General features: G+C 73.9%; 50 protein-coding genes and 1 pseudogene (1 of these 51 only partly in view). 22 read left to right on the plus strand and 29 right to left on the minus strand.

Features of this window, described 5'->3' with window-relative positions:
- Nucleotides 1–43, minus strand: the 5' end (the start) of a protein-coding gene (locus ABZ117_RS25530; RefSeq protein ID WP_356824110.1) for a nuclear transport factor 2 family protein. Its footprint begins 434 nt before the window's first position; the window shows 43 of its 477 coding nt (coding positions 1–43); it begins with the start codon at nucleotides 41–43; its stop codon lies off the left edge, out of view.
- A 92-nt stretch (nucleotides 44–135) separates the two neighbouring features.
- Between ABZ117_RS25530 and ABZ117_RS25535 the strand changes: the two genes are divergently transcribed.
- Nucleotides 136–747 carry a DUF4291 domain-containing protein gene (locus ABZ117_RS25535; RefSeq protein ID WP_356824111.1) on the plus strand — a complete coding sequence of 204 codons (612 nt, stop codon included), beginning with the start codon at nucleotides 136–138 and terminating at the stop codon, nucleotides 745–747.
- A gap of 8 nt (nucleotides 748–755) precedes the next feature.
- On the opposite strand, the gene ABZ117_RS25540 is transcribed toward ABZ117_RS25535, so the two are convergent.
- The 3 genes from ABZ117_RS25540 to ABZ117_RS25550 form a co-directional block, all read right to left on the minus strand.
- Nucleotides 756–935, minus strand: a complete 180-nt coding sequence (locus tag ABZ117_RS25540) for a hypothetical protein (protein WP_356824112.1) — start codon at nucleotides 933–935, stop codon at nucleotides 756–758.
- Between the two features lie 281 nt (nucleotides 936–1,216).
- The gene (locus tag ABZ117_RS25545; protein WP_356824113.1) at nucleotides 1,217–2,092 is read right to left on the minus strand and encodes an undecaprenyl-diphosphate phosphatase; all 876 of its coding nucleotides are present in this window, start codon (nucleotides 2,090–2,092) and stop codon (nucleotides 1,217–1,219) included.
- A gap of 101 nt (nucleotides 2,093–2,193) precedes the next feature.
- Nucleotides 2,194–2,664, minus strand: a complete 471-nt coding sequence (locus ABZ117_RS25550; protein WP_356824114.1) for a helix-turn-helix domain-containing protein — start codon at nucleotides 2,662–2,664, stop codon at nucleotides 2,194–2,196.
- 106 nt (nucleotides 2,665–2,770) lie between these two features.
- On the opposite strand from ABZ117_RS25550, the gene ABZ117_RS25555 reads away from it, so the two are divergent.
- The gene (locus ABZ117_RS25555; RefSeq protein ID WP_356824115.1) at nucleotides 2,771–3,940 is read left to right on the plus strand and encodes a thiolase family protein; all 1,170 of its coding nucleotides are present in this window, start codon (nucleotides 2,771–2,773) and stop codon (nucleotides 3,938–3,940) included.
- Between the two features lie 69 nt (nucleotides 3,941–4,009).
- Here ABZ117_RS25555 and ABZ117_RS25560 read toward each other — a convergent pair whose 3' ends face one another.
- Nucleotides 4,010–4,168: a hypothetical protein gene (locus ABZ117_RS25560; RefSeq protein ID WP_356824116.1), complete on the minus strand. Its 159-nt coding sequence runs from the start codon at nucleotides 4,166–4,168 to the stop codon at nucleotides 4,010–4,012.
- Nucleotides 4,169–4,525: 357 nt separating this feature from the next.
- The gene (locus ABZ117_RS25565) at nucleotides 4,526–5,347 is read right to left on the minus strand and encodes a TVP38/TMEM64 family protein (protein ID WP_356824117.1); all 822 of its coding nucleotides are present in this window, start codon (nucleotides 5,345–5,347) and stop codon (nucleotides 4,526–4,528) included.
- Nucleotides 5,348–5,654: 307 nt separating this feature from the next.
- Here ABZ117_RS25565 and tuf point away from each other — a divergent pair, with 307 nt between their 5' ends.
- Nucleotides 5,655–6,824 carry an elongation factor Tu gene (tuf, locus tag ABZ117_RS25570; RefSeq protein ID WP_356824118.1) on the plus strand — a complete coding sequence of 390 codons (1,170 nt, stop codon included), beginning with the start codon at nucleotides 5,655–5,657 and terminating at the stop codon, nucleotides 6,822–6,824.
- 82 nt (nucleotides 6,825–6,906) lie between these two features.
- Entirely contained in the window at nucleotides 6,907–7,752 is an 846-nt protein-coding gene (locus ABZ117_RS25575; protein ID WP_356824119.1) for a fused MFS/spermidine synthase, read from the plus strand.
- Nucleotides 7,753–7,787: 35 nt separating this feature from the next.
- Here the strand turns inward: ABZ117_RS25575 and ABZ117_RS25580 are convergent, their stop codons facing one another.
- Nucleotides 7,788–8,792: a hypothetical protein gene (locus tag ABZ117_RS25580; protein WP_356824120.1), complete on the minus strand. Its 1,005-nt coding sequence runs from the start codon at nucleotides 8,790–8,792 to the stop codon at nucleotides 7,788–7,790.
- Between the two features lie 128 nt (nucleotides 8,793–8,920).
- Between ABZ117_RS25580 and ABZ117_RS25585 the strand changes: the two genes are divergently transcribed.
- From ABZ117_RS25585 to ABZ117_RS25595, 3 genes are all read left to right on the plus strand, one after another.
- The gene (locus tag ABZ117_RS25585; protein ID WP_356824121.1) at nucleotides 8,921–9,373 is read left to right on the plus strand and encodes a DUF4442 domain-containing protein; all 453 of its coding nucleotides are present in this window, start codon (nucleotides 8,921–8,923) and stop codon (nucleotides 9,371–9,373) included.
- Between the two features lie 422 nt (nucleotides 9,374–9,795).
- Entirely contained in the window at nucleotides 9,796–11,796 is a 2,001-nt protein-coding gene (locus ABZ117_RS25590; RefSeq protein WP_356824122.1) for an RICIN domain-containing protein, read from the plus strand.
- 429 nt (nucleotides 11,797–12,225) lie between these two features.
- Complete coding sequence (locus ABZ117_RS25595) at nucleotides 12,226–12,873, plus strand: DedA family protein (RefSeq protein ID WP_356824123.1); 648 nt, start codon at nucleotides 12,226–12,228, stop codon at nucleotides 12,871–12,873.
- Between the two features lie 57 nt (nucleotides 12,874–12,930).
- Here ABZ117_RS25595 and ABZ117_RS25600 read toward each other — a convergent pair whose 3' ends face one another.
- Nucleotides 12,931–13,458 (minus strand): gamma carbonic anhydrase family protein, encoded by a 528-nt coding sequence (locus tag ABZ117_RS25600; protein ID WP_356824124.1) that lies wholly within the window; start codon nucleotides 13,456–13,458, stop codon nucleotides 12,931–12,933.
- Nucleotides 13,459–13,566: 108 nt separating this feature from the next.
- Here ABZ117_RS25600 and ABZ117_RS25605 point away from each other — a divergent pair, with 108 nt between their 5' ends.
- The 3 genes from ABZ117_RS25605 (at nucleotide 13,567) to ABZ117_RS25615 (ending at nucleotide 15,637) form a co-directional block, all read left to right on the plus strand.
- Entirely contained in the window at nucleotides 13,567–14,331 is a 765-nt protein-coding gene (locus tag ABZ117_RS25605; RefSeq protein ID WP_356824125.1) for an acyltransferase, read from the plus strand.
- Nucleotides 14,332–14,463: 132 nt separating this feature from the next.
- Entirely contained in the window at nucleotides 14,464–15,036 is a 573-nt protein-coding gene (locus tag ABZ117_RS25610) for an XRE family transcriptional regulator (protein WP_356824193.1), read from the plus strand.
- Between the two features lie 43 nt (nucleotides 15,037–15,079).
- A complete protein-coding gene (locus tag ABZ117_RS25615; protein ID WP_356824126.1) occupies nucleotides 15,080–15,637 on the plus strand; it encodes a YbaK/EbsC family protein in 558 nt (185 codons plus the stop codon).
- Nucleotides 15,638–15,663: 26 nt separating this feature from the next.
- On the opposite strand, the gene ABZ117_RS25620 is transcribed toward ABZ117_RS25615, so the two are convergent.
- From ABZ117_RS25620 to ABZ117_RS25630, 3 genes are all read right to left on the minus strand, one after another.
- Nucleotides 15,664–16,884: a 4-hydroxybenzoate 3-monooxygenase gene (locus ABZ117_RS25620; RefSeq protein ID WP_356824127.1), complete on the minus strand. Its 1,221-nt coding sequence runs from the start codon at nucleotides 16,882–16,884 to the stop codon at nucleotides 15,664–15,666.
- 67 nt (nucleotides 16,885–16,951) lie between these two features.
- The gene (locus tag ABZ117_RS25625) at nucleotides 16,952–18,589 is read right to left on the minus strand and encodes an APC family permease (protein WP_356824128.1); all 1,638 of its coding nucleotides are present in this window, start codon (nucleotides 18,587–18,589) and stop codon (nucleotides 16,952–16,954) included.
- Between the two features lie 214 nt (nucleotides 18,590–18,803).
- A complete protein-coding gene (locus ABZ117_RS25630) occupies nucleotides 18,804–19,211 on the minus strand; it encodes a CoA-binding protein (protein WP_356824129.1) in 408 nt (135 codons plus the stop codon).
- A gap of 141 nt (nucleotides 19,212–19,352) precedes the next feature.
- Here ABZ117_RS25630 and ABZ117_RS25635 point away from each other — a divergent pair, with 141 nt between their 5' ends.
- The 5 genes from ABZ117_RS25635 (at nucleotide 19,353) to ABZ117_RS25655 (ending at nucleotide 25,574) form a co-directional block, all read left to right on the plus strand.
- Nucleotides 19,353–20,093 carry a hypothetical protein gene (locus tag ABZ117_RS25635; RefSeq protein WP_356824130.1) on the plus strand — a complete coding sequence of 247 codons (741 nt, stop codon included), beginning with the start codon at nucleotides 19,353–19,355 and terminating at the stop codon, nucleotides 20,091–20,093.
- Nucleotides 20,090–20,644 (plus strand): histidine phosphatase family protein, encoded by a 555-nt coding sequence (locus tag ABZ117_RS25640; RefSeq protein ID WP_356824131.1) that lies wholly within the window; start codon nucleotides 20,090–20,092, stop codon nucleotides 20,642–20,644. Before ABZ117_RS25635 ends, ABZ117_RS25640 begins: the two co-directional genes overlap by 4 nt.
- Before the next feature lie 42 nt (nucleotides 20,645–20,686).
- Nucleotides 20,687–21,313, plus strand: coding sequence for a YigZ family protein (locus ABZ117_RS25645; protein WP_356824132.1), 627 nt, complete (start codon nucleotides 20,687–20,689; stop codon nucleotides 21,311–21,313).
- Nucleotides 21,314–21,420: 107 nt separating this feature from the next.
- Nucleotides 21,421–22,584 (plus strand): exonuclease SbcCD subunit D, encoded by a 1,164-nt coding sequence (locus tag ABZ117_RS25650; protein ID WP_356824133.1) that lies wholly within the window; start codon nucleotides 21,421–21,423, stop codon nucleotides 22,582–22,584.
- Nucleotides 22,581–25,574, plus strand: a complete 2,994-nt coding sequence (locus ABZ117_RS25655; RefSeq protein WP_356824134.1) for an SMC family ATPase — start codon at nucleotides 22,581–22,583, stop codon at nucleotides 25,572–25,574. Before ABZ117_RS25650 ends, ABZ117_RS25655 begins: the two co-directional genes overlap by 4 nt.
- Here the strand turns inward: ABZ117_RS25655 and ABZ117_RS25660 are convergent.
- On the minus strand, nucleotides 25,571–26,017 hold the full coding sequence (locus ABZ117_RS25660) for an Lrp/AsnC family transcriptional regulator (RefSeq protein ID WP_356824135.1): 447 nt from the start codon (nucleotides 26,015–26,017) through the stop codon (nucleotides 25,571–25,573). The two genes, ABZ117_RS25655 and ABZ117_RS25660, sit on opposite strands and share 4 nt — an antisense overlap.
- 94 nt (nucleotides 26,018–26,111) lie before the next feature.
- Here ABZ117_RS25660 and ABZ117_RS25665 point away from each other — a divergent pair, with 94 nt between their 5' ends.
- Nucleotides 26,112–26,588, plus strand: coding sequence for a rhodanese-like domain-containing protein (locus ABZ117_RS25665; protein ID WP_356824136.1), 477 nt, complete (start codon nucleotides 26,112–26,114; stop codon nucleotides 26,586–26,588).
- A 16-nt stretch (nucleotides 26,589–26,604) separates the two neighbouring features.
- Here ABZ117_RS25665 and ABZ117_RS25670 read toward each other — a convergent pair whose 3' ends face one another.
- The 6 genes from ABZ117_RS25670 to ABZ117_RS25695 form a co-directional block, all read right to left on the minus strand.
- Complete coding sequence (locus ABZ117_RS25670) at nucleotides 26,605–27,840, minus strand: cytochrome P450 (RefSeq protein ID WP_356824137.1); 1,236 nt, start codon at nucleotides 27,838–27,840, stop codon at nucleotides 26,605–26,607.
- A 33-nt stretch (nucleotides 27,841–27,873) separates the two neighbouring features.
- A complete protein-coding gene (locus ABZ117_RS25675) occupies nucleotides 27,874–29,265 on the minus strand; it encodes an FAD/NAD(P)-binding oxidoreductase (protein ID WP_356824138.1) in 1,392 nt (463 codons plus the stop codon).
- Nucleotides 29,255–29,503 (minus strand): ferredoxin, encoded by a 249-nt coding sequence (locus tag ABZ117_RS25680; protein WP_356824139.1) that lies wholly within the window; start codon nucleotides 29,501–29,503, stop codon nucleotides 29,255–29,257. The genes ABZ117_RS25675 and ABZ117_RS25680 overlap by 11 nt, the downstream gene beginning before the upstream one ends.
- 157 nt (nucleotides 29,504–29,660) lie before the next feature.
- Nucleotides 29,661–30,338, minus strand: a complete 678-nt coding sequence (locus ABZ117_RS25685; protein ID WP_356824140.1) for a hypothetical protein — start codon at nucleotides 30,336–30,338, stop codon at nucleotides 29,661–29,663.
- A 169-nt stretch (nucleotides 30,339–30,507) separates the two neighbouring features.
- Complete coding sequence (locus ABZ117_RS25690; RefSeq protein WP_356824141.1) at nucleotides 30,508–32,199, minus strand: DUF885 domain-containing protein; 1,692 nt, start codon at nucleotides 32,197–32,199, stop codon at nucleotides 30,508–30,510.
- A gap of 51 nt (nucleotides 32,200–32,250) precedes the next feature.
- On the minus strand, nucleotides 32,251–32,736 hold the full coding sequence (locus ABZ117_RS25695; RefSeq protein ID WP_356824142.1) for an Lrp/AsnC family transcriptional regulator: 486 nt from the start codon (nucleotides 32,734–32,736) through the stop codon (nucleotides 32,251–32,253).
- A gap of 60 nt (nucleotides 32,737–32,796) precedes the next feature.
- On the opposite strand from ABZ117_RS25695, the gene ABZ117_RS25700 reads away from it, so the two are divergent.
- Nucleotides 32,797–34,032 carry a PLP-dependent transferase gene (locus tag ABZ117_RS25700; RefSeq protein ID WP_356824143.1) on the plus strand — a complete coding sequence of 412 codons (1,236 nt, stop codon included), beginning with the start codon at nucleotides 32,797–32,799 and terminating at the stop codon, nucleotides 34,030–34,032.
- Nucleotides 34,033–34,125: 93 nt separating this feature from the next.
- On the opposite strand, the gene ABZ117_RS25705 is transcribed toward ABZ117_RS25700, so the two are convergent.
- The 3 genes from ABZ117_RS25705 to ABZ117_RS25715 all read right to left on the minus strand — a co-directional run bounded on the left by ABZ117_RS25705 (nucleotide 34,126) and on the right by ABZ117_RS25715 (nucleotide 38,244).
- Nucleotides 34,126–35,538, minus strand: a complete 1,413-nt coding sequence (locus tag ABZ117_RS25705; RefSeq protein ID WP_356824144.1) for a GNAT family N-acetyltransferase — start codon at nucleotides 35,536–35,538, stop codon at nucleotides 34,126–34,128.
- Between the two features lie 159 nt (nucleotides 35,539–35,697).
- The gene (locus ABZ117_RS25710) at nucleotides 35,698–37,284 is read right to left on the minus strand and encodes an alkaline phosphatase D family protein (RefSeq protein WP_356824145.1); all 1,587 of its coding nucleotides are present in this window, start codon (nucleotides 37,282–37,284) and stop codon (nucleotides 35,698–35,700) included.
- 129 nt (nucleotides 37,285–37,413) lie between these two features.
- A complete protein-coding gene (locus ABZ117_RS25715) occupies nucleotides 37,414–38,244 on the minus strand; it encodes an alpha/beta fold hydrolase (protein ID WP_356824146.1) in 831 nt (276 codons plus the stop codon).
- Between the two features lie 180 nt (nucleotides 38,245–38,424).
- Here ABZ117_RS25715 and ABZ117_RS25720 point away from each other — a divergent pair, with 180 nt between their 5' ends.
- Together ABZ117_RS25720 and ABZ117_RS25725 are read left to right on the plus strand one after the other, a co-directional pair.
- A complete protein-coding gene (locus ABZ117_RS25720; RefSeq protein WP_356824147.1) occupies nucleotides 38,425–39,309 on the plus strand; it encodes an RNA polymerase sigma-70 factor in 885 nt (294 codons plus the stop codon).
- A gap of 274 nt (nucleotides 39,310–39,583) precedes the next feature.
- Nucleotides 39,584–40,345, plus strand: a complete 762-nt coding sequence (locus ABZ117_RS25725; protein WP_356824148.1) for a GntR family transcriptional regulator — start codon at nucleotides 39,584–39,586, stop codon at nucleotides 40,343–40,345.
- A gap of 1,103 nt (nucleotides 40,346–41,448) precedes the next feature.
- Here ABZ117_RS25725 and ABZ117_RS25730 read toward each other — a convergent pair.
- The 3 genes from ABZ117_RS25730 to ABZ117_RS25740 form a co-directional block, all read right to left on the minus strand.
- Entirely contained in the window at nucleotides 41,449–42,606 is a 1,158-nt protein-coding gene (locus ABZ117_RS25730) for an ROK family transcriptional regulator (RefSeq protein ID WP_356824149.1), read from the minus strand.
- A 98-nt stretch (nucleotides 42,607–42,704) separates the two neighbouring features.
- A complete protein-coding gene (locus ABZ117_RS25735) occupies nucleotides 42,705–43,361 on the minus strand; it encodes a response regulator transcription factor (protein ID WP_356824150.1) in 657 nt (218 codons plus the stop codon).
- 14 nt (nucleotides 43,362–43,375) lie between these two features.
- Nucleotides 43,376–44,530 carry a histidine kinase gene (locus ABZ117_RS25740; RefSeq protein WP_356824151.1) on the minus strand — a complete coding sequence of 385 codons (1,155 nt, stop codon included), beginning with the start codon at nucleotides 44,528–44,530 and terminating at the stop codon, nucleotides 43,376–43,378.
- A gap of 107 nt (nucleotides 44,531–44,637) precedes the next feature.
- Here ABZ117_RS25740 and ABZ117_RS25745 point away from each other — a divergent pair, with 107 nt between their 5' ends.
- The 3 genes from ABZ117_RS25745 (at nucleotide 44,638) to ABZ117_RS25755 (ending at nucleotide 46,785) form a co-directional block, all read left to right on the plus strand.
- A complete protein-coding gene (locus ABZ117_RS25745) occupies nucleotides 44,638–45,558 on the plus strand; it encodes an ATP-binding cassette domain-containing protein (protein WP_356824152.1) in 921 nt (306 codons plus the stop codon).
- Nucleotides 45,559–45,560: 2 nt separating this feature from the next.
- Nucleotides 45,561–46,271 carry an ABC transporter permease gene (locus ABZ117_RS25750; protein WP_356824153.1) on the plus strand — a complete coding sequence of 237 codons (711 nt, stop codon included), beginning with the start codon at nucleotides 45,561–45,563 and terminating at the stop codon, nucleotides 46,269–46,271.
- Between the two features lie 61 nt (nucleotides 46,272–46,332).
- Nucleotides 46,333–46,785 carry a hypothetical protein gene (locus tag ABZ117_RS25755; protein WP_356824154.1) on the plus strand — a complete coding sequence of 151 codons (453 nt, stop codon included), beginning with the start codon at nucleotides 46,333–46,335 and terminating at the stop codon, nucleotides 46,783–46,785.
- On the opposite strand, the gene mug is transcribed toward ABZ117_RS25755, so the two are convergent.
- The 5 genes and pseudogenes from mug to ABZ117_RS25780 form a co-directional block, all read right to left on the minus strand.
- On the minus strand, nucleotides 46,746–47,309 hold the full coding sequence (gene mug, locus ABZ117_RS25760) for a G/U mismatch-specific DNA glycosylase (RefSeq protein WP_356824194.1): 564 nt from the start codon (nucleotides 47,307–47,309) through the stop codon (nucleotides 46,746–46,748). The two genes, ABZ117_RS25755 and mug, sit on opposite strands and share 40 nt — an antisense overlap.
- Nucleotides 47,310–47,356: 47 nt before the next feature.
- On the minus strand, nucleotides 47,357–48,799 hold the full coding sequence (gene purB, locus ABZ117_RS25765; RefSeq protein ID WP_356824155.1) for an adenylosuccinate lyase: 1,443 nt from the start codon (nucleotides 48,797–48,799) through the stop codon (nucleotides 47,357–47,359).
- 102 nt (nucleotides 48,800–48,901) lie between these two features.
- Nucleotides 48,902–49,690 carry an SGNH/GDSL hydrolase family protein gene (locus tag ABZ117_RS25770; protein ID WP_356824156.1) on the minus strand — a complete coding sequence of 263 codons (789 nt, stop codon included), beginning with the start codon at nucleotides 49,688–49,690 and terminating at the stop codon, nucleotides 48,902–48,904.
- A gap of 59 nt (nucleotides 49,691–49,749) precedes the next feature.
- Nucleotides 49,750–50,784: a hemolysin family protein gene (locus ABZ117_RS25775; protein WP_356824157.1), complete on the minus strand. Its 1,035-nt coding sequence runs from the start codon at nucleotides 50,782–50,784 to the stop codon at nucleotides 49,750–49,752.
- Nucleotides 50,781–50,990: pseudogene (locus ABZ117_RS25780) on the minus strand (hypothetical protein); the annotation flags it as partial. The gene ABZ117_RS25775 and the pseudogene ABZ117_RS25780, both read right to left, overlap by 4 nt.

The following is a 50,990-nucleotide window of genomic DNA, read 5'->3' on the forward strand; positions in this document are numbered from 1 at the left end:
CCAGCCGGTCCATCACGATCGCGAGTTCCGCACGCTGCGTCATCGGCACAGTGTTGGGCACGGGGGACGCGGCGCCAAGAGGGACGCCCGATATTCGGTGGTGCGCGGTGCGGCCGGCACCCGAACCTTGTCCCCGTGAACGAACAACTCGTCGAAACCGAGCCGAGGTTCCGTGTCCGGGCCCGGCACACCGAGTCCACGGTCGTCGTCTACCAGGCCTACCGCCCCGAGATCGGCCGACCGGCCGCCCGCACCGGACGCTTCCCGGCCACCTGGAAGCGGGACCGGATGACCTGGATCAAGCCGTCCTTCCTGTGGATGATGTACCGCTGCGGCTGGGGCACCAAGGAGGGTCAGGAGACGGTCCTCGCCGTCGAGGTGCGGCGGGAGGGGTTCGAGTGGGCCCTGCGGCACGCCTGCCTGTCCCACTACGCTCCCGCCCTGCACCCGGACCGGGCGGCCTGGAAGCGGGAACTGGCCCGCAGCCCCGCCCGCGTCCAGTGGGACCCGGAGCGCGATCTGCACCACAACCCACTGCCGTACCGGTCGTTGCAGCTCGGGCTGGGCGGGGAGGCGGCCGTCCGGTACGCCGACGAGTGGATCGTCGGCATCGAGGACGTGACCCCGCTGGCCGTGGAGATCCGTGGCCTGGTGCGGGCGGGCGAGAAGGAGCGGGCGAGCCGGCTGCTGCCCGGGGAGCGGCCGTTCCCGGTGGCGGACGAGGTGCTGGCGCGGCTGCGGGCGTAGGCGGCGGATCAGGCCGCCTCGACGACCCGCCCGCGGACCGCGGCCGCCCATTCGACCACCAACAGCTCGTACTTCGCGCGCTCCTCGGCCGACAGGGTGCCGCCCGCGCGCAGCCACAGCGCCCGGATCTGGTCGTTGACCTCGGCGGCGGACCGCACGGAACCAGGGGGCAGGGAATCGGGGGACATGCGGGCCAGCCTAGGGGCAGAAGCTGACCCTGCGCCACCGAATGGCTACCCAGCAGGTATGGGCTCGGTCACCGCCGGGGCCCGCGCCGCACACCAGTTCCCGTCCGTCCACCCAGCCCAGGAGGCATATGCCGCTCCGGGCCGCCGGGCGGAAGGGCGCGGGAGATGGCCGAAACGGCAGTGGGGAGCGGGGGCCGCTCCGGGGCGGGCGCCGGCCGGGTGCGCCGCCGGGGAGCGGGGCGCAGACGCGCGACGGGCTCCAGGGACCGCCGGGCCGCCGATCAGCTCGCGGACTGGGCCGCGTGCGGGCTCAGGACGCCCGCCGAGACCAGGGCGATGATGACGATGCCGAGGGCGACGCGGTACCAGACGAACGGCATGAAGCTCTTGTTGGAGATCCATTTCATGAACCATGCGATCACCGCATATCCGGACGCGAACGCGATCACCGTGGCCGACAGGGTCGGCCCCCAGGCCACTTGACCCTCGCCGAGCGAGTCCTTCACCTCGAACGCGCCGGAGGCGAGGACGGCCGGGACGGCGAGCAGGAAGGAGTAGCGGGCCGCGGCCTCGCGCCGGTAGCCCATGAACAGGCCGCCGCTGATGGTCGCGCCGGAACGGGACACGCCGGGAATCAGGGCGCAGGCCTGGCACAGGCCGAAGACGAGACCGTCCTTGACGCCCAGGTCGTCCAGTGTCTTGCGCTGCTTGGGCGCGCGGTGCCGGCCGCCGGTCTCGTCCCGGGCCGCCAGCCGGTCGGCGACGCCGATGACCACGCCGACGACGACGAGCATGGTGGCGGTGATCCGCAGATCGCGGAACGGCCCCTCGATCTGGTCCTTCAGGGTCACGCCCAGCAGGCCGATGGGTATGGAGCCCACGATCACCAGCCAGCCCATCTGCGCGTCGTGGTCGCGGCGCACGGCCCGGTCGGACAGTGACCGGAACCAGGCCGCGATGATCCGGCCGATGTCCTTGCGGAAGTAGATCAGCACCGCCGCCTCCGTGCCGATCTGCGTGATCGCCGTGAAGGCCGCCCCGGGATCCTCCCAGCCCGAGAACGCCGCGGTCAGCCGCAGATGCGCGCTGGAGGAGACAGGCAGGAACTCGGTCAGTCCCTGGACGAGTCCGAGGACGAGGGATTCAAACCAAGACATGAAGGTACGGCGTCCAAGCGCTGGGGAGAAAAGGTGATCATGTGACGACCGAAGCGTAGCGGGCCCGGGTGGCAGCGCGGAAACAGGGGACGGGAGCGCTCTCAGGCGGCTGTGGGGCCCGTCACGGTCCAGCCCGGGGCCTGCGGATGGGCCGTCAGATCCTCGTGCCGCACGGGTTCGCCGCATGCCTGGCAGGTGACCACCGGCACCAGTTCGTTGCCGCAGACGTGCTCGACGGCCATCGGCAGGCCGGTGCCCCGGCGGACGTGGCGGTCGCCCCACTCCTTGAGGGTCATCAGGACCGGCTCCAGCTCCAGTCCCGCCTGCGTGGGCCGGTACTCGAAGCGCTGCGGGCGTTCGCTGTAGAGGCGCTTGGTGAGGATGCCGGCCTCCACGAGCCGGCGCAGCCGGGTGGCCAGGATGTCGCGCGGGGCGCCGATGTTGCGCACGAGCTGGTCGAAGCGCCCGTTGCCCAGGCACACCTCGCGCAGGACGAGCAGCGAGTACTTCTCGCCGACCAGTGCGAGGGCGTCGGCGATGGAGCAGGGGCGCGGGTCCTTCGTGGCGGCCATGCGCCCAGTCTAGAGGAGGGTTGGAATTTCCAACTCACCGGGTTATGGTGAGTCCGGATTTCCTACTCACCAGTAGCCCGTCCGATCACCGCAGGAGGCCGGACCCATGCGTGACGCCGTCATCGTCGAAGCCGTACGCACCCCCGTCGGCAAGGGCAAGCCGAACGGCTCCCTCGCCCACGTCCACCCCGTACAGCTCCTCGCCCACACCCTGCGCACCCTGGTCGAGCGCTCCGGCGTCGACCCGGCGCTGATCGACGACGTGATCGGCGGCACCGTCGACCAGGTCGGCGAGCAGGCCATGAACACCACCCGGTACGCCGTCCTCGCCGCCGGCTTCCCCGAGTCCGTGCCGGCGACCACGGTGGACCGCCAGTGCGGCTCCTCCCAGCAGGCCGTGCACTTCGCCGCGCAGGGCGTCGTCTCGGGCGCGTACGACCTCGTCGTCGCCTGCGGTGTGGAGTCGATGAGCCGGGTGCCGATGTGGTCCAACGTGCCCGCAGGCGCCGACCCGTTCGGGCCCGGTGTCGCCGAGCGCTACCCGGAGGGCCTGGTCCCGCAGGGCATCAGCGCCGAACTCATCGCCGCCAAGTACTCCCTCACCCGGGCGCAGATGGACGAGTTCGCCGTCTCCTCCCACCGCAAGGCCGCCGCCGCGTGGCGGGACGGGCTGTTCGACGACGAGATCGCACCGCTGGACGGCGTCGCCCGCGACGAGTGCGTCCGCCCGGACAGCACCCCGGAGATCCTCGCCGGCCTCCGGCCCGCCTACCACGACCCCGGCTTCGCCGAGCGTTTCCCGCAGATCGAGTGGAACGTCACCGCGGGCAACGCGAGTCCCGTCAACGACGGCGCCTCCGCCGTCCTGATCGCGTCTGGCGAGACCGCTGCCCGGCTCGGCCTGCGTCCGCTCGCCCGGCTGCACAGCTTCGCCGTGACCGGTTCCGACCCGCTGCTGATGCTCACCGGTGTCGTCCCGGCGACGGAGAAGGTACTGCGCAGGGCCGGTCTCAGCCTGGCCGACATCGACCTGTTCGAGGTCAACGAGGCGTTCGCCGCCGTGGTCCTGGCCTGGCAGCAGGAGACCGGCGCCAGCCTCGACAGGGTCAACGTGCACGGCGGCGCGATCGCCCTCGGCCACCCGCTCGGCGCCAGCGGCACCCGGCTGACCACGACCCTGGCGCACGCGATGCGCCGACGCGGCGCCCGGTACGGCCTCCAGACCATGTGCGAGGCCGGCGGACTCGCCAACGCGATGATCCTGGAAGGAGTCTGAGCCGGGAGACCGCCCCGCGACACCGGTGCGACCCGAAGCAGCGGTGCCGGCCGCAACGCCGACCGGCCGTCAGGCCAGGGCGCGTCCCGCGGCGGCGACCAGGTCGTCGGTCGCCGCGATGGCGGCCTCGCGGCGGGCGGCCGGCACGGTGTGGCCGGTGACGTCGCGGATGCCGAACGCGGCCGGCGAGGCCCTGCGGGCCGGTTCCGCCGGGGACGGCCCCCGCACGCAGACCCGCGACCAGGGGAGCGGTGACGGCGGGCCGGGTGGCGTGGGGCGCCGCCCGGGCCGCCGCGACGGCCTCCGCGCTCGGCGCCGCTCAGCCGCAGGTCCTCGCGGTGCCACATGGCCCGCCGGTGGTCGCCAGGCGCGGCCGCCGGCTCGCCCGGCGCCGCCCGCAGCGCGTCCGTCCTGCGGCCGGCACGGGCGGTCCGCTCGTGCCTGAACCGCGTCAGCCCGGTGAGCGCGCCACCGAGCAGCGTGCCGGCCACGGCGATGACGCCGGACCGCATCGGGACATCCCCCTCGGCTGACTGCCGCAGCCGGCCGGGTCGCCTCCTCGGCCGGCCGGTCCGCCGGGACGGCTCACCGGCCGCGCAGCTGGTGGCGTTTGCGCCAGGCCACCACCGAGCCGGCCAGCGCCGGTACGGCGATGCAGCCCATCGCGATCAGGAAGGCGGGGGACGTCGGCGCCGAGGCGCGGGCGCCGGCGACCGCGTAGGCGGCCGTGTTCGGGATCGAGCCCAGGGCGGTCGCCAGCAGGAACGGCAGCCAGCGCATCCGGGAGACGGCCGCGCAGTAGTTCGCCGCCCAGAACGGCACCCCCGGGAACAGCCGGGCGATCAGCATGGAGCGGAACCCGTGCCGGCTCAGCTGCCCGTCGGCCGCCTTCAGCCAGCGGCCCCGCAGCAGCGGGCGCAGCGCGTCCTGCCCGAGCATCCGGCCCAGCCCGAACGCGACCCCGGCGCCCAGCACGGTGCCGGCGAGTGCCGTCGTCAGCCCGAGCTGCGAGCCGAACAACGCGCCCGCGGCCAGGTTCAGCAGGGGGCGCGGGACGAACGCCACGGTGCACAGCCCGTACGCCGCCGAGAAGACGACGGCCGCCGCGACCCCGCCGAGCTGCGGCGGCCAGCCGTGCGTCAGCAGCCGCTGCGGCTCGAACAGCAGCACGGCCACCACGCCGCCCGCCAGCAGGGCGAACAGCAGCGAGAGCCGGGCATGCGGGGACCGCAGCACACGGGCGCAGCGGGCGGTGAATCCCGGGTGCGGCAGCGGTGGGACGGGCGTGGCCGCGGGGACACCCGCGGTGACGGCCGCGGCCGTGGGGGCGGTCAGGGGGACGGTGAGCTCCGTGCCGGCGGCCCGGGGAGAGGCCGTGGCGGTGCCAGAGCGGTTGGCATCGAGCATCTGGTGACACTAACCGACGGACGTGTGTGATCGCCGTATGGTCGGAACTCGCCCACGGTGGAAAAGGGTTCGACGCCGGACAAACCGTCGGTGATGATGGACGGCATGTCCCGGTTCGCCTTCCTCCCCGCAGCATCCGCCGTCGCGGATGCCCCGAAGGCTGCCGTCGCGCTCCTCGTGGCCGCTGCCGGCGGCGCCCGAAGCTGACCCTCTCCGGACAGTCCGGCGGACCCCGCAGGGGGAGGGTCGGCGGGTCCCAGGGGTCCCCGCGTTCTTCTTCCCGGCTGAGAGGCTTCGAGGTACAGCCATGTCCGCAACGGCCTACGTGCGCACCAAACCACACCTGAACATCGGCACCATGGGTCACGTCGACCACGGCAAGACCACCCTGACCGCCGCCATCACCAAGGTCCTCGCCGAGCGCGGCACCGGCACCTTCGTGCCGTTCCACCGCATCGACCGCGCTCCCGAGGAGGCCGCCCGCGGCATCACCATCAACCTCACGCACGTCGAGTACGAGACCGACACCCGGCACTACGCCCACGTCGACATGCCGGGTCACGCCGACTACGTCAAGAACATGATCACCGGCGCCGCGCAGCTCGACGGGGCGATCCTCGTGGTCTCCGCGCTCGACGGGATCATGCCGCAGACCGCCGAACACGTACTGCTCGCCCGGCAGGTGGGCGTCGACCACATCGTCGTCGCGCTCAACAAGGCCGACGCGGGGGACGCGGAGCTGACCGACCTCGTCGAGCTGGAGGTCCGCGACCTGCTCACCGCCCAGGGCTACCCGGGCGACGCCGTCCCCGTCGTACGCGTCTCGGGACTGCGCGCGCTGGAGGGCGACCCGCGCTGGACGGCGTCCGTCGAGGCGCTGCTCGACGCGGTGGACACCTATGTGCCGACGCCGGAGCGGTACCTGGACGCGCCGTTCCTGCTGCCCGTGGAGAACGTGCTGACCATCACCGGGCGCGGGACCGTCGTGACCGGTGCCGTCGAGCGGGGCGTGGTGCGCGTCGGCGACCGGGTCGACGTGCTCGGTCCGGACGTCCGGACGGTCGTGACCGGCCTGGAGACCTTCGGCAGGCCGATGGCACAGGCGCAGGCCGGCGACAGTGTCGCGTTGCTGCTGCGGGGCGTTCCCCGGCACGCCGTCCGCCGGGGACACGTGGTGACGGCGCCGGGAAGCGTGGTGCCGGCCCGGCGGTTCTCGGCCCGGGTGTACGTGCTGCCGGGGCGTGAAGGGGGCCGTACGACCCCGGTCGCCACCGGCTACCGGCCGCAGTTCCACCTCCGTACGGCGGACGTGGTGGGGCGCGTCGACCTGGGCGGGGCGGGTGTCGCCCGGCCCGGGGAGACGGTGGAGATGAGCGTCGAGCTGGGCCGGGAGGTGCCGTTGGAGCCGGGGCTCGGGTTCGCGGTCCGCGAGGGCGGACGGACCGTGGGCGCGGGGACCGTCATCGCCGTGGGATGAGCGGTGCCGTGGGTGCCGCCGGGAGCCGCGGGGCCGTACCGGCACGGCCCCGCGGTGCTCCGCAGCACGTCACAATGGACGGGTGACCGAGCAGATACCCGTGTCCCGCACCACCGATCACGGCACCGCCAAGCTGATGCCCGATGTCGACCGGGAGCGGGCCTGGCTGCTCACGGTCGACGGGGCGCCGCAGTCGTACGTGGATCTGGACGATCCGGCGTACCTGGAGTTCGAGTACGCGCGCCGGCTGGGGTTCGCGCTGGACGCCGTGGCCGCTGAGGGCGCGCCACTGGACGTGGTGCACCTCGGCGGCGGCGCCCTCACGCTGCCCCGGTACGTGGCGGCGACCCGGCCCGGCTCGCGGCAGGACGTCGTCGAGGCGGACCGGGGGCTGCTGGAACTGGTCACCGAGCACCTGCCGCTGCCGCGGGACTCGGGTGTCGTGCTGCACGCCGACGACGCCCGGGCCTGGCTGGAGAAGGCGCCGGACGACCACGCCGACGTACTGGTCGCCGACGTGTTCGGCGGTTCCCGGGTCCCCGCCCACCTGTCCACGCTCGCCTACGCGCGTGCGGCCGAGCGGGTGCTGCGTCCCGGCGGGGTCTATCTGGCCAACCTCGCCGACGCGGCGCCGTTCGGCTTCCTGCGGGCCCAACTCGCGAACCTGGCCGCCGTGTTCGAGGAACTCGCGCTCATCGCCGAGCCGGCGGTGCTGCGCGGCCGGCGGTTCGGCAACGCGGTGGTCGTGGCTTCGCACCGGCCGCTGGACGTCGCCGCGATGACCCGGCGCAGCGCGGCCGACGCCTTTCCGGCGCGCGTCGAACACGGCGCCTCGGTACGGGAGTTCATCGGTCCGGCCGGGCCGGTCGAGGACGCCGACGCCGTACCGTCACCCGAGCCCCCCGCCGGCGCCTTCGGCATCGGCTGACGCGGCGGGGGCGGGACCGGGCAGGGGAGGCGAAGTCACTCCACGACCGGGTCGCCGTGCAGCCGTACCGTGGCGAGGATCTTGTCGACCGTGGCGTCGGGGATCTCGTCCTTGACACCCTTGGCGCCGTAGAGGGTCCACGCCACGAAGCTGCCCTTGGAGTTCTTGAAGGCGAACGTCGTGGCCTTCCCGTCGGTGTCGCACTTGTCCTTCTTCGGCACGCCGACGACGTACGACGTCGCCACACTGCCCTTGACGCCCGACGCCGTCGTGAAGTTCCTCGGCTTGCCGATCCGCAGGTACTTCTTGGCGGCGTCCGACTGGTCGGTGTAGCCGCCGAACACGAACGCGGCCGAGTCGCCGCGGGCGATCCCGGCGGTGTCCTTCGCGCCGTTCTCGCCCTTCGTGCCGCTCGCCACCAGCGCCTGCGACTCCTTGGTGCCGCCCTTCTCGAACGTGCAGTAGTCCGGCTTCAGGTACGCGGGACCGGAGAAGCCGATGTACGGGGAGCCGTCGCCCTTCTGCTCGTCCTCGAAGAAGGAGAAGATGCCGGGCCGCTCCACCTCCCAGTCCCCGGGCACGTCGAACGCGGTGCCGTACTTGGGATTGACCACGAGCTTCCAGCCCGCGACGGTCGGCTTCTCGGTCCCGCTCGCCCGGGGGTTGTCTGTCGTGGAGGAGGTCGGTGGGCCGGAAGGGTCGGCCGTCGGTGACGGGGCCGTGCTGTGCCCGCCCTTGCCGTTGTCCGCCTCGTCGTTCTTCGAGCCGCCGCCGAGCACCAGATAGCCGGTCACGGCGGCCGTGATCACCACGGCCGTGGCCGCGACGATCGCCACCAGCTTCGTACGGCCGCCACCGCCCTGCGGCGGCTGCGGCGAGGACGCCGTGGGCGGCTGTCCCCACTGCGCCTGCTGCCCGGCCTGCGGGTACTGCTGGTACCCGGGCTGCTGGTACGGGTTCGGCTGCTGGTAACCCGGCTGCTGGTACGGGTTGTGCTGCGGGTTCTGCGCGCCCCCTGGCGGCTGCTGATCTGGCCACATGGCCAGTAACCCTAGTGGGGCGCGGGACACGTTCCGGTCACCGGTGTTCGTCAGGATCGTGGCGAAACCGTGGTGACCGCGGACACCGGCTCTGGCCAGCTCCTGCTACTCGTGAGTAACATGACGGCATGAGCGCAGACCAGATGTCGATCGGCGACATGCTCGCCGCCACCGTGCCCATGGCTCGGACGCTGAACCTGGAGTTCCGGGAGACCACCGCCGACAGGGCCGTGGTGTCCCTGCCGGACCAGGGGGCGTACCACAACCACGTGGGCGGCCCGCACGCCGGCGCGATGTTCACCCTCGGGGAGTCGGCCAGCGGCGCCATCGTCCTGGCGGCCTTCGGGGACCAGCTCTCGCGTGCCGTGCCGCTCGCCGTACGCGCCGAGATCGCCTACCGGAAGCTGGCGATGGGCGCCGTCACCGCGACCGCGACGCTGGGCCGCCCGGCCGCCGACGTCGTCGCCGAACTGGACGCCGGACAGCGCCCCGAGTTCCCGGTGGCGATCGAGATCCGGCGCGCGGACGGCGCCGTGACCGGAGAGATGACGGTCGTCTGGACGCTGCGGCCCAACGGCTGACGCGGTAAGCCGCGATCGCGGCCCGTTCCCCGGCGCACCGACGGCGGCGCCGGGGAGGGGAGAGGGTGAGGGGGGCGGCGGAGTCGGCAGCCGACTGTGGGACGGCGGCCGTAAGTTGGAAATTTCGTGCGCCATACGGCTTTTACGGTGGCCGAGTTGGGTGAATCCACGAGACCCGCCATGGGGATACCGGCGGTAACTATTGTGCGGTAAACCGATGTTGAGGTCGGGGATATTCGCACTTCTTGTTTCCTGTGACCCGCGTGTGCGAAGGTGAGCCTCCCCGCGGGAGGGCAGAGGCAGACGCCGATGTCAGGGCCGGCTCTCAGGTGCATACCTATCAGGTACGTACCTACCAGGTACTGCTTTCCGACAGGACGCGCCTGCGTCTGCGTTCCTGCGGCTGGAAAGGAAATGGTTCCGTGCCGTCCCCTCACCCCCCACGCCCGCCGTTCCCGCCCTCACCCGCTCCGGCCGGTGAGTCCGACCGTGCCCTCGTCGCCCGGCTGACCGGCCCCGGCGACGCCCGCCATCACGCCGTCGCCCTGCTGCTGGCCCGGCACTGGCGGCCCACCCGCGACTATGCCGTGGTCTGCCTGGCCTCCGCCGGTCCCGCCGCCCAACTGGTGGCCACAGCGGCCTTCCATCAGGTGCTCGGCCGCATGGCGGGTGGCGTGCTCGGCGGCGCCCTGCGGCCCCAGTTGCTCGTCGCCGTCCGGGACACCGTCCGCTCCTGGGCCGCGGACGAGGCGGCGCGCATCGCCCTGCCGGAATTGCGCAAACCCACCGGCGGCCGGGGCCTTCGCGCGACGAACCCCGGGACACCGGAAAGCCGGCAGCTCGCCGCGCGCGCATTCCAGGCTCTTCCCGGCGCCTCCCAATGCCTTCTCTGGCATACCGAGGTCGAAGCCGAACCCATAAACATACCGGCAGGTCTGTTGGGAGTCGACCCGGCCACCGCCATCGCCGCCCTGGAACAGGCACGCGAGCAATTCCGTGCGGGCTGCGTGCGCGCCCACCGGGAACTCGCACCCTCCAGCGAATGCCGTTTCCACAACCGCCTCCTCGACGTCCCGATCCGCCGTGGCGGCGCCCTGCTGCCCGATGTGCGCCGGCATCTGACGGTCTGCGATCACTGTCGGCACGCTGCCGGACAACTCGGTCACTTCGACGGCGGTCTGCACCTCCTGCTCGCCGAGGCCGTGCTCGGCTGGGGCGCCCGCCGCTACCTCGACTCCCGCCCGGGCCGCGGCGCCCCCGCGGAATCGCCGCCCCCGCCGGCGGTGCGGCCCGCGCCCCCGGCGACCGCCGGGCGGCACCGCACCGGGCCGGAGAACCGCCGCCGCACGGCCGTGGCCGTCGGGGTCGGACTGACCTCCCTCGCGCTGCTCGCCACCGTCCTCGCGGCCAGGAGCTGGTCCGATGACAACGGTGTCCCCGCACCCGCCACCTGGAGCGCCCCCGCCGGCGACGCCGCCCGCCCGGGCGGCACCGGCACCCGCTCCGCGGCCTCGCCCTCCGCCGCCTCCGCCGGTGAGTCCGCGGAGATCGCCCACGGCGCGCTGCGCGGCCTCGGTTCCCGGCTCTGCCTGGACGTGCGCGGCGACCGGGTCACCGCGGGCGCGGGCGTCCGGCTCGCGCCGTGCTCCCCGGCCGCCTCGCAGCAGTGGTCGTACCGGGACGACGGACGGCTGCGCAGCACCGCGGACCCGTCCCTCTGCCTGGCCGCCGGCCCCGGCACGCGGTGCGTCGGGCTGACCGGCTGCCTCGCTCCCACCGGCGAGGTGTCGTACGACGTCACGGTCCGCGGCGAGATCCTGCTCCGCCGGCACAAGGGCCTGGTGCTCACACCGGGTTCCGGCCGTTCCACCACGCGCGTCGCGGTGGCCGGACGGGACGGTTCGCCGCGGCAGCGGTGGGTGCTGGAGCCGGGGACCGCCGAGGTGCCGCGGTCCTCCGGTACGGCGGCGCAGGGTGAGGACGCCTCCGGGGCCTCCGGGACTTCCGGGGCCTCCGGGGTGCCTGGATCGCCGGACGGACCGGGGCTGTCCGGCGGGACCGGTACGGCGGGGGCGTCGTCGCCGGGCACCGCCGGGCCGGACTCCGGGCAGCGGGGGGACGGTGACGTCCCACACGGCACGCCGGAACGCGACGGTGCGCGAGCCGGGCAGGGGACCGGGCCGCGGATCGCCCAGGTGCACGCCGAGGCGGACCGGCGGCGGGGCGGGGCCGGCGGCGCGGACCGCGCGGGCCGTGCGGCGGATGCCGCGAAGGGGGACGTGGTGGACGCGGTGGTGGCACTGGGGAATGCCGTCAGGCCGGTCGGGGGCGACCTCGCCCCACCGGTCGGCGCACGGACGACCTCGCCCGTCACGGTCGCCGCCGACGTGGGATCACAGGCCGTAAGGGCGCTGGTGGGCTGACCGGTGCCGGGGCCGCCAGACGGGCGGCCCCGGCCGGGCCCCCTCGACCGTCGCGCGGACGACGGCCTGGGAATCCCCGGCTCACCCGCGCCGGCGCGCCACAGTCGTGCCGCGGCGATGCTGCCGCACGACCCGTCCCGCGGACCTCCTACGCGCCGTGCCTCTGAACCGGTTCGCGCTCCGGCCGCCGACCCACGGGCCGCGCCCCTGCCCGGCGTCCGCCGGCCGGTGGCCCGCCGGGCACGACTGCCGCTCGCGGTGCGCCGTGGGACATCGCGGTGGCCGGAAACGCGAGGGGCGGGGACGGGACGGCGTGGCCGGGCGGCGGGACAGGGAGCCGTTCATCGCCGACCAGGTAGCCTTCCCTAGGGGCGCGCCGAACATGCGGTGACCCGGAGGGCAAGGGCAGGGACAGGGGAGGTACCGGCGGTGCACGTCCAGGAATGGCTCGACTCGGTGCCGGCGGCCGCCGTCTACGCCGTGGTGGCCCTGGTGATCGGCCTGGAGAGTCTGGGCATCCCGCTGCCCGGCGAGATCATCCTCGTCTCGGCGGCCCTGATGTCCTCCCAGCAGTCGGGGGTCAACCCGGTCGTCCTCGGTGTGTGCGCGACGGCGGGCGCAGTGATCGGCGACTCCATCGGCTACGCGATCGGCCGCAAGGGCGGACGCCCGCTGCTCGCCTGGCTCGGTGCCAGGTTCCCGCGCCACTTCGGCGCGGGCCATGTGGCCACCGCCGAGCGGTCCTTCCAGAAGTGGGGCATGTGGGCGGTCTTCTTCGGCCGCTTCGTCGCCCTCCTGCGTATCTTCGCCGGTCCCCTCGCGGGCGTCCTGCACATGCCGTACTGGAAGTTCCTGATCGCCAACGTCCTCGGCGGCATCTGCTGGGCCGGCGGCACCACGGCCGTCATCTACTACGTCGGTCTCGTCGCCGAGGACTGGCTGAAGCGGTTCTCCTACCTGGGCCTGGTGGCGGCCCTGGTGATCGGTCTGGCGTCGGTGCTGGTCCTGAAGCGCAAGGCGAAGAAGGCGCAGCCGCCGGCCGAGCGGGAACCGGAACCCGTGAACGCCGGGGACTGACCGCCCCGCGCCCGCGCTCCCGCCCCCGCGCCCTCACACCTCCGCCCCGCACCGGTCCTAGCGGTGCACATCCGCGTGGGCCTTGCCCAGCTCCGCGTACAAGGTGCCGTTGAGGGTGACCCCTTCCCGCTCCTCCGCGGTCAGCTCCCGCTTCACCTTCGCCGGCACCCCCGCGACCAGTGACCCGGGCGGCACCACCATCCCCTGCGGCACCAGAGCCTGCGCGGCGACCAGCGACCCGGCCCCGATCACCGCCCCGTTGAGCACGGTCGCCCCCATCCCGATCAGGCAGTCGTCCTCCACGGTCGCCCCGTGCACCACCGCGTTGTGCCCGATGGACACCCGCTCCCCGACGGTCACCGGGAAACCGGGATCGGCGTGCAGCGTGACGTTGTCCTGCACATTGGCCCGCGCGCCCACGGTGATCTTCTCCACGTCGCCCCGCAGGACGGCCCCGTACCAGACGCTCGCCCCCGCGTGCAGCGTGACGTCCCCGACGACGGAGGCCGTGGGCGCCACGAACGCCTCCGGATCCACCCGGGGCTCCTTGCCCCCGATACCCACGATCAGCGCCTTGTGCGTCATCACCCGTCTCCTCGTGTCGGCAGTACACCGCACGGTACGACACCGGGTGGGGTGAAGATCACAGCAGCCCGCGCCCTCCGCCGGACGACCGGTGAGTAACGTGAGCCCGTGTCGAAGCGCAAGAACACGTTCTCATCCTGGCGACGCCGGCTGGCGCAGCGCGCCGTGCACGCGGGCTGGTCGTGGGTGCGCGGCGCGGGTTCGGTGACGGCCGAGCACCCCGGCCGCTACCGGTTCGGCGCGATCGGCGAAGCGACCCGGCTGGCCTTCCCGCTCGGCACGGTCTTCGGCGAGCCCTGGATCCGGCTCGGCTCCCACTGCATCATCGCCGAGCAGGTCACCCTCACGGCCGGTCTGATGCCGGACCTGGACCTCGGCCCTGAGCCCATCCTGCGCATCGGCGACGGCGTGGTGCTCGGCCGCGGCAGCCATGTCATCGCGGACACGACGGTCACGATCGGCAGCGACTGCTACTTCGGCCCGTACGTCTACGTCACCTCCACCAACCACTCCTACGACGACCCGCACCAGCCCATCGGCCGGCAGTGGCCGCGGATGGAGCCCGTCGAGATCGGCCCGGGCTGCTGGATCGGCACCGGCGCGGTGATCCTGCCGGGCGCGCGGATCGGCCGGAACGTCGTCGTGGCGGCCGGCGCGGTGGTCCGGGGCACGGTGCCCGACCACGCGGTGGTGGCGGGGGCGCCCGCCCGGGTCGTACGGCGCTGGACGGCCGGCGACGGCTGGCAGCCGCCGCTGCGGACCCCGGCCCCGGTGCCGATCCCGGACGGGACGACGCCGGAGCAGCTGCGGGCGCTGGGGGAGCTGGACGAGGACGTGGTCGCCCGGCTCGCCGCACTGGAACCGGAGGTCTGAGGCGACCGGCCGGCCACCGGCACGGCCGGCCTCGCAGTACAGTTCGGTGAACGCTCGGATGCACCGCACCGTAGTGCGGTGCACGGCACCGCGCTATGCGTCACCTCGGACTTCCCGGATATTGGACCCCACGTGTCGGACCTCGAACTCCTGACCCAGTCCCTGGCGCGCAACGTCAAGCACTGGCGTGCCGTGCGCGGCTTCACGCTGGACGTGCTGGCCGCCCGGGCCGGGGTCAGCCGCGGCATGCTCATCCAGATCGAGCAGGCCCGCACCAACCCCAGCATCGGCACGGTCGTCAAGATCGGCGACGCGCTCGGCGTCAGCGTCACCACGCTCCTCGACTACGAACAGGGCCCGACGGTCCGGATCGTCCCCGCCGAACGGGCGGTGCGGCTGTGGCACACGGAAGCCGGCAGCTACAACCGGCTGCTCGCCGGCACGGAGGCGCCGGGACCGCTGGAGATGTGGGACTGGCGGCTGATGCCGGGCGAGAGCAGCCCCTCCGAGCCGCATCCCGGCGGCACCGTCGAGCTGGTGCACGTGACCGCGGGCGAGCTGACGCTGGTCGTGGACGGCGCGGAGTACCGCGTTCCGGCGGGCGCCAGCGCTTCTTTCGAGGCCAATGTCCCGCATCGGTACACCAACCGGGGCGACCTGCCGATGGAGATGGTGATGGCGGTGTCCGTGCCGCCCGTGCCCTGAGACGCGGGTACGGCGCGCGGGCGGGCCTTGCTAGCGTGCGGCCATGCGCCCACCCATCGGAGACTTCGACACCGCCACCCCCGCCCCGGACTGCCTGGACGAGCTGACCGCGCCCGTCGCCGATGCCGTACGCGACTGGCAGGGCGCCGTCCCGGCCGACCGGATCCTCTACGTGGACACCGACCCGCAGTGGGCCGACACGGCCGTCTTCGTGGAGCACTACGGCCGCGACCTGCTGGAGCGGTCGGCGAACTGTGTCGTCGTCGCGGGCAAGCGGGGCGGCATGACCACACTGGCCGCCTGCGTGGTGCTCTCCACCACCCGGGTCGACGTCAACGGCGCCGTACGCCGTCAACTGGGCGCGCGGAAGGCCTCGTTCGCCCCCATGGAGACCGCGACCGGCGAGACCGGCATGGAGTACGGCGGCATCACCCCGCTCGGACTGCCCACCGGCTGGCCGGTGCTGGTGGACGCGGCCGTCGTCGACCTGCCCTACGTGCTGATCGGCAGTGGCCGCCGGCGCGGCAAACTGCTGGTGCCGGGCAAGGCCCTCGCCGAACTGCCGGGCGCGGTCGTACGGGAGGGCCTGGGCGTCGCCTGACCGGCGAGTGGGGGTCCGTCACGCGCTCAGTACGCGCCCGCCGTACCGAGGTACTGCTCGGCGAAGGCCGCCGCCGCTGCCGGTGAGGTGAACAGCCGCCGCAGGCGGGCCCGGGCGGTGCCGGCCCGGTAGGGGTCGCCGTGGGACATGCCGTGGTAGATCTCGGAGAGCCACTGGGAGAACTCCTGGTAGTCCCACACCCGGCGCAGACAGGCCTCCGCGTAGCCGTCCAGGGCCGTGCCGTCGCCCTCGGTCAGGTGGGCGACGAGGCCGTCGCCGAGCAGGAACGCGTCGTGGAGGGCCAGGTTCATGCCCTTCGCGGCGATCGGCGCGACGAGGTGCGCGGCGTCACCGGCCAGGAAGAGCCGGCCGGACGCCATGGGCTCCACCACGTAGTTGTGCATGTCCAGCACGCGCTTCTCCAGCAGCCGGCCCCGCGTCAGCGGCGGGTGGTCGGCGGCGTGCAGGCGCCGCTGGAGTTCGTCCCAGACCCGCTCGTCCGGCCAGTCGTCCGCATCGTCGCCCGGCGGGCACTGGAGGTAGTACCGGGTCAGGTGCGGGCCCCGGGCCATGTGTCCGGCGAACCCGTCGGGGTGCATGCCGAACAGCACACAGTCGGAGGACGGCGGTGCCTCGGCGAGCAGCGCCAGCCAGCCGATGCCGTAGTCGTGCCGGGAGATCCGCGCCCGCTCCGGCAGCGCCGCCCGGCTCACCCCGCGGGCCCCGTCGCAGCCCGCCACGAAGTCGCAGCGCACCAGGAGCCGTTCGCCGCTGTCCGGGTCGGTGTACGAGACCGAGGGCCGGTCGGAGTCCAGGTCGTGCAGGCGGACGTCGCGCACGCCGAAGCGGACGGCGCCGCCGCGCACGTCGGCGTACTCGCGCACGAGATCCGTCACCAGCGACGGCTGCGGGTAGATCCAGTGGTGACGCCCCGTCAGTTCGCCGTAGGCGAAGCGGTGGCCGCGGCCGTCGAAGCGGAACTCGCACTCGGTGTGCCGCTGGGCGTGCGCCGTCAGGTTGCTCCCGAGGCCGCGCCGTTCCAGGCCCCGTACCGCCCATTCCTCGATGACCCCGGCGCGGGGCCGCTGTTCGATGAACGCGCGGCTGCCGGCCTCCAGGACCAGGCAGTCGACGCCGGCGGCCCGCAGGATGTTGCCGACGGTCAGCCCGGCCGGCCCGGCGCCCACGATGACGACCGGGCAGTGGGGCACGGCGGGGGAGCCGGAGCGGGGGGAAGGAGACGTCATCCGAGCATTATGACGGTGTCCCGTCAGACGAGCCGACGGGACACCGTGGGGTGGGGCGGGGGCGGGGTCAGTGCGCGGGCGCGTCCGTGACCACGACCTCCTCGATGCTGCGCTCGATCGCCTGGGGGCTGGACGCGGTGGCCCTGGCCCAGTAGTAGACGCCCAGCGAGAAGGCGGCCACGACCAGGATGTCCCACCACAGCGGGATGACGCCCCGGCCGCCGAAGCCGCCCAGCCAGGAGATGGCGCCCAGGCCGAGCAGGTAACCCGGCAGCCACTGCGCGGCGCGGAAGTCCAGCCGGGGCGCGTCGGGCAGCCGCTTGCTGGTGGCGTACCAGGCGTAGGAGCCCAGCAGCAGGTAGCCGAGCAGGATCGCGAAGCCCAGCCGCCACAGGGTGTCCCAGCCGGCCCAGTAGATGATGAGGTTGGCGACCACGAACGACAGCGGCGAGATGAACCTGCCGCCGGGCAGCCGGTAGGGGCGCTCGTGGTGCGGCAGCCGGTCGGCGAAGACGCCGTAGGCCAGCGGCGCGCCCGCGTACATCAGCACGCTCGCCGAGGTGATGAAGCCGACCAGCTCCTGCCAGCTCGGGAACGGCAGGAAGCAGATCACACCGGTGACGAACGACATCAGGAGACCGAACCACGGCACGCCGCGCTTGTCGGTCCTGGCGAAGGCCTTCGGCGCGTAGCCGTTCTTGGCCAGGCCGTAGGAGACCCGCGAGGTGGCGGTGGTGTAGATCAGGCCGGTGCCACCGGGGGAGATGATCGCGTCGATGTAGAGCACCCAGCCCAGCCAGCCCAGGCCCACGACGGTCGCCAGGCCCGCCCAGGGACCGCTGATGCCGGGGAAGTCCAGCTTGGCCCAGCCGTGCGCGAAGGACGCGTGCGGCAGGGCGGCGATGAACACGACCTGGAGCAGGATGTAGATCACGGCGCCGATCGCGACGGAGCCGAGGGTCGCCCGGGGCAGGTCGCGCTTGGGGTTGCGGCTCTCGCCCGCCAGCTGGATCGCCTGCTCGAAACCGAGCAGCGCGAAGATGATGCCGCTGGAGCTGATGGCGCCGAGCATGCCCTTGGCGCCGAACGGCGCGAAGCCCTCCGAGGTGAAGTTGCTGGCGTGGAAGTTGCCCGCGGCTATGATGAAGATCGCCCCGAGCGGAACGGCGATCTTCCACCAGGTGGCGGCGCTGTTGGTGTGCGCCAGGGCCCGGACGCCGAAGAAGTTGACCCCGACGAAGACCGCCATCAGCAGGACGGCCGTGAGGAGACCGACGGGCGTCAGTGTGCCGTCGGCGTGCTGGAGGCCCCGCGCCCACTCCCAGTGACCGGCGTAGCCGATCATGGCCTCGACCTCGATCGGGGCCACGGTGGCCGCCTGGAGCCAGGAGAACCAGCCGAAGGACATGCCCGCCAGGCCGCCGAAGGCGTAGTGCGGGTAGCGCGCCGTGCCGCCCGCCACCGGGAACATGCCGCCGAGTTCGGCGTGCACGAGCGCCAGCAGCACGATCGCGACCGCGCCGATCACCCACGAGACGATCGCCGCGGGACCGGCCACGACGACCGCCTTCTCGGCGCCGTACAGCCAGCCGGAGCCGATGATGGAGCCGACGGAGGCCCACATCAGACCGATCAGTCCGACGTCGCGGCGCAAGCCGCCGGACTCCGTCGTGGCCTGTGGCACGGCATGGTCGACTTTCGCCATGTCAGGTGGCCTCTCAGTTCATGAACACGAAACAAACGAGCAAGGACGCCACAGGCTAGAAAGACTTTCCGCTTGAACAGAAGACTGTTTTCCAAAACTTGACCCAGGATCTTGTCGGTCTTGGGAACAGCGTTCACACAGGTCAGAGATCAACTCCGAATGTCAATATTCAGCGTCTAATTGTGAGAAGAAAGTGAGACAGGGGGTGAGTCGGCTAGTGCAGACGTGGAATTTCGATCGCCGGGCACCGGTCCATGACCATCTCCACACCCGCCGCCCTGGTCCGCTCGTACGCGCCTGCGTCGACGACCCCCAGCTGGAACCACACCGCCTTCGCGCCCCGCGCCACGGCCTCGTCGGCCACCGTGCCGGCCAGCGCGCTGTTGACGAAGACGTCGACCACGTCCACGTCGAAGGGGACATCCGCGAGGGAGGCGTACCCCCGCTCACCGTGCACCGCCTCCGCCTTGGGGTGCACCGGCACGATCCGCTTGCCGAACCGCTGGAGCACCTGCGCCACCCCGTACGCGGCCCGGCTCCGGTTCGCGGACAGGCCGACCACCGCCCAGGTGTCGCCCAGCTCGGTCAGGATCCTGCGGATCGTCGCGTCGTCGCCGTACATCGGCCGCCTCCTCGGACTGCGGGAACAGAACGTGGGGGCAACAGCGCCCCAGGGGTGCGGATTCCCGCCGCGGCGCGCCACGATGACCGGAATCGGTGCAAGCTGCCCGCATACGGCCGTCCGGCCGCCTACGCTCGCCCCGTGCTGCGCATCCTCGACGTCCGAACCGGTGAACCCGTCGCCGCCGCGCCCGCCCGCCGCGGCCTGACCCGCGTCGAGGCCCACGCCCCGGGTCTCGACCCGACCGCCCTGCGGGTACTGCTCACCGCCGACCTGCTCGTCCGGGCCCTGGAGCTGGGCGGCACCCCGGTCTGGACGATCCTCACCGCACCCCGTGAGCAGCCCGAGCTGTGCACGGCCGCCACCCGGCTCGCCATCCGCCCCTTCGAGGACGGCCGGGACCTCGCGTCCGGGCTGGGTGAGGCCCAGGTGATCCACGTCACCGGGCCCCACACCGCGACCGTCCGCGCCGAGGGGCCGGTGGCGGCCGTCGCGCCGGTGACCTGGACCGGCCCCGAGCCGCCACTGCCCGCCCTCCTCGCCGACCCCGCCGCCCTGCGGCTCGCCCTGCTCCGCGTCCCCCGGCGGGAGACCGCGCGGCTGGACGCCACCGCCCTCGACCGGGCCGCCGGGCAGCTCGCCCACTGGCGGCGGGCCGTGGCCGGCTGGGCCCGGCGGCCCTCCCGGCCGGTGCCCGAGGAGATCCGGACCCGGCTGCGGGCCGCCTGGGACGACGACCTCGACCTGCCCCGCTCGCTCGCGGTGCTGCGGGACGTGGAGCACGCCCCCGACCTGCCCGACGGCGCCCGCTTCGAGACCTACGCCCACGCCGACCGGCTGCTCGCCCTCGATCTCCTCCGTGACCTCGGGAACCCGGCGTGATCGAACGGGCGGGCGCGGGCCCGCTGCGCCGGCTGGTGGTGCTGCGGCACGCCAAGTCCGCGTGGCCCGAGGGCGTCGAGGACCCTCGCCGGCCGCTCGCGCCCCGGGGGCTGCGGGACGCCCCGGCCGCCGGCCGCGCCCTGGCCGACTCCGGCTCCCTGCCCGACCTCGCCCTGTGCTCCACCGCCGTCCGCGCCCGCCGGACCTGGGAGCTGGCCTCCGCCGAGTGGGGCACCCCACCGCCGGTACGCCTGGACGGGCGGCTCTACGCGGCCGGCGTACCGGAACTGCTGGAGGTCGTGCACGAGGTGCCGCCGGAGGTGGAGACGCTGCTGCTGGTCGGACACCACCCGGGCCTCGCCGACCTGGTGCGGGCGCTCGCCGCGGACGGCCTCGACGACACCCTTGACCGGGTGGGGGAGAAGTTCCCGACGGCAGCGATCGCCGTCCTCGCCTGGCGAGGCACCGGCTGGCCGGCACTCGCCCCGGGCACGGCCCTGCTGACCTCCTTCACGGTGCCGCGCGGAGCGAAGGGGGAGCGGCCGCGCTGACGCGGGGACGGACCGGTGACGTGCTGCGCATAGGCTGGCGGGATGCAGGACGAGTACCGCACCGTCGCCCGTGCGGGTGTGCACGAGACCGAGATCAACCGCTCCCGCTTCCTGTGCGCCCTCGCCCCGGCCGCCACCGAGAAGGAGGCGCAGGAGTTCGTCGCGGCCGTCCGCAGGGAGCACGCCGACGCCAGCCACAACTGCTGGGCGTACGTCATCGGCGCCGACGCCTCCGTGCAGCGGGCCGGCGACGACGGCGAACCGGGCGGCACCGCCGGCGTCCCCATGCTCCAGATGCTGCTGCGCCGTGACATGCGGTACGTCGTCGCCGTCGTCACCCGCTACTACGGCGGTGTCAAGCTCGGCGCCGGCGGACTCATCCGCGCGTACGGAGGTGCCGTCGGCGAGGCCCTGGACGCGCTCGGCACCCGCACCCGGCGCCGCTTCAGGCTGGCCACGGTGACCGTCGACCACCAGCGCGCGGGCAAGGTCCAGAACGACCTGCGGGCCACCGGACGCGAGGTGCGGGACGTCCGCTACGGCGAGGCCGTCACCCTGGAGATCGGCCTGCCGGACGGCGACGTGGACGCCTTCCGCGCGTGGCTCGCCGATGTGACGGCGGGCACGGCCGGCTTCGAACCGGGCGGCGAAGCCTACGGAGATGCCTGACCATTCCGGCGAAACGGGCATAACCCCCCTGCTGCGGGCGGGTCGTGACGGGCTGGTACGGGAGTAACCGGCCGTGATGTCAGACCCGGCCGATAGTCTCGGGGCCCATGAGATTCCTGCACACGTCCGACTGGCATCTCGGCCGGGCCTTCCACCGGGCGAACCTGCTCGGGGCCCAGGCCGGGTTCATCGGCCACCTCGTCACCACCGTGCGTGAGCACGCGGTGGACGCGGTGGTCGTGTCGGGCGACGTGTACGACCGGGCGGTGCCCCCGCTCGCCGCCGTGGAACTGTTCGACACCGCCCTGCACCGCCTCGCGGACCTCGGCGTGCCCACGGTGATGATCTCCGGCAACCACGACTCGGCCCGCCGCCTCGGCGTCGGCGCCGGACTCATCGACCGCGCCGGCATCCACCTGCGCACCGAACCGGCCGCCGCCGGCACCCCGGTCGTGCTCCAGGACGCCCACGGCGACGTCGCGTTCTACGGCCTGCCCTACCTCGAACCCGCCCTCGTCAAGGACGAGTTCGCCGTCGGCAAGGCCGGGCACGAGGCCGTGCTCGGCGCCGCCATGGACCGCGTCCGCGCCGACCTCGCCACCCGCGCGGCCGGCACGCGCTCCGTCGTCCTCGCCCACGCCTTCGTCACCGGCGGCCAGGCCAGCGACAGCGAGCGGGACATCACCGTCGGCGGGGTCGCCGCCGTACCGGCCGGCGTCTTCGACGGCGTCGACTACGTGGCCCTCGGACATCTGCACGGCTGCCAGACCATCACAGAACGCGTGCGCTACTCCGGCTCCCCGCTCGCCTACTCCTTCTCCGAGGCCGGCCACCGCAAGAGCATGTGGCTGGTCGACCTGGACGCGGACGGCTCGGTCACCGCCGCGCGCGTCGACTGCCCCGTGCCGCGCCCGCTCGCCCGCATCCGGGGCACCCTGGACGCGCTCCTCACCGACCCGGGACTGACCCGCCACGAGGAAGCCTGGATCGAGGCCACCCTCACCGACCCGGCCCGCCCGGCCGATCCCATGGCCCGCCTCACCGCGCGCTTCCCGCACACCCTCAGCCTCGTCTTCGACCCCGAGCGGGCCCCCGACGACCCCCACCTGTCGTACGCGCGGCGGCTCGCCGGCCGCAGCGACCACCAGATCGCCCAGGACTTCGTCGCCCATGTCCGCGGCACCGGACCCGACGAGCACGAGAGCGCCGTCCTGCGCGAGGCGTTCGACGCCGTCCGCGCCGACGACGCCGTACGAGAGGTGGCACGATGAGGCTGCACCGGCTCGACATCACCGCCTTCGGACCCTTCGGCGGCGCCCGGACCGTCGACTTCGACGCCCTGTCCGCCGCCGGTCTCTTCCTCCTCCACGGGCCCACCGGAGCCGGCAAGACCTCCGTCCTGGACGCCGTCTGCTACGCCCTGTACGGCTCCGTCCCCGGTGCCCGGCAGAGCGGCCAGGGCGCGCACCTGCGCAGCGACCACGCCCCGCCCGGCACCCGCACGGAGGTCCGCCTCGACCTGACCGTCGCCGGACGCCGCCTGGAGATCACCCGGCAGCCCCCCTGGGAGCGGCCCAAGCTGCGCGGCAAGGGCACCACCGTAGACAAGGCCCAGACCTGGCTGCGCGAGTACGACAGCACGGCCGGCGTCTGGCAGGACCGCAGCCGCTCCCACCAGGAGACGGGCGAGGAGATCACCCAGCTGCTCGGGATGAGCCGCGACCAGTTCTGCCAGGTCGTCCTGCTGCCCCAGGGCGACTTCGCCCGCTTCCTGCGCGCCGACGCCGAGGCCCGCAGCAAACTGCTCGGCCGCCTCTTCGACACCCGGCGCTTCGCCGACGTCGAGAAACGGCTCGCCGACCGCCGCAAGGCCGCCGAGGCGCGCGTGCGCGACGGCGACGCGGCGCTCCTCGCCGACGCCCACCGCATGCAGCAGGCGGCCGGTGACGCCATGGACCTGCCCGCCCTGGCCCCCGGCGACCCCGGTCTGGCCGAGGCCGTCCTCGGAGCCGCCGCCGTCGCCCGCAGCACCGCCCGCGAACGCCTCACCGTCGCCCGCTGCCGTCTGGCCGCCGCCGAGTCCGCCCACGCCGCGGCCCGCCGCGCCCTGGACGACATACGCGAACGCGCCCGCCTCCAGCAGAGGTTCGCCGAGGCCCGGCAGCGCGCCGAACGCCTCCAGGAGAGCGCCGCCGCCCGCCGGGAGACGCGCGAGCGCATGGAACGGGCCCGCAAGGCCGAGGCCGTCGCGCCCGCGCTGGAGCTGCGCGACGCCGCCGAGGCGGACCACCGCCGGGCCGCCGCGGCCGAGGCCCGCACGCGCGGGCAGCTCACGGGCCCCCACGCCGGCGCCGACGCCGGCGGACTGGCCGCCGCCGCCCGCCGGAGTGCCGAGGAACTCGGCGGCCTCGACGCGGCCCGGCGAGCCGAACGGCGGCTCGCCGAACTCACCGACGAATGCGCCGGACTCGACCGGCAGGAAAACGCCGACGAGGACATCCTGCGCGAGGCCGACGCCTGGCTCGCCGACTGGGACGGCACCCGCGCGGCACTCCAGGACCGCGTCGACTCCGCCCAGGAGGCCGCCACCCGCGCCGAACAACTCGCCGTCCAGCGCGCCCCGATGCAGCGGCGGCTCGACGCGGCCCGCACCCGCGACCGCCTCGCCACCGACCTCGCGCAGGCCCGGCAGCGCGCGGAGGACTCGGCACAGCGCGCCCTCGACGCCCGCGCCCACTGGCTCGACCTCAAGGAACAGCGGCTGAACGGCATCGCCGCCGAACTCGCCGCCCACCTCACCGACGGCGAGCCCTGCGCGGTCTGCGGAGCCACCGCGCACCCCGCCCCCGCCCGCAAGACCACCGGACACGTCGACCGGGACACCGAGGACCGCGCCCTCGCCGCCTACCAGCGGGCCGAGGAGCTGCACACCGACGACGAGCGGCGACTCGGCGAGGTCCGCGAGGCGCTGGCCGCCGCCACCGCCGAGGCCGGCGAGACGCCCACCGACCGGCTCACCGCCGAGGCCGGCGAACTGGAGGAGGAATACGCCCGCGCCCGCCGCGCGGCCTCCGCCCTGCACGCCGCCCAGGAGGAACTGCGGCGCGCCGGACACGAACGCGAGCAGCGCCTCGCCGACCGCCACCAGGCCGCCCTGCGGGCCGCCTCCCGGCTCACCCGGCGCGACACCCTGGAACGCGAACAGGCCGCACTGGAAGCCGAGCTGACGCAGGCGCGCGGCACCTCGGACAGCGTGGCGGCGCGCGCCGCGCAGCTGGAACGGCTCACGGCACGGCTCACCGAGGCCGCCGACGCCGTGCGTGTCGCCGAGGACACCGCCCAGCGGCTGAAGGACGCCGACGCCCGCCTCGCCGACGCCGCCTACCGGGCCGGCTTCGACACCCCGCAGGCCGCGGCGGCGGCCCTGCTGGACGCCGCCGCCTACCGGGACCTGCAACACCGCCTCGACGCCTGGCAGCAGGAGGAGGCCGCCGTCCGCGCGGTCCTCGACGAGCCCGGCGCCGCGGCGGCCGACCGGCAGCCGCCCGCCGACCCGGCCACCGCCGAACGGACGGCGGCCGGCGCCGAACGGCGGCTGCGCGAGGCCGCCTCCGCCCGCGACGCCGCCGCCCGCTGCTGCACCGAGCTGGACCGCCTCTCCGCGCGCGCCACCGAGGCCGTACGCCGCCTCGCCCCGCTGCGCGAGGAGTACGGCCGGGTGGCCCGGCTCGCCGCGCTCACCGCCGGCAACTCCGCCGACAACGAACGCCGGATGCGCCTGGAGTCGTACGTCCTGGCGGCCCGGCTGGAGCAGGTCGCCGCCGCCGCGACCGTGCGCCTCCAGCGCATGTCGTCCGGCCGCTACACCCTCGTCCACTCCGACGACCGCGCCGGACGCGGCCGCAGCGGGCTCGGGCTGCACGTGGTCGACGCCTGGACCGGGCGGGCCCGGGACACCGCGACCCTGTCCGGCGGCGAGACCTTCTTCGCCTCCCTCGCGCTCGCCCTCGGCCTCGCCGACGTCGTCACCGACGAGGCGGGCGGCGTCCGCCTGGACACCCTCTTCATCGACGAGGGCTTCGGCAGCCTGGACGACCAGACCCTGGACGAGGTCCTGGACGTCCTCGACTCACTGCGCGAACGCGACCGCAGCGTCGGCATCGTCAGCCACGTCGCCGACCTGCGCCGCCGCATCCACGCCCAACTGGAGGTCGTGAAGGGCAGATCGGGCTCGACGCTGCGCCAGCACGGAGTGGGCTAACGGCCCAGCGGGCGCCGGGACAGCGGGGAGGAGTACACGACGCTGGTGGTGACCGAGCCCAGGGAGCCGATTCGGCCCGAGACCTCCTCCAGGTGGGACATGGAGCGCGCGGCGACCTTGATGACGAAGCAGTCGTCGCCCGTCACGTGGTGCGCCTCCAGGATCTCGGGCGTCGCGGCCACCAGGTCGTGGAACGGCCGGTAGTTGCCGTTCGGGTAGCGCAGCCGCACGAACGCCAGGATCGGCAGGCCCAGCCGTTCGGGGTCGACCACCGCCGCGTACCCCTGTATGACGCCCGCCTCCTCCAGCCGCCGTACCCGTTCGGTGACGGCGCTCGGTGACATCGACACGGCGCGCGCCAGCTCGGCGTAGGTGGCCCGTCCGTCGCGCTGGAGGACCTCGAGAATGCGCCAGTCGGTGGCGTCCGGGGAATACACGGTCATCAGGGATGGATAGCAGGGAAATCCCCGGCCGGGCAAGGGCAGGCCCGGGGATCGTCCCTTCAGGCCGCGGCTCACGGACCGTAGATTTCCCGTCATGATCGACGCCGCTTCCGCGAACCCCGTCCTGCGCGTCCCGCCCGCCGCCCCCGCCGAGGCCGCCGCCCACCTCCGGGCGAGCCTCGCCCGGTACGCCGACGTCGCCGACGTGGCGGAGGCGCTGGCGGCCGGCGGTGACCCCGGCTTCGTCGTGGTCGACTCCCGCTCCACCGAGTCCTGGGACCAGGGCCACATCCCCGGCGCCGTCCACCTGCCGACCGCGCTCGTCCCCGAGCGGGCCGGGCAGCTCCTCGACAGATCCGTGCCCGTGGTGACGTACTGCTGGGGCCCCGGGTGCAACGGTGCCACCCGCGCCGCCCTGGCCCTCGCCGAACTCGGCTACCGGGTCAAGGAGATGCTCGGCGGCTTCGAGTACTGGGCGCGTGAGGGTCTCGCCTACGAGACCCGGCGGGGGCCGGCCCGCCGGGACGCCGACCCGTTGACGGCGCCCGTGGCGGGCGGATGCGGCTGCTGACGCCCTCCCGCTCGGGTCAACGCCACCCGTCGAGGACGATGTCCAGATGCCGGGGGCCGCGCAGCACGGCGTTCTGCCGGTAGGGCGGCGGATCCTCGGCCAGGCGGGGGTTCTCCATCCGCCGGGCCAGCTCGGCCAGGGCGATCTGGGTCTCCAGCCGGGCCAGCGGGGCACCGAAACAGCTGTGGATGCCGCTGCCGAATCCGAGGTGCTGGATGTCCTCGCGGTCCGGGTCGAAGCGCCCGGGGTCCTTGAAACGCTCGGGGTCACGGTTGCCGGCGGCCAGGACCAGCCACAGCCGTGACCCCTTCGGGATGGTCACCCCGCGCACCTCGATGTCGGCGATGCAGGTGCGCTGCGGCACGATCTGCACCGGCGGCTCGTACCGCAGCAGCTCCTCCACGATCCGCACCGACAGGCCCGGCTCCGCCCGCAGCCGGGCCAGCACGTCCGGGTGGCGCAGCAGCGTCAGCATGCCGTTCGTGATCAGGTTGACCGTCGTCTCGTGGCCGGCGATCAGCAGCAGCACCGCGGTGCTGAGCACCTCCATCATCGTCATGGAACCGTCCGCGCCCTGGCTGTGCACCAGGTCGGACAGCAGGTCGTCCCGCGGTTCCTTGGTGCGCTCCTCGACCAGACCGGCCAGGTACATGCCGAGCTGCATCCGGGCCTCCTGGGCCGCCTTCACGAACTCGGCGTCCGCCGTCGTGCGCGTCGCGGGATCGAGGCCGGCGACCAGCGGATCGACCCAGGCGCGGAACCGCGGCTCGTCGTCCCGGGGCACGCCGAGCAGCCGGCAGATCACCGTCACCGGGAAGGGGTAGGCGAACTGGTCGACCAGGTCGATCTGCCGGGTGTCCGCGAGACCGTCGATCAGCCCGGTCACGACGGCCGCCATCTCGCCCCGCATGTTCTCGACCCGGCGCGGCCGGTGCGGCGGCCCGAAGGCGCTGTTGGCGATGCGCCGGAGCCGGTCGTGCTCGGGCGGGTCGAGCCGCAGGAAGGACGGCGGCAGTCCCGTGTTCTCCCCCTGCGAGACCTCGTCGTCGCCCGCCGCGGCGAGGTTGGCGGCGTCGGAGCTGACCCGCGGATCGTGGAGCAGGCCCTCGATGTCGTAGTACGAGCTGATGACGTAGGGGCCGCCCTCCTCCTCGTGCAGGACCGGCGTCCTGCGCAGCTCCTCGTACAGCGGGTACGGGTCGGCGCGATGGGCGAAGTCGGTGATCTGGCGCACCAGCGAGGCTTGCGTCATGACAGGTCCTTGGAGCGTCGGGGCCGGCGGCGGTCAGTGCCGGGAGGGGTGGAAGACCAGCTGCTGGTCGGCCGGTGAGTAACCGCTGAGGGTCACCGTGGGGCCATGGGTCGGGAGGGACGGGTCGGGGAAGTCGGCCGCCACCGGCCGCAGGCCCTCGGGACGCCGGTCCATCGTCGGGAACTCCACCGGGAACGGCGCGCCCCGCTCGATCTGCCGCTGGTAGAACTCCAGCCACCGGGTGTTGTCGAAGCTCACGGCGGCGATCATGCGGCCCTGGTAGCCGTAGACCCCGACGAACCGGCGCTCGGCCAGCGAACCCTGCGTGATCATGAGCTGCTCACCCATGGGCGGGACCCCGACCGACTTGATGTTCACCCCGAACATGGAGGACCAGAAGGCCGGCATCCACAGGTGCGGGCGCCGCTCGGCGCCGTGGCAGATCATGTTGTGCGCGGCCGTCTCCCCCTGGGCGACGGCGTTGCCCCAGTGTTCCAGCGACAGGAACTGGTAGCCGAAGAGGGCGTGCGGGAACCGCGCCACGTCACCCGCCACGAAGACGTCGTCGGTGACGATGCCCCGGAAGTCGAAGGCACGGCACCCCGCGTCGCAGGCGATGCCCCGCGGCCCGGCGCCCAGCCCCGACCCCGCCAGCCACTCCGTGTTCCGCAGCGAACCCAGCGAGACGACGACCACGTCCGCCTCGACGACAGTCTCGTCCGACAGGTGGACGGCCCGCACCCTGCCGACCGGGTCACCCTCCAGTGAGGTCACCGTGACGTGGGTGCGCAAGTCCACACCGTTCTCGGTCTGGAGGCCGGCGGCGACCGCGCCGATCACCCCGCCGAGCGCGCCCACCAGCGGCGCGCCCGCACGCTCCGCCACGGTGACGGGAATGCCCATCTCCCGGCACGCCGAGGCGACCTCCGAACCGGCGAACCCGGCGCCGATGACGAACACCCGGCGCGGGCCGGCCTTCAGCCGCCGGTAGAGGTCGGCCGCGTCCTCCCGCGTGCGCAGCAGACAGACGCCGTCCAGCCGGGCCTCCTCCTCCTTCGGCCACGGCCGGGCGCGGACGCCGGTCGTGATGAGCAGCCGGTCGTACTCCACCTCGTCGCCGTCGGCCAGCCGGACCCGCTTGTCCGTCAGATCCAGCCCGGCCGCCGCGACGCCCAGGCGCCACTTGGCGTCGATCTCCCTGCGGTGCGGCAGCTCGGTGTGGTGCGGGGACGCCTTGCCCAGCAGCACCGACTTGGACAGCGGCGGCCGGTCGTACGGCTCGTACGGCTCGTCGCCGATCAGGGTCAGCTCGCCGGCGAAGCCCTCGGCGCGCAGCGTCTCGGCGGCCCGCAGGCCGGCCAGCGAGGCGCCCACGATCACGATCCGGCCCTCGCGCCTGAGCCATTCCGTGTGGTCAGCGGGCATCGGACGCCTCCCCGGCGGAACCGGTCACCGGCTCGCCCGCGGCGCCGTCCAGCCCGTCCGCCGTGATCGCCTGCACCGGGCACGCGGCGACGGCACGCGCCAGCCGCTCCCGCTGCTCCTCGTCCGCGCGCGGGTTGTAGAGCAGCGACTCCTCGCCGTGCATGGCGAAGACGTCGGGTGCGAGGAACGCGCACTGGGCGTACCCCTGGCACTTGTTGAGATCGACGACGAGCCTCATCGGCGCTCCGCCCTTCCGATGGCCAGGTCCGTGCGTCCACGCGGCTCGCGCGGGCGGCTCCGGACGGCGGTCGTCCCCCGGGCCAGCATGCGAGCGGGACCGGGGTGCCCGCGCGCCGGGCACGCCGATCGAGTGAGGGACGTCCGGGGAGCGGAGGTCACCGGGCCGCCGCCGGCCGGCGCCGGTCACGGCGGCCGGCCGCGAGGAGGTACACGCTGATCAGCAGTGACCACGCGGGAAAGACGAGCTCCGCCCAGGGCACGTTCGACGACAGGAAGAGCAGCGTCAGCGCGGTCAGGACGCCCAGGACCGTGAGCGGGCGCGGCAGGACGCCGAGGCGGTGGCCGATCACCGACAGGGAGGACACGAAGACGGCCGCCATCCGCATGCCGTACCCCGTCATCAGCGTGTACGCGAAGTGGCGGCCGAAGTCCCAGGTGGCCGGCGCCGGCACCGCACCGGCGGGGTGGGCGACCGCGAGCACGGCACTCGCCGCCGCCGCGGCGCCGAACATCATGGCGGTGAAGACCAGTCCGCTGCCGAGGAAGACGGTGGCGAGGAACCGGTCCTCGGCGTCGCCGACGTGCGCGCGCACCGCGCCGATGAACCACAGGAAGAAGATGCCGGCGAACGGCACCAGCGCCAGGGCCGTGCGCAGCGCGTCGCGCCGCCCGGGGTCCGTGAACCCCCGCGCGCCGACCGCGTCGGCTCCCTCGGGGATGCCCAGCCGGACCAGGACGATCGCCGCCGCCAGAAGCAGCGCGAAGACGACTCCGGCCAGCCCCGCCGCCCGAGGTGTCTCCAGCGCCTGCTGTCCCGGCCCTTTCTCGCGCATGCCCGGCCCGCCTTCCGCATCGGCCCCCGGCACCAGCTAGCCGCCTCCACCCCGCCCGCGCCACCGCAGGGCGCCCGTACGGACGCCCTGCGGGCCTTCGCCGGACGGGGGGGCACGGTGCACACCGTCGCCTCGGCCGACGGAAGGGGGCGCGGGGAGCGGGGGACCGTCAGAGCCGGGACAGCTCGTCCACCAGGTCGTCCAGGCCGAGCGAACCCTGCGAGAGCGCCGCCATGTGCCAAGCCTTCGGGTCGAACGCGTCGCCGTGCCGCTCGCGCGCCTTCTCCCGGCCCAGCAGCCACGCCCGCTCGCCCAGCTTGTAGCCGATCGCCTGGCCCGGGATCGTCAGGTACCGGGTCAGCTCGCTCTCGATGAAGTCCGCCGGCCGGCTGCTGTGCGCGCCGAAGAATTCCTGCGCCAGCTCCGGCGTCCACCGCTCACCGGGGTGGAACGGCGAGTCCGCGGGGATCTCCAGCTCCAGGTGCATGCCGATGTCCATGACCACCCGGATCGCCCGCATCATCTGGGCGTCGAGGTAGCCGAGCCGCTCCTCCGGGTCCGTGAGGTAGCCCAGTTCGTCCATCAGCCGCTCCGCGTACAGCGCCCAGCCCTCGAGGTTGGCGCTGACCCCGCCGACCGACGCCTGGTAGCGGGAGAGGTTCTCCGCGACGTGCGCCCACTGGGCGAGCTGGAGATGGTGCCCCGGCACGCCCTCGTGGTACCAGGTCGACACCAGGTCGTAGACGGGGAACCGGGTCTGGCCCATCGTGGGCAGCCAGGTGCGGCCGGGCCGGGAGAAGTCCTCCGACGGGGGCGTGTAGTAGGGGGCGGCCGCGCCGCCGGGCGGGGCGATGCGCGACTCCACCTTCCGCACCCGCTCGGCCAGGTCGAAGTGCGTGCCGTCCAGGTCCTCGATGGCCCTGTCCATCAGGCCCTGGAGCCACGTGCGGACCTCGTCCACGCCGTCGATGTGCCGGCCGTGCTCGTCCAGGTGCGCGAGGGCCACCCACGGCGTCCCGGCGCCGGGCAGGATCTTCTCGGCCTCCTTCTTCATCTCGGCGAGGAGCCGGTGGAACTCGGCCCAGCCGTACGCGTACGCCTCGTCCAGGTCCAGGTCGGTGCCGTTGTAGTAGCGGGCCCAGCGCGCGTACCGCTCGCGGCCGACCACGTTCGGGGCATCCGCGACCGCGGGCGCGTACACGTCCCGCATCCAGTCCCGCAGTTCCCGCAGGGCGCCGGTCGCAGCCCGCGCCGCCTCGTCCAGTTCCGCGCGCAGCGCCTCGGGGCCGGCGGCGGCGAAGTCCTCGTACCAGCCGCGGCCCGAGCCGTCCGTGTCCACCCACTCGGTGAGCTGCTCGATGTAGGTCGCGGTCGGCCGGGGCGCCGCGAACAGCTTGCGCTCCAGCCCCAGTTCCAGCGACGTCCGGTAACCCGCGAGCGCGCCCGGCACGGCACGCAGCCGCTCGGCGATCGCGGACCAGTCCTCGTCCGTGTTCACCGGCATGACGGTGAACACGTCCCGCACCGAGTGGCCGGGCGTTCCCATGTTGCCGACCATGCGCAGGTGCTCGTCCGCCTCCAGGACGGCGAGTTCGGCGGTCAGCCGTTCCCTCAGCAGCCGCCCGCAGCGCCGTTCCGCGTCGCTGTCCGCGCCGGGCTGCCGCTCCGCCTCGGCCAGCCGGGCGAGCGTGGTGCGGATCAGCGCCGCCAGGGCTTGCTGACCGGCGGGTGAGTAGTCGGGCAGCCGCCGCGAACTCTCGGGCACGCCGAGATACGTGCCGGTGACCGGGTCGAGGGCGATGAGGTCGTCCACGTACGCGTCGGCGACCTGACGGGGCAGCGGGCTCTTGGTCTCAGACATGCGGTCCATCCTCGTACCAGGAGGATCCCCACGTCACCACGTACGGGGGATTCAGCTCTGGGCGTGGCCGGGAGGCAACAGCGGCCCGCATTCCCACTGCTGGAAGATGAGCCGGGTCTCCACCCGCGCCACCTCGCGCCGCGCCGTGAACTCGTCCAGCACCAGCCGCTGGAGATCGGCCATGTCCGCGACGGCCACATGCACCAGATAGTCGTCCGGCCCGGTCAGATGGAACACCGAGCGGGCCTCCGGCAGCGCCCGGACGCGCTCCACGAACGGCCCGACCAGCTCCCGCCGGTGCGGACGCACCTGTACCGACAGCAGGGCCTGGAGCCCGCGCCCGAGCTTGGCCGGATCGAGCCGCAGCCGATGCCCGAGGATCACGCCCGAGCGGCGCAGCCGGGTCACCCGGTCCAGGCAGGTCGACGGCGCCACACCCACCTGCGAGGCGAGGTCGCGGTAGGTGGTCCGGGCGTCGTTCTGCAACAGCCGCAGCAGATGCAGGTCCACCGGATCCAGTACGACGGAATCGGCCATGGGCCGAACGTAGCACGGTGCCTGCCCCCGGAGAACCGTTCCTTGTTCACCCTTCCGGCCATGGACACAGCGAGCACCGGCGCCTACGACGACGTACGCGCCGCATCGAGAGCCCTGGCCACCCAGGCCGTGCACGCCGGCCGCGACGATCTCGCCCGCCAGGGCCTGCACGCCCCGCCGATCGACCTGTCGACCACCTACCCCTCGTACGACAGCCGCGCCGAGGCCGCCCGCATCGACGCCTTCGCCGCCGACGGCGCCGATCCGGCCGGGCCGCCGGTCTACGGCCGCCTCGGCAACCCGACCGTGGCCCGCTTCGAGACGGCCCTCGCCCGTCTGGAGGGCACCGAGTCCGCAGTCGCCTTCGCCAGCGGCATGGCCGCGCTCAGCGCCGTCCTCCTCGCGCTTCCCGCCACGGGCCTGCGGCACGTGGTCGCCGTACGGCCCCTGTACGGCTGTAGCGACCACCTGCTGACCGCGGGGCTGCTCGGCACGGAGGTCACCTGGACCGACCCGGCCGGCATCGGTGACGCGCTGCGCCCGGACACCGGCCTGGTGCTGGTCGAGTCCCCGGCCAACCCGACGCTCGCCGAACTCGACCTGCGGGCCGTCGCGCACGCCTGCGGCCCGGTGCCGCTGCTCGTCGACAACACCTTCGCCACGCCCGTGCTGCAACGCCCGGCCGAGCAGGGCGCGCGGCTGGTGCTGCACAGCGCCACCAAGTACCTCGGCGGCCATGGCGACGTGCTCGCCGGCGTCGTCGCCTGTGACGAGGAGTTCGCGGGCCGGCTGCGGCGGATACGGTTCGCCACCGGGGGAGTCCTCCATCCGCTGGCCGGCTATCTGCTGCTGCGGGGACTGTCCACGCTCCCGGTGCGGGTCCGGGCCGCCTCCGCGAACGCCGCCGAACTGGTCCGCCGGCTCAGCGCCGACCCGCGCGTAGCCCGCGTCCACTATCCGCGGGTCGGCGGCGCGATGATCGCCTTCGAGGTGTACGGCGACCCGCACGAGGTGATCTCCCGGGTCCGGCTCGTCACCCCCGCGGTGAGCCTGGGCAGCGTCGACACGCTGATCCAGCATCCCGCGTCCATCAGCCACCGCATCGTCGACGCCGACGACCGGCGCGGGGCGGGGGTGAGCGACCGGCTGCTGCGGCTGTCGGTGGGCCTGGAGGACGTGGACGACCTGTGGAGCGATCTCGACCAGGCCCTGGGCGCCGACGAGCCCTCGAGGGAGCCGACGCGGTGGCAGGTACGACAGCAGGTACGACAGCCGGTGCGGGAGGTGGTGCGCTGACGGCCTTCGTCGGCCTCTGGCGCCCCTACCCCGACGTGGTCCGGTGGGGCGCCCGAGGCGCGACGGCTGCGGTCGGGGCGGTTCGGCTCGCCGTCAGCCGAGGTGCGGTGGGTGGGACCTGGGGGCCGCGGCCAGTGCCGTGGTGTCCAGGCGGGCCGTGATGACCAGGGTGCCCTCCTCGATCTGGTAGTCGAGGGGCAGGCCGAGGCCGCGCATGGCGGCGACCATGCCGGTGTTGGATGCCTGCGTCACGGCGTACACGCTCTCGCAGCCGGCCTCCACCGCCAGCGCCACCAGCCGGCCGAGCAGTTCCCCGCCGATGCCCCGCTGCTGCCAGTCGTCCTCGATCAGCAGCGCGACCTCCGTCTCGTCGCCGTCCCACAGCAGGTGCCCGAGGCCCACGATTCGGCCGGACGCGGTCTGCGCGGCCAGCGTCCGGCCGAAGCGGGGGCTGAGCAGGTGGGTCAGATAGCGGTCCGCGTCACCGACCGGGCCGTGGTAGCGCATGCCGAGGGTGCGGGGCGAGCACCGGTCGTGCATCTCCCTGGCCGGCGCCAGGTCACCGGTGTCGACCCGGCGCACGGTGATGTCGTTCCCCTCCGGCAGGGTCAGCACGTCCTGACCGCGCGGGATCCGCGGCCCGAGCCGGCTGTCCAGCTCCACCAGCGCCCGGGCCCGCGCGAACTCGGTCGGGGTGAACGGCAGATACGGCCGCTCCACGGTGAGCACACCGCCCTCCGGTGCCCGCAGCCGCATCACGGTCTCTTCGAGGACGCCCCCGGCCGGCACCGGTTCCGGACCGCGGCCGCCGCCGACCGGGGTGCCGGGCAGTGACCGGATCGTGCAGCGGCCCAGCAACTGGCGCAGTGCCAAAGGCAGTTCGGCGGCGTCCAGGGCGGTGCGGGTGGCCAGCCCGAGCACCCGGGTGGGCGCGTCGACCAGGTCGTGGGCGTCGGCCCGCTCGATCCAGGTGGCCCTGCCCCCGGCCAGCGCGACCACCCGGGTGATCTCCGCCGCGGCCGGCGCGCCAGGGGACCGCAGCAGGAACTCGTCCACGGTGCCGTCGGCCAGCGGGTGCGTCTGGAGGCTGAGGATGTCCACCCGTCGCTCGGCCAGCGCCGTGCACAGCGCGGCCAGCGAACCGGGCGCGTCCTGCACCGTCGTACGCATCCGCCACAGTGTGCCGGCACCGGTGACCTCATCGGCCGTGGTGCCGGGCCGGGTCGAGGGCCCGGCCGGCCGCGGGGCGGCGGCCGGCCGGGCGCCGGTATCACTCACCGGCGGCGCGTGTCCGTGGCGGCGTGACCACCACACGTGGAAACCCGCCGTCGCGGCCAGCACGACGGCCGACATCACCAGCAGGGCCGGGCCGTCCGGTCCGTGTCCGACGAGGTTCGCCGCGGCGTCCGCCACGGCGACCGCGGTGAACAGCGCGGCGAGTTCGACGACGTCCCGCCGCCAGTGGTGCACGGGCCGCCCGTGCCTGGCCCGGGTCACATCAGGCATGTCTGGAGTCATGCAGCCACTGTGAAGGAACGGTGTTGCGTGATCACGAACTGATTGTGACCGATGGGTAAAGCATGCTCCGTCCTATTTGTTGCTCTTTCTACGGACGGGCGGGTCCGGCGACCGGTCCACCGGCCGCCGGACCCGCCCGCCGCACCGCTACTGACCGACCCGGCCCGGCTGCAGCGTCCGGGTGAACAGCACCGTGCCGTCCTGCTCGCGCAGCCGCACCGTCAGCTCGCCGCTGCCCCCGTCGATGTCGACCTCGCCGAAGAACTGGTAGCCGCCCGCGGGCGAGACGTTCGACGCGGCCGGCGCCTTCACAAACACCCGCTCCGGGCCGAACGTGCCGTCCAGCGCGCTCGCCGGGAACGCACCGGCGTTCAGCGGCCCGGAGACGAACTCCCAGAACGGCTCGAAGTCGGTGAACGCGGCCCGCGACGGCTGGTAGTGCTGGGCGGAGGTGTGGTGCACGTCCGCCGTCAGCCACACCGTCCCGGTGATCCGCCGGTGCTTGACGAACCGCAGCAGCTCGGCGATCTGGAGCTCCCGGCCGAGCGGGGCCCCCGGGTCACCCTGCGCCACCGCCTCGAAGTTCGGCCGGTTCTCCGTCGTGTCGGGCACCACCAGCCCGAGGGGCATGTCGGCGGCGATCACCTTCCACACCGCCCGCGAACGGGCCAGCTCCCGCTTGAGCCACTCCAGCTGCTCGCGGCCCAGGATGCCCTGCGGGTCGACGGTCCGGTCGTCCGGCGAGTTGGCGTTGCGGTAGGTGCGCATGTCGAGCACGAACACGTCGAGCAGCGGGCCCTGGCGCAGCACCCGGTGGACGCGGCCCTCACGGGCGCCCGGACGCAGGGTGGAGACCGGTGAGTACTCGCTGAACGCCCGCCGGGCGCGCGCCGCGAGGACGTCGACGCTCTTCTCGGTGTACCGGGTGTCGGAGGAGGCGATCACCTCGCCCGGGTACCAGTTGTTGCGGACCTCGTGGTCGTCCCACTGGACGACCGAGGGCAACTGGGCATTGAAGCGGCGCAGGTTGGCGTCGAGCAGGTTGTAGCGGAAGTTGCCCCGGTACTCGTCGAGGGTCTCGGCGACCTTCGACTTCTCCTCGGTGGTGACGTTCCGCCAGGTACTGCCGTCGGGCAGGGCCTGGGTGGCGGCGATCGGCCCGTCGGCGTAGACGGCGTCGCCGCTGCACAGGAAGAAGTCGGGGTCCAGCTTCGCCATCGCGTCGTAGATGCGGTAGCCGCCGCGGTCGGGGTTGATGCCCCAGCCCTGGCCGGCCAGGTCGCCCGACCACAGGAAGCGCACGCCGTCCCGGCGGCGCCGGGAGACCGTGCGGAACGTGCCGGTCACGGGTGCGCCGGTGCGGCGCGGGTCGTCGGGGTCGGCGAGCAGGACCCGGTAGTGGATCTGCTCGCCGGACGGCAGGCCGTGCAGCCGGGTGGTGCCGGTGAAGTCCGTGCGGGCGTCCAGCAGCGGGCCGTGCCATCTGCGCGGGTCGCGGAACGACTCGGTGGCCGCGGTCTCCACGACCATCCGGGCCGGCCGGTCCGAACGCACCCAGACCAGAGCGGAGTCGGCGCTCACGTCGCCCGTCTGCACGCCCCAGCCCGCCTCGGGGCGTCCGGAGCGGGCGAACGCCGGTGCCGTGCCGAGACCGACGGGGAGGGTCAGGGCCGCCGACGTGACGAGGGAGCCGCGCAGAACACTGCGGCGGCCGGGGAGCGGACGGTGGGACATGGCTGCGCCTCCAGGGACGGGATCCGGCCGGTGTGCGGAGCCACACCTACTGGGGCGCCGCGGCGCGCGCGCGAACGCCGGGTGAACAACCGCCCGCTCGGCCGGCCACCGCTCACCCGGCCCGGTGGCTCAGCGGCTGCCGTCCAGGATGACCCTGGCGATCAGCGCCGGGTCGTCGTTCATCGGGCAGTGCCCGCAGCCGGGCAGCCGGACCAGCCGGGCGTGCGGGATGAGCTGCTTGGCCCGGATGCCCTGACGGCGTACGAGAATACGGTCCCGGGTGCCCCAGGCCACCGTGACCGGCAGGCCCGGCAGGGTGTCGGCGAACCGGACGGTCGTGCCCGCCCGCAGGGTCGCCTCGAAACCGGCGGCCCCCACGAGCGCGAGCGTCTCGGCGACCACGGCTTCCGGTGAACGGCGGCCGGGGCGGGCGTAGATGGTGCTGGTCAGCGCCGTGCGGCCGGCCGGCGTGCGCGCCAGCCGCTCCACCAGCGGCAGCGGGAGCCGCTGGGCGATGCCGCGCATCGCGAGCAGCACCGTGAACGCGTACCGCCGCTCGGCCTCCGTCCAGAAGCCCGCCGGTGAGAGGGCGGTGACGGAGCGTACGAGCTTCTCCCGGCCCAGCTCCAGCGCGAGCAGGCCGCCCAGCGAGTTGCCGGCGACGTGCGGCCGGTCCAGCTCCAGCGCCTCGAACAGGGAGCCGAGCACGGTGTGGGTGGTGGGCAGGTCGTACGCCAGGCCGTCGGGCAGGGCCGGTGACGCGCCGAAGCCCGGCAGGTCGACGGCGATCACGTCGCGCTCGGTGGCGAGGATGTCCACGACCGGGTCCCAGGCCTGCCGGTGGTGGCCGATGCCGTGCAGCAGGACCAGCGGCTCGCCGCGGCCCACGCGCGCGTAGGACACGCTGACGTCCTTCGGGCCGTGCGGAGTGGGGACCGGGAAGGAGACGGTGGCGGACATGGGGGTGCTCCTCGTCTGGGCTGCTGACGGACGCCGTAGACAGCTTGTCAGCAATTACTACCGACGGGTAGCCCCCGGCGTCCCTCCGGCACACCCCGGCCCTCGCCCGCACCCGCCCCGCCCCCCGGAGCAGGTCGTTCCGGGTGGACACCGGCAGATGTGCCGGGATGAGATGGGGCCGTGACCGCAGACCTCGCCACCGACGTCTTCGAAGAACACCGGCCCTTCCTCATGGGCGTCGCCTACCGCATGCTCGGGCGCGTCGCCGACGCCGAGGACGTGGTCCAGGACGCCTGGCTGCGCTGGTACCACGCCGACCGCACGGACGTCCGCGAACCACGCGCCTACCTCGTGCGCATCACCACCCGCCTGGCCATCGACCGGCTGCGGCAGGTGCAGTCGCGCGGCGAGGCGTACGTCGGGCCGTGGCTGCCGGAGCCGTACCTCACCGAATTCGGCGACACCGCGCCGGACTCCGCCGACCGCGCCGTGCTCGCCGACACCGTGTCCCTGGCCGTCCTCGTCGTCCTGGAGTCGCTCTCGCCGCTGGAGCGGGCGGTCTTCGTGCTCAGGGAGGCGTTCGGCTACCCGTACGCCGAGATCGCCGCGCTGCTCGACCGCGGCGAGGCGGCGGTACGGCAGCTCGCCGGGCGCGCCCGGCGGCATGTGGCGGAACGGCGCCCGCGCTACGACGTCGATCCCGCCCGGCGCCGGGACCTCACCGAACGCTTCATCGCCGCCGCGGTCGAGGGTGATCTCAAGGGGCTGATGTCCCTGCTCGCCCCGGACGTCCAGCTGGTCGGCGACAGCGGCGGCAAGGCGAAGGCGCCGCTGCGGATCCTGCACACCGCCGACAAGGTCGCCCGCTTCCTCGTCGGCGTCTCGCGGTCCGGCCCGCCGGGACTCGCCCTCCGGCTCGTGGAGGTCAACGGGGGCCCCGCCGTGCTCATCCTCACCGACGGCCGGCCCGACAGCCTGTTCCAGCTGGACATGGCCGACGGCCGGGTCGCGGCCGTGTACATCGTCCGCAACCCGGACAAGCTGCGCTCGCTCGCCGCCCGCTGAACCGGCCCCTTCGTGAGCCCCCGTCGTACGACGGGGGCTCCGCCGTGCCGTGGTGACTCCGCGGTGCGACGGGAGTTTTGCCGCGATGTCACACACACCGCCCCGCGCGAACGGCTCGTGAACGCTCCGCGGCGGGTCCGCCACGGGTCACCCGCCAGGCCAGGATTGGTCTTGACCAAGGGTGGCGGCAGCCCTATGGTCGCAGATAGTGCAACAACCTTTAATAAACAAGGGCGCTAAAAACCGCCGGATCACGGCTCTTGCGGAGGACAGGGTGGGGACCACGCAGCTGGAAACAGTGCCGGAACCGAAGTACTGGCATCTCAAGACCGTGCTCACCGAGGCACTGGACTCCGAGTTCTCGGTCGGCGAGATCCTGCCCAACGAGCGTGACCTCGCGGCCCGCTTCGGCGTGGCCCGCGCGACGCTCCGGCAGGCCCTCGAACAGCTGGAGCTGGAGGGCCGGCTCCAACGCCGCCGCGGGGTGGGCACGACCGTCGCGCCGCCGCGCGTGGGGGTGGCCGTCGGCACCGAACAGCACACCTGGCCCGGCGCCGCCGGGGACGACTGGCAGCTCCTCGACAGCGTGCAGGCACCGCCGCCCGCCGCCGTCGCCGCGGCCCTGGAGACAGGAGCGGACGAAGCCGTCCACACCGTCCGCCGCTCCCGCATGTCCCACGGCCAGCAGGTCGCCACCGAGCTGCTCCACATCCCGGTGGCCTCCCTGCCCGACCTGACCGCGATCGACGCCCCGTCCGGCGCGGCACGCGCGCGTGCGGTGCTGCGCGAGTTGCAGCACCTGCCCCTTGAGGGGAAGGACCGCGCCGTCGAGCTGGGCTCCGCGCGCGCGGAGGACGCCAGGGAACTCGACCGGCTCCCCGGCTCGCCCGTCCTGGTCGTCACCACCCGCTTCTTCGCCCAGGGCCGTACCGCGGCACTGTCGGTCGCCACCTACCGCGCCGACACCTGCCGGCTGACCTTCGGCGACTCGGCGGGCGTGGAGATACACCACGACCCGCAACGCCAGGCGTCCTGACCCGGCCCACCCCTTCCCCCGCACGGCTGCGCGCAGCCGGCGGACAGCGCCCTGCCGGACGCGCCGTACCAGCACGCCTCGCTGCTCCGGCGACCGGACGGCCACGCCCGGCGCCGGACGCGCCCGGCGTCGCGAGCCCGGCCCCCGGCGTCGCGGCGGCCCGACCGCCGTACCCGGCGTGCCACAGCCGTACGACTGCCGTCCCCAGCACCGCGATCACCGGACCTGCCGTCCCGGACGGTCGGCTGCCGCCCGGGTGCCACAGGCCCGGCCCCGGCGCCCCGGCAGCCGGACTGCCGCCCGCAGCGGCACGCTTGTCGTATCCGGTGCCGCGACGGTCGGCTTGCCGCCCGCGGCGGGCCGGGTGCCACAGGCCCGGCCCCGGCGCCCCAAGCGGCCGGACTGCCGCCCGCCGCGGCACGCTTGCCGTATCCGGTGCCGCGACGGTCGGCTTGCCGCCCGCGGCGGGCCGGGTGCCACAGGCCCGGCCCCGCCTCCCCGGCAGCCGGACTGCCGCGCCCGGCAGGCCGCAGCGGCACGCTCGCCGCACCCGATGCCCCGGCAGTCGGGCTGCCGTGTCCAGCGCCCGAGTCACGGCACTTGTGGGCCGGATACCGCCCCGGGGCCCGGCGTCCCGACGAACGCGCCCGGCGTTCCGGCGGCCGGACTGCCGTGCTCAGCGCCGCTAGTCAGCGCACTCGTCGGCCGGCTACCGCCCCCGGTGTCCCGGCGGCCCGATTACCGCGCCCGGCAACCCCGCCCCGGCGGCCGGATCAGCGCGCTCGGGCGCCCCGGCTACCGTCACCGATCACCGCGGGCGGCATCGCGATCAGCGCCCCCGATCTCCGCAGGCGGCATCCGGATTTCCGCGCCCGGCGCCTCGACCACCGCACCGGTCAGCCGACTACCGCACCCGGCACTCCCGCGCCCCGCACCCGCACTCGGCATGCCCGCAGCCCGCACCCGGCACTCTCGCGCCCCGCACCCGCACTCGGAATCCGCGCAGCCCCACCCGGCCCGGCGCCCCCGCCGTCCGCCCCCCGCACTCCCGCGCCCCGCACTCTCCAGGCCGCCCCCGACGCCCCCGCTCTCCCGCCCGCCGGTCAGCGGCGGGCGGTCACCGTGGCGTCCACCGCGAACAGTTGCTCCTCGACGTGGTCCAGGGCGAGGCGCAGTGCCCCGGTGGCGACGGCCGCCTCGCCCAGGAGGGACAGGGCCACCTGGGGCGGACGCAGGCAGTAGCGTGCCAGTTCGCGGCGCAGGGGCTCCAGGACGCCGTCCAGGCCGGCCGCCCAGCCGCCGATCACGACCAGTTCGGGATCGAGTGCCAGCACCAGCGCGGCCACGTCGTGCACCAGCCGCTGGATGAACCGTTCGACGGCCGCCCGCGCCCGCTGGTCGCCCTTGCGGGCCAGTGCGAACACCTCGGCGACGGCCTGCTCGTCCAGTGGGTGCAGCGGTTCGTCGGTGGTGGACAGCAGCGTCTCCGGCGTCGCCTCCCGGCCCAGCAGATGCAGCGCGCCGATCTCCCCGGCCGCCCCGCCGTACCCCCGGTGCAGCCGTCCGCCGATCAGCGCCCCCGCCCCCGGGCTCAGCCCGGCCAGGACGAACACCACGTCGTCCGAATCGCTCGCCGCGCCCTTCCAGTGCTCGGCGACGGCCGCCGCGTTGGCGTCGTTCTCCACCAGCACCGGGCACTTGAAGGACCTGCTCAGCCGCTCGCCGAGCCTCAGGCCGGTCCACTGCGGCAGGGCCGTGCTCAGCCGTACCGTGCCGTCCGCGTCCACGATGCCCGGCGTGCCGACGCCCACCGCCCGCAGCGAACCGCGGGCGACGCCGGCCCGGCGCAGCAGTTCGGCGACCGCTCCGCGCAGCCGGTCGAGCCGCTCGTCCGCCGGGGCCGTCTCGTCGACGTCCTTGGCCTGCGCGCCCAGTACCCGTCCGTCCAGCGCGGACAGCACCGCGGCGACCCGGTGCGGCCCGATCTCCAGTCCCAGCAGATGCCCCGCCTCGGCCCGGAACCGGAACCGGCGGGCGGGCCGGCCCTGCCGGCGCGCGCCGCCCCCGTCGGCCGCCGCCTCCACGACGAGGCCGCCCTCGATGAGCCCCTCCACGACGCCCTCGACGGTGGGCCGGGACAGCCCGGTGACGCGGGTGATCTCGGTGAGCGTCGCGCAGTCCGTCGCCCGCAGCGCGTGCAGCACCACCGCGGAATTGATCCTTCGCAGCAGCGAGGGATCGCCGCCGGTCAGCTGCCCCACCGTCCGTCCTCCCAGCTCGCGGCCGTGTTGGCCGGATCGTACTCGGCCCGGTCCGCCCCGGCGAGTGCCCGGTACCGCCCGCGGCAGGCGCCACTCGCTCACCCCGGCTCCACGAAGCCCGACTCGTAGGCCGCGATCACCGCCTGGGTGCGGTCGCGCGTCCCCAACTTGGCCAGGACGGCACTCACATGTGACTTCACCGTCTCGGTGCCGACGAACAGCCGGCCGGCGATCTCCGCGTTCGACAGCCCGCGCGCCATCAGCCGCAGCACCTCCGCCTCCCGCTCGGTCAGCCGGGCCCGCTCCAGCGCGGCCCGCGCCGGACCGCGGGCGTCGCCGTACCGGGTGGCGAGGCGCCGTACGGAGGCCGGGAACAGCAGCGACCCGCCCTCCGCCACCAGCCGTACCGCGTGCACGATCTCGGCCGGCCGGGCCCGCTTCAGCAGGAACCCGTCGGCGCCCGCGCGCAGCGCCTCGTACACGTACTCGTCGTCCTCGAACGTGGTCACCACCAGGATCTTCGGCGGCTCGGCCACCGTGCGCAGCACCGCGCGCGTGGCCTCGATCCCGTCCAGCAGCGGCATCCGCACATCCATGGCGACCACGTCCGGCCGCAGTTGCCGGACCAGTGGCACGACCGCCGCGCCGTCGGCCGCCTCGCCCACCACCTCGATGTCGGGCTGCGCGGTCAGCACGGCCCGCAGACCGGCGCGGACCAGGGGTTCGTCGTCGACGAGGAGAACGGTGACCGGCATCCGGCCAGCGTAGATCAGCCCAGCGGCAGCTCCGCGCGCACCTGCCAGTCGCCCTCGTCCGGACCGCTGCGGGCGGTGCCGCCGAGCAGCGCGGCCCGTTCCCCAATCCCGCGCAGCCCGCTGCCCCGCCCGGAGCCGGGTATCGGCCCGGGCAGCGGGTTGCGGACCTCCAGCGCGAGCGTGCCGCCCGTGACCGAGACGCGGACCCGCACCGGCACGGCGCCCGCGTGCCGCAGCACATTGGTGAGCGCCTCCTGAAGGATGCGGTACCCCTCACGGGAGACCGGCCCCGGCACCGCCTCTACCGCACCGGTCACCTCTGCGTCGACCTTCGCCCCGGAGGTCCGCGCCGACTCCAGCAGCCGTCCGGCGTCCGCGAGCGTGGGCCGGGCGCTCACCGGCCGCCCGGCCTCCCGCAGGACGCCCAGCACCCGCTCCAGGTCCTCCAGCGCGGCCCGGCCGGTCTCCTCGATGGCCCCCAGGGCGCGGTCGGTGAACCCGGGGTCGCCCGCCGCCCGCGCGGCACCGGCCTGCACCACCGCTACCGTCAGGGCGTGCCCGATCGAGTCGTGCAACTCCCGGGCGATCCGGGTGCGTTCCAGGAGCTGTTCGGTGCGCTCCTCCAGGGCGGCCAGCCGCTCGGCCGCGGACGGCCCGAGGAGCCGCCGCCCGGCGGCCGTGACCAGCTCCCCGAGCCCGACCGCCACGCCGTACAGGGCGAGCAGGGGGAGCGGGGACAGCAGGGCCCAGGCGCGGTGCGCCGGCAGCTGGTCCAGCAGCGGTGCCCCGGCCGGCCCCCCGGTCCACGCGCAGCGTGCCAGCTCGAAGCAGAGGACCGGAAGCCACACGGTGGCGAGTGCGGTCACCGCGCCGAGGAGCATGCGCAGTTCCAGCCAGAGCACGGTACGCAGCCGGTCCGGCCAGGTCGCCGACGGGGCCTCGGAGATGCCCGGCTCCGGCTCGCCGGGCGTGAGCAGCAGCCGTGCCTGCACGCCCTCCCCTCGCCGCACCGCGGGCACGAACCCGAACGGGACGAGCAGCAGCGCGGGTATCCAGGGGGTCGACATGTCGATGAAGAGCCAGACGCTGACCGCCAGCACCGGCACCCACAGATGCAGCAGGCGCGTGTACGTCGTCCCGCGCAGCAGCGGGCGCAGAAAGCGGGCCATGGCCCCATCGTGGCAGGCGGCACCGACAACGGCCGTCCCCCGCACGGGGGAGAGGCTCCCCACCGGCGGGGGAGGTGCCGACGCGCCCGGCCGGCCAGGCTGGTGCCATGACCAGCATCGACGTACGAGACCTCACCAAGGAGTACGGCGGACGGCGGGCCGTGGACGGCCTCACCTTCGCTGTCCGCCCCGGCCGGGTCACCGGCTTCCTCGGTCCCAACGGCGCCGGGAAGTCCACCACCCTGCGCCTCCTGCTCGGCCTGGACCGGCCCACCTCCGGCACGGCCACCATCGGCGGCCACGCCTACGCCCGGCTCCGCGACCCCCTGCACCGGGTGGGCGCCCTGCTCGACGCCCGCGCCGCGCACGGCTCCCGCACCGCCCGTGACCACCTGCGGGCCCTCGCCGTCGGCAACCGCATCCCGGCAGGCCGTGTGGACACCGTCCTGGAGGAGACCGGGCTCGCCCCGGTGGCGCGGCGCCGGGTACGGACGTACTCCCTCGGGATGCGCCAGCGGCTGGGCATCGCCGCCGCGCTGCTCGGCGACCCCGAGGTCGTCCTGCTCGACGAACCCGCCAACGGCCTCGACCCGGAAGGCATCGTCTGGATCCGGACGCTGCTGCGCCGGCTGGCCGCGGAGGGCCGTACGGTCCTGGTCTCCAGCCATCTGATGGCCGAGACCGCCGTGTTCGCCGACCACTTGCTGATCCTGGGCCGGGGCCGTCTGCTCGCCGACACACCGGTCCGGGAGTTCATCCACGCGCGCGTACGGCCCCACGTCCGCGTCCGGACCACCGATCCCGCCGCCCTCGGTGCCCTGCTCGCCCGGCACGGCCACGACGCGTCCCCGGACGAGGACGGCACCTGGACCGTGTGGCACGCGCGCGTGGACGACCTCGGCCGGCTGATGTCCGGGGCGGGCGTGCCCGTCCTGGAACTCGCCGCGCGGGAGGCCACCCTGGAGGAGGCCTACCTCGATCTGACCGCGGCCGAGGCCGAGTTCACCGCACCGTCCCAGGAGGCCTGACCATGCCGTTCGCACCCGTGCTGCACGCCGAGTGGATCAAGATCCGTACGCTGCGCTCCCTGCTGGGCAGCCTCGCCGCGATCCTCGTGGCCACCGCCGCGTTCTCCGCGCTCGCCTCCGTCGACGCGGACGACTCCGACCCGCTGTACTCGATGTTCTTCGGCATCAGTTTCGGGCAGATCGCCGCGATCGCCTTCGGGACGACGGCCGTCTCATCGGAGTTCCGGGGCGGCGCGCTGCGGCTGAGTCTGGCGGCGGTGCCCGACCGGGTGCGCTGGTTCGCGGCGAAGGCCGCCGCGATCGCCCTGCCCACGCTGGCGGTCGGGCTGTTCACCGGCCTCGTCACGTTCCTGGGGGGCCGGGCGGCCCTCGGCGCGTCCGCGCCCGGCTGGGCCGAGGGGCTGCGCGGAGCCGTCGGCTGCGGCCTGTACCTGACGCTGATGGCGCTGTTCGCCGCCGGTGTGGCGGCCGTCCTGCGCAGCGGTACCGCGACCCTCTCCGTGCTGATCCCGTTCCTGCTGATCGTGTCCTTCGTCCTCGGCGACCTGTCCGGCGGTGTCGCCGACCTCCTCCCCGACCGGGCCGGCCAAGTGGCCCTGCACAGCGCCTGGAACGGCACCCTCGGTCCGTGGAGCGGCCTCGCGGTGACCGCGCTGTGGACGGCGGCGGCCCTGCTGGCGGGCGGATGGAGCCTGCGGCGCCGGGACGCCTGACGGCGGGCGGGCACGCCTGACGGACCGCCAATTGTCAGTGCTGCCCGCTTTACTTGACGGCATGGACATCGCGACGTGTCTGAACCTCATCGACGTGCTGTGCGCCCGGGAGTTCCCGGCAGCGCACGGCAGGACGGAGCACGGCGAGAGCGGGCCCGGCTATCACATAGCCGCCTTACGGACGAGCGGGGCCATCCTGGGCCCAGGAGACGGCGACGGCAGTGAGCGGGACGAGACGGAGGCGCAGTACGAGGCCGACCGGGACGGCCTCGCCGAGCGGCTCGAAGAGCGGTGGGGACAGCCGCAGCACCTCAGCCTGTACAGCGTGCTCGACCGGACCGTGGCGGGCGAGGACGTCGCCGAGCCGTGGGCCGGGCTGAGCGGTCACGTCCCCGACGTCCAGCTGTGGCGGGCCCCGGTGGCGGGCCGCTGGGTCGCCCTCGGGGTGTCCCGGTGGGACAGGGAACTGCCCTGTCAGCTGCTCGGGATAGTGACCGAGGCCGACCCGCCGTGACCGGCCCCGTCCGCGGCCTCCCGCAGCCGGGCGAACTCCTCCGCCATCGTGGCCGCCGTCCAGTGCGCGTTCAGCCCACTGGGGTTGGGCAGCACCCACACCCGGGTGCCGCCGATCGTCCGCTCCTGCGGGCCCACCCGGGCCGTACGGTCACCGAAGGCGGCCCGGTACGCGGTCACTCCGACGACGGCCAGCCACCTCGGCCTCAGCCGCGTCACCTTCTCGGTCAGCAGCCGCCCGCCCTCGGCGTACTCATCGGCGGTCAGCTCGTCCGCCCGGGCGGTCGCCCGCGCCACCATGTTGGTGATGCCGAGCCCGTAGGACAGCAGCTCTCCCTGCTCGGCCGGCTTCAGCAGCCGGGGCGTGAACCCCGACAGGTGCAGCACCGGCCAGAACCGGTTGCCGGGTCGGGCGAAGTGGTGGCCGGTCGCCGCCGTCATCAGACCGGGGTTGATACCGCAGAACAGCACCCGCAGACCGTCCGCGACCAGGTCCGGGACGAGACGGTCGCGGGCGGCCTCCAGTTCCGCCTGGGTGAAGCGGGGGGTGCGGGGGGTGCGGGACGCGGGGGTCAGAGGATCGCTCCGGGGGTGTAACCGGCGGCCTCCGGGTGCCGCTTGACGATCTCCTCGATCCGGCCGGCGACCGATGCGACCTGGTCGGCGGCGGCGCCGGTGAAGGACAGCTTGTCGGCCATCAGCGCGGCCAGCTGCTCACGGTCGAGCGGCAGCCGCTCGTCCGCGGCGAGCTTGTCCAGCAGGTCGTTGCGCTCGGCGCCCTGCTCGCGCATCGCGAGGGCCGTGGCCACGGCGTTCTCCTTGATCGCCTCGTGCGCGACCTCGCGGCCGACACCGGCCCGCACCGCGCCCATGAGCACCTTGGTGGTGGCCAGGAACGGAAGGTAGCGGTCCAGCTCACGGGCGACGACGGCCGGGAAGGCGCCGAACTCGTCGAGGACGGTCAGGAAGGTCTCCAGCAGGCCGTCCAGGGCGAAGAAGGCGTCCGGCAGCGCGACCCGGCGCACCACCGAGCAGGACACGTCGCCCTCGTTCCACTGGTCGCCCGCCAGCTCGCCCGTCATCGAGGCGTAGCCGCGCAGGATGACCATCAGGCCGTTGACACGCTCGCAGGAGCGGGTGTTCATCTTGTGCGGCATCGCCGAGGAGCCGACCTGACCCGGCTTGAAGCCCTCGGTGACCAGTTCGTGCCCGGCCATCAGCCGCACCGTCTTGGCCAGCGACGACGGCGCCGCCGCCAGCTGCACCAGCGCGGTGACGACCTCGTAGTCCAGCGAGCGCGGGTAGACCTGGCCGACGGAGGTGAAGGCCCGCGAGAAACCGAGGTGCCGGGCGATCCGGGTCTCCAGCTCGGCGAGCTTGCCGGCGTCGCCGCCCAGCAGGTCCAGCATGTCCTGCGCGGTGCCGACCGGTCCCTTGATGCCGCGCAGCGGATAGCGGGCCAGCAGCTCCTCCACGCGCCCGTGGGCCACGAGCAGCTCGTCGGCGGCGGTCGCGAACCGCTTGCCCAGGGTCGTGGCCTGCGCGGCGACGTTGTGCGAGCGGCCGGCCATGACCAGCTCGGCGTACTCGCCGGCCAGCTTGCCGAGGCGCGCCAGCACGGCCACCGTACGGTCGCGCATCAGCTCCAGCGAGAGCCGGATCTGCAACTGCTCGACGTTCTCGGTGAGGTCGCGGGAGGTCATGCCCTTGTGCACGTGCTCGTGCCCGGCGAGGTCGTTGAACTCCTCGATCCGGGCCTTCACGTCGTGCCGGGTGACCTTCTCGCGCTCGGCGATCGAGGCCAGGTCGACGGTGTCGAGGACACGCTCGTAGTCGGCGATCGCCTCGTCCGGCACGTCGATGCCGAGGTCCTTCTGGGCCCGCAGCACGGCGAGCCAGAGCTGCCGCTCCAGTCTCACCTTCTGCTCGGGGGACCAGAGCGTGGCGAGCTGGGCGGAGGCGTAGCGTCCGGCGAGGACGTTGGGGATGCGGGGCTTGGCGGGCGCAGAAGTCACGTGTCCAGAGTCTACTGGCGGTTCGTGCAGGCCAGCGCCATGGGGGTGTTCGGCGGAAGCTACGAGACCCCTGTCACGTCCCGGCGGCGCCCCGCCGGGACGCTACGCCTGTCCCTCGTACGGCAGCAGTTCCGGGCGCTTGGGCGGGCGGCCGTCGCCCGACGAGCGGCCGGTCAGGCGGCGGCCTATCCACGGGAGCAGGTGCTGCCGGGCGAACCGGGCGTCGGCGACCCGGCGGGAGACCCAGCCCGGCGGGAGCGTCCGCGCCATCGGCACATGCCACTCGGCGTCCTCCGCCTCGTACCCGAGCGTCTGCCACACCGCCTCGGCCACCCGGCGGTGGCCCTCGGCCGTGAGGTGCAGCCGGTCCACGTCCCACAGCCGCGGGTCGGCCAGCGCGGGCGCCCCGTACAGGTCGACCACCCGGGCGCCGTGCTTGGCCGCCAGCTCCTCCACACAGGCGAACAGCTCCTCCATGCGCGGCCGGAACCGTTCCAGCACCGGGCCCTGGCGGCCGGGGCTGCGCATCAGCACCAGCTGCTCGCAGGCGGGCGTCAGCCGCTCCACGGCCTCGGTGAGCAGATCCCGGACCCGGTTCATGTCGCACTTGGGACGCAGGGCGTCGTTGAGTCCGCCGACCAGGGTGATGACGTCGGGCCTCATGGCCGCCGCCAGGGGCACCTGCTCGTCGACGATCTGCCCGATCAGCTTGCCGCGCACGGCGAGATTGGCATACCGGAACCCGGGGGTGCGGGCGGCCATCCGCGCGGCGAGCAGGTCGGCCCAGCCCCGGTAGGAGCCGTCGGGCAGCAGGTCCGACATGCCCTCGGTGAACGAGTCACCGAGGGCGACCAGGCTGGTGCAGGGGGGAGGAGTGGGATTCGTCTGCATGGCGACAGCGATGCTATCCCGACCCCATACCTGCCGGTCGGTCGGGTCCGTCGGAGTGCTCAGGTGAGGTCAGGTCCGGTCTGGGCGGGCTGGCCGAACAGCTGGCGCAGTACGTCCTCCATGGTCACCAGGCCGGCCAGCCGGCCGTCGTCGCCGAGTACGGCCGCGAGGTGCGTCCGGCCCCGCCGCATCGCGGTGAGCACGTCGTCCAGCGGCGTCCGCTCCCGCACGCGCGCGATGGACCGCATGTCGCCCAGCCGGAACGGCAGGTCCCGCGGGGTCATGTCCAGCGCGTCCTTCACGTGCAGATAGCCCACGATCCGGCGGCCCGCGTCGACCACCGGGAAGCGGGAGAAGCCCGACTCGGCCGACAGCCGCTCCAGCTGCTCCGGGGTGACGCCCACGCGCGCGTAGACCACGCGTGCCAGCGGTACCACCACGTCCCGTACCGGGCGGCTGCCCAGCTCCAGGGCGTCGTGCAGCCGTTCCTGCGCCCGGTTGTCGATCAGGCCCGCCTCGCTGGCGTCCTTCACGATCTCCGCCAGTTCGGAGTCGGTGAAGGTCGCCGCGACCTCGCCCTTGGCCTCCACCCGGAGCAGCTTCAGCAGCCCGTTGGCGAAGGTGTTGACCGTGAAGATCACCGGCCGGAGTGCCCTGGACAGCGCGACCAGGGGAGGGCCGAGGGCCAGTGCGCTGCGCACCGGTTCGGCGAGCGCGATGTTCTTGGGGACCATCTCGCCGAGCAGCATGTGCAGGTAGGTCGCGAGGGCCAGCGCGATCACGAAGGACACGGCGTGACCGACGCCCGTCGGCACACCGGCCGCGTGGAACACCGGCTCCAGCAGATGCGCGATCGCCGGCTCGGCGACCACACCCAGCACCAGGGTGCACAGCGTGATGCCGAGCTGGGTGGCGGCCAGCAGGGCCGACACGTGCTCGAGCCCCCACAGCACGCTCCGCGCCCGCCGGTCGCCCTCCTGGGCGAGCGGCTCGACCTGTGAGCGGCGCACGGAGATGAGCGCGAACTCGGCGCCGACGAAGAAGGCGTTGACGACGAGGGTCGCCAGGCCGATCAGCAGTTGCAGGGCGGTCATCGGGTCCCCTCCGGCCTCTCGTCGTTCGATCCGCCGGCCTTCTGGGTCTTCTCTCCGGCTCGGTCGCCGGCCCTCTCACGGGCCTTCTCTGCGGCGCGGTCGCCGGCCTTCTCACGGGCCTTCTCTGCGGCGCGGTCGCCGGCCTTCTCACGGGCCTTCTCTGCGGCGCGGTCGCCGGCCTTCTCACGGGCCTTCTCTGCGGCGCG

Origin of the sequence: Streptomyces sp. NPDC006309, from assembly GCF_040613095.1 — a bacterium.
Classification (GTDB): Bacteria; Actinomycetota; Actinomycetes; order Streptomycetales; family Streptomycetaceae; genus Streptomyces.

Excerpts from the sequence above, each read along its gene's own strand:
- ABZ117_RS25565 (WP_356824117.1), bottom strand. The coding sequence starts at position 5,347 with ATGCTCGATGCCAACCGCTCTGGCACCGCCACGGCCTCTCCCCGGGCC.
- ABZ117_RS25740 (WP_356824151.1), bottom strand. The coding sequence starts at position 44,530 with ATGGCCCGCTTTCTGCGCCCGCTGCTGCGCGGGACGACGTACACGCGC.
- ABZ117_RS25685 (WP_356824140.1), bottom strand. The coding sequence starts at position 30,338 with ATGCGCGAGAAAGGGCCGGGACAGCAGGCGCTGGAGACACCTCGGGCG.
- ABZ117_RS25670 (WP_356824137.1), bottom strand. The coding sequence starts at position 27,840 with ATGACGCAAGCCTCGCTGGTGCGCCAGATCACCGACTTCGCCCATCGC.
- ABZ117_RS25550 (WP_356824114.1), bottom strand. The coding sequence starts at position 2,664 with ATGGCCGCCACGAAGGACCCGCGCCCCTGCTCCATCGCCGACGCCCTC.
- ABZ117_RS25735 (WP_356824150.1), bottom strand. The coding sequence starts at position 43,361 with ATGCCGGTCACCGTTCTCCTCGTCGACGACGAACCCCTGGTCCGCGCC.
- ABZ117_RS25750 (WP_356824153.1), top strand. The coding sequence starts at position 45,561 with ATGCCGTTCGCACCCGTGCTGCACGCCGAGTGGATCAAGATCCGTACG.
- ABZ117_RS25710 (WP_356824145.1), bottom strand. The coding sequence starts at position 37,284 with ATGTCCCACCGTCCGCTCCCCGGCCGCCGCAGTGTTCTGCGCGGCTCC.
- ABZ117_RS25690 (WP_356824141.1), bottom strand. The coding sequence starts at position 32,199 with ATGTCTGAGACCAAGAGCCCGCTGCCCCGTCAGGTCGCCGACGCGTAC.
- tuf (WP_356824118.1), top strand. The coding sequence starts at position 5,655 with ATGTCCGCAACGGCCTACGTGCGCACCAAACCACACCTGAACATCGGC.
- ABZ117_RS25770 (WP_356824156.1), bottom strand. The coding sequence starts at position 49,690 with ATGCAGACGAATCCCACTCCTCCCCCCTGCACCAGCCTGGTCGCCCTC.
- ABZ117_RS25655 (WP_356824134.1), top strand. The coding sequence starts at position 22,581 with ATGAGGCTGCACCGGCTCGACATCACCGCCTTCGGACCCTTCGGCGGC.
- ABZ117_RS25580 (WP_356824120.1), bottom strand. The coding sequence starts at position 8,792 with ATGTGGCCAGATCAGCAGCCGCCAGGGGGCGCGCAGAACCCGCAGCAC.
- ABZ117_RS25625 (WP_356824128.1), bottom strand. The coding sequence starts at position 18,589 with ATGGCGAAAGTCGACCATGCCGTGCCACAGGCCACGACGGAGTCCGGC.
- ABZ117_RS25545 (WP_356824113.1), bottom strand. The coding sequence starts at position 2,092 with ATGTCTTGGTTTGAATCCCTCGTCCTCGGACTCGTCCAGGGACTGACC.
- ABZ117_RS25540 (WP_356824112.1), bottom strand. The coding sequence starts at position 935 with ATGTCCCCCGATTCCCTGCCCCCTGGTTCCGTGCGGTCCGCCGCCGAG.
- ABZ117_RS25680 (WP_356824139.1), bottom strand. The coding sequence starts at position 29,503 with ATGAGGCTCGTCGTCGATCTCAACAAGTGCCAGGGGTACGCCCAGTGC.
- ABZ117_RS25620 (WP_356824127.1), bottom strand. The coding sequence starts at position 16,884 with ATGACGTCTCCTTCCCCCCGCTCCGGCTCCCCCGCCGTGCCCCACTGC.
- ABZ117_RS25775 (WP_356824157.1), bottom strand. The coding sequence starts at position 50,784 with ATGACCGCCCTGCAACTGCTGATCGGCCTGGCGACCCTCGTCGTCAAC.
- ABZ117_RS25650 (WP_356824133.1), top strand. The coding sequence starts at position 21,421 with ATGAGATTCCTGCACACGTCCGACTGGCATCTCGGCCGGGCCTTCCAC.
- ABZ117_RS25695 (WP_356824142.1), bottom strand. The coding sequence starts at position 32,736 with ATGGCCGATTCCGTCGTACTGGATCCGGTGGACCTGCATCTGCTGCGG.
- ABZ117_RS25700 (WP_356824143.1), top strand. The coding sequence starts at position 32,797 with ATGGACACAGCGAGCACCGGCGCCTACGACGACGTACGCGCCGCATCG.
- ABZ117_RS25675 (WP_356824138.1), bottom strand. The coding sequence starts at position 29,265 with ATGCCCGCTGACCACACGGAATGGCTCAGGCGCGAGGGCCGGATCGTG.
- ABZ117_RS25645 (WP_356824132.1), top strand. The coding sequence starts at position 20,687 with ATGCAGGACGAGTACCGCACCGTCGCCCGTGCGGGTGTGCACGAGACC.
- ABZ117_RS25755 (WP_356824154.1), top strand. The coding sequence starts at position 46,333 with ATGGACATCGCGACGTGTCTGAACCTCATCGACGTGCTGTGCGCCCGG.
- ABZ117_RS25555 (WP_356824115.1), top strand. The coding sequence starts at position 2,771 with ATGCGTGACGCCGTCATCGTCGAAGCCGTACGCACCCCCGTCGGCAAG.
- ABZ117_RS25630 (WP_356824129.1), bottom strand. The coding sequence starts at position 19,211 with ATGTACGGCGACGACGCGACGATCCGCAGGATCCTGACCGAGCTGGGC.
- ABZ117_RS25745 (WP_356824152.1), top strand. The coding sequence starts at position 44,638 with ATGACCAGCATCGACGTACGAGACCTCACCAAGGAGTACGGCGGACGG.
- ABZ117_RS25705 (WP_356824144.1), bottom strand. The coding sequence starts at position 35,538 with ATGCCTGATGTGACCCGGGCCAGGCACGGGCGGCCCGTGCACCACTGG.
- ABZ117_RS25665 (WP_356824136.1), top strand. The coding sequence starts at position 26,112 with ATGATCGACGCCGCTTCCGCGAACCCCGTCCTGCGCGTCCCGCCCGCC.
- ABZ117_RS25585 (WP_356824121.1), top strand. The coding sequence starts at position 8,921 with ATGAGCGCAGACCAGATGTCGATCGGCGACATGCTCGCCGCCACCGTG.
- ABZ117_RS25600 (WP_356824124.1), bottom strand. The coding sequence starts at position 13,458 with ATGACGCACAAGGCGCTGATCGTGGGTATCGGGGGCAAGGAGCCCCGG.
- ABZ117_RS25615 (WP_356824126.1), top strand. The coding sequence starts at position 15,080 with ATGCGCCCACCCATCGGAGACTTCGACACCGCCACCCCCGCCCCGGAC.
- ABZ117_RS25660 (WP_356824135.1), bottom strand. The coding sequence starts at position 26,017 with ATGACCGTGTATTCCCCGGACGCCACCGACTGGCGCATTCTCGAGGTC.
- ABZ117_RS25715 (WP_356824146.1), bottom strand. The coding sequence starts at position 38,244 with ATGTCCGCCACCGTCTCCTTCCCGGTCCCCACTCCGCACGGCCCGAAG.